At 43.2% G+C, this 57,671-nt stretch carries 51 protein-coding genes, 1 tRNA gene and 1 pseudogene; 27 read left to right on the plus strand and 26 right to left on the minus strand.

What is annotated here, in order from left to right:
- Positions 1-134: 134 nt before the first annotated feature.
- From secA to pgsA, 5 genes are all read left to right on the plus strand, one after another.
- Entirely contained in the window at positions 135-2,915 is a 2,781-nt protein-coding gene (gene secA, locus Bealeia2_RS04040; RefSeq protein WP_331255832.1) for a preprotein translocase subunit SecA, read from the plus strand.
- A 156-nt stretch (positions 2,916-3,071) separates the two neighbouring features.
- A complete protein-coding gene (locus Bealeia2_RS04045; RefSeq protein WP_331255833.1) occupies positions 3,072-4,604 on the plus strand; it encodes an acyl-CoA carboxylase subunit beta in 1,533 nt (510 codons plus the stop codon).
- A gap of 20 nt (positions 4,605-4,624) precedes the next feature.
- Positions 4,625-4,969: a 2TM domain-containing protein gene (locus Bealeia2_RS04050; protein ID WP_331255834.1), complete on the plus strand. Its 345-nt coding sequence runs from the start codon at positions 4,625-4,627 to the stop codon at positions 4,967-4,969.
- Positions 4,970-5,028: 59 nt separating this feature from the next.
- Positions 5,029-6,987, plus strand: a complete 1,959-nt coding sequence (locus Bealeia2_RS04055) for an acetyl/propionyl/methylcrotonyl-CoA carboxylase subunit alpha (RefSeq protein ID WP_331255835.1) — start codon at positions 5,029-5,031, stop codon at positions 6,985-6,987.
- Between the two features lie 19 nt (positions 6,988-7,006).
- Positions 7,007-7,564 (plus strand): CDP-diacylglycerol--glycerol-3-phosphate 3-phosphatidyltransferase, encoded by a 558-nt coding sequence (gene pgsA / locus Bealeia2_RS04060; protein WP_331255836.1) that lies wholly within the window; start codon positions 7,007-7,009, stop codon positions 7,562-7,564.
- Between the two features lie 554 nt (positions 7,565-8,118).
- On the opposite strand, the gene Bealeia2_RS04065 is transcribed toward pgsA, so the two are convergent.
- On the minus strand, positions 8,119-8,745 hold the full coding sequence (locus tag Bealeia2_RS04065; RefSeq protein ID WP_331255837.1) for a ribonuclease D: 627 nt from the start codon (positions 8,743-8,745) through the stop codon (positions 8,119-8,121).
- Positions 8,746-8,764: 19 nt separating this feature from the next.
- A tRNA-Leu gene (locus Bealeia2_RS04070) sits at positions 8,765-8,851 on the minus strand.
- Positions 8,852-8,950: 99 nt separating this feature from the next.
- Between Bealeia2_RS04070 and Bealeia2_RS04075 the strand changes: the two genes are divergently transcribed.
- Positions 8,951-9,871 carry a complex I NDUFA9 subunit family protein gene (locus Bealeia2_RS04075; protein WP_331255838.1) on the plus strand — a complete coding sequence of 307 codons (921 nt, stop codon included), beginning with the start codon at positions 8,951-8,953 and terminating at the stop codon, positions 9,869-9,871.
- 559 nt (positions 9,872-10,430) lie between these two features.
- Here the strand turns inward: Bealeia2_RS04075 and Bealeia2_RS04080 are convergent.
- Positions 10,431-10,763 carry a hypothetical protein gene (locus tag Bealeia2_RS04080; protein WP_331255839.1) on the minus strand — a complete coding sequence of 111 codons (333 nt, stop codon included), beginning with the start codon at positions 10,761-10,763 and terminating at the stop codon, positions 10,431-10,433.
- A gap of 94 nt (positions 10,764-10,857) precedes the next feature.
- Between Bealeia2_RS04080 and Bealeia2_RS04085 the strand changes: the two genes are divergently transcribed.
- Both Bealeia2_RS04085 and Bealeia2_RS04090 read left to right on the plus strand, forming a co-directional pair.
- Positions 10,858-12,366 (plus strand): aldehyde dehydrogenase family protein, encoded by a 1,509-nt coding sequence (locus tag Bealeia2_RS04085; protein ID WP_331255840.1) that lies wholly within the window; start codon positions 10,858-10,860, stop codon positions 12,364-12,366.
- A 1-nt stretch (position 12,367) separates the two neighbouring features.
- Complete coding sequence (locus tag Bealeia2_RS04090) at positions 12,368-13,597, plus strand: threonine ammonia-lyase (protein WP_331255841.1); 1,230 nt, start codon at positions 12,368-12,370, stop codon at positions 13,595-13,597.
- 17 nt (positions 13,598-13,614) lie between these two features.
- Here the strand turns inward: Bealeia2_RS04090 and Bealeia2_RS04095 are convergent, their stop codons facing one another.
- Positions 13,615-14,094 (minus strand): flavin reductase family protein, encoded by a 480-nt coding sequence (locus Bealeia2_RS04095; protein WP_331255842.1) that lies wholly within the window; start codon positions 14,092-14,094, stop codon positions 13,615-13,617.
- Between the two features lie 117 nt (positions 14,095-14,211).
- On the opposite strand from Bealeia2_RS04095, the gene motA reads away from it, so the two are divergent.
- Together motA and motB are read left to right on the plus strand one after the other, a co-directional pair.
- The gene (gene motA, locus Bealeia2_RS04100; protein WP_331255843.1) at positions 14,212-15,075 is read left to right on the plus strand and encodes a flagellar motor stator protein MotA; all 864 of its coding nucleotides are present in this window, start codon (positions 14,212-14,214) and stop codon (positions 15,073-15,075) included.
- Positions 15,076-15,088: 13 nt separating this feature from the next.
- Positions 15,089-16,093: a flagellar motor protein MotB gene (gene motB, locus Bealeia2_RS04105; protein WP_331255844.1), complete on the plus strand. Its 1,005-nt coding sequence runs from the start codon at positions 15,089-15,091 to the stop codon at positions 16,091-16,093.
- Positions 16,094-16,216: 123 nt separating this feature from the next.
- On the opposite strand, the gene Bealeia2_RS04110 is transcribed toward motB, so the two are convergent.
- Together Bealeia2_RS04110 and Bealeia2_RS04115 are read right to left on the minus strand one after the other, a co-directional pair.
- The gene (locus tag Bealeia2_RS04110) at positions 16,217-16,765 is read right to left on the minus strand and encodes a hypothetical protein (RefSeq protein WP_331255845.1); all 549 of its coding nucleotides are present in this window, start codon (positions 16,763-16,765) and stop codon (positions 16,217-16,219) included.
- Between the two features lie 50 nt (positions 16,766-16,815).
- Positions 16,816-18,339 (minus strand): hypothetical protein, encoded by a 1,524-nt coding sequence (locus Bealeia2_RS04115; RefSeq protein ID WP_331255846.1) that lies wholly within the window; start codon positions 18,337-18,339, stop codon positions 16,816-16,818.
- Positions 18,340-18,725: 386 nt separating this feature from the next.
- Here Bealeia2_RS04115 and Bealeia2_RS04120 point away from each other — a divergent pair, with 386 nt between their 5' ends.
- Both Bealeia2_RS04120 and Bealeia2_RS04125 read left to right on the plus strand, forming a co-directional pair.
- Complete coding sequence (locus tag Bealeia2_RS04120) at positions 18,726-19,349, plus strand: IS607 family transposase (protein ID WP_331255279.1); 624 nt, start codon at positions 18,726-18,728, stop codon at positions 19,347-19,349.
- A complete protein-coding gene (locus Bealeia2_RS04125) occupies positions 19,333-20,529 on the plus strand; it encodes an RNA-guided endonuclease InsQ/TnpB family protein (protein WP_331255280.1) in 1,197 nt (398 codons plus the stop codon). The genes Bealeia2_RS04120 and Bealeia2_RS04125 overlap by 17 nt, the downstream gene beginning before the upstream one ends.
- On the opposite strand, the gene Bealeia2_RS04130 is transcribed toward Bealeia2_RS04125, so the two are convergent.
- On the minus strand, positions 20,506-20,946 hold the full coding sequence (locus Bealeia2_RS04130) for a hypothetical protein (protein WP_331255847.1): 441 nt from the start codon (positions 20,944-20,946) through the stop codon (positions 20,506-20,508). The two genes, Bealeia2_RS04125 and Bealeia2_RS04130, sit on opposite strands and share 24 nt — an antisense overlap.
- 205 nt (positions 20,947-21,151) lie before the next feature.
- Here Bealeia2_RS04130 and ykgO point away from each other — a divergent pair, with 205 nt between their 5' ends.
- From ykgO to Bealeia2_RS04150, 4 genes are all read left to right on the plus strand, one after another.
- The gene (gene ykgO / locus Bealeia2_RS04135; protein WP_331255848.1) at positions 21,152-21,277 is read left to right on the plus strand and encodes a type B 50S ribosomal protein L36; all 126 of its coding nucleotides are present in this window, start codon (positions 21,152-21,154) and stop codon (positions 21,275-21,277) included.
- 32 nt (positions 21,278-21,309) lie between these two features.
- The gene (gene rpoZ / locus Bealeia2_RS04140; protein ID WP_331255849.1) at positions 21,310-21,726 is read left to right on the plus strand and encodes a DNA-directed RNA polymerase subunit omega; all 417 of its coding nucleotides are present in this window, start codon (positions 21,310-21,312) and stop codon (positions 21,724-21,726) included.
- Between the two features lie 66 nt (positions 21,727-21,792).
- Positions 21,793-23,916: a RelA/SpoT family protein gene (locus Bealeia2_RS04145; protein ID WP_331255850.1), complete on the plus strand. Its 2,124-nt coding sequence runs from the start codon at positions 21,793-21,795 to the stop codon at positions 23,914-23,916.
- A gap of 241 nt (positions 23,917-24,157) precedes the next feature.
- The gene (locus Bealeia2_RS04150) at positions 24,158-24,967 is read left to right on the plus strand and encodes an Hsp20/alpha crystallin family protein (protein WP_331255851.1); all 810 of its coding nucleotides are present in this window, start codon (positions 24,158-24,160) and stop codon (positions 24,965-24,967) included.
- Between the two features lie 735 nt (positions 24,968-25,702).
- Here Bealeia2_RS04150 and Bealeia2_RS04155 read toward each other — a convergent pair.
- From Bealeia2_RS04155 to Bealeia2_RS04190, 8 genes are all read right to left on the minus strand, one after another.
- Positions 25,703-26,671, minus strand: a complete 969-nt coding sequence (locus Bealeia2_RS04155) for a TerC family protein (RefSeq protein WP_331255852.1) — start codon at positions 26,669-26,671, stop codon at positions 25,703-25,705.
- Between the two features lie 56 nt (positions 26,672-26,727).
- Positions 26,728-27,309 (minus strand): class I SAM-dependent methyltransferase, encoded by a 582-nt coding sequence (locus Bealeia2_RS04160; protein WP_331255853.1) that lies wholly within the window; start codon positions 27,307-27,309, stop codon positions 26,728-26,730.
- 98 nt (positions 27,310-27,407) lie between these two features.
- Positions 27,408-29,210, minus strand: coding sequence for a translation elongation factor 4 (gene lepA, locus Bealeia2_RS04165; RefSeq protein ID WP_331255854.1), 1,803 nt, complete (start codon positions 29,208-29,210; stop codon positions 27,408-27,410).
- The gene (gene pheT, locus Bealeia2_RS04170; RefSeq protein ID WP_331255855.1) at positions 29,207-31,588 is read right to left on the minus strand and encodes a phenylalanine--tRNA ligase subunit beta; all 2,382 of its coding nucleotides are present in this window, start codon (positions 31,586-31,588) and stop codon (positions 29,207-29,209) included. Before pheT ends, lepA begins: the two co-directional genes overlap by 4 nt.
- A complete protein-coding gene (pheS, locus tag Bealeia2_RS04175; RefSeq protein WP_331255856.1) occupies positions 31,585-32,625 on the minus strand; it encodes a phenylalanine--tRNA ligase subunit alpha in 1,041 nt (346 codons plus the stop codon). The genes pheT and pheS overlap by 4 nt, the downstream gene beginning before the upstream one ends.
- 436 nt (positions 32,626-33,061) lie before the next feature.
- Entirely contained in the window at positions 33,062-35,068 is a 2,007-nt protein-coding gene (rpoD, locus tag Bealeia2_RS04180) for an RNA polymerase sigma factor RpoD (RefSeq protein WP_331255857.1), read from the minus strand.
- A gap of 59 nt (positions 35,069-35,127) precedes the next feature.
- On the minus strand, positions 35,128-36,918 hold the full coding sequence (gene dnaG / locus Bealeia2_RS04185; protein WP_331255858.1) for a DNA primase: 1,791 nt from the start codon (positions 36,916-36,918) through the stop codon (positions 35,128-35,130).
- A 13-nt stretch (positions 36,919-36,931) separates the two neighbouring features.
- Complete coding sequence (locus Bealeia2_RS04190) at positions 36,932-37,378, minus strand: copper chaperone PCu(A)C (RefSeq protein WP_331255859.1); 447 nt, start codon at positions 37,376-37,378, stop codon at positions 36,932-36,934.
- 110 nt (positions 37,379-37,488) lie between these two features.
- Between Bealeia2_RS04190 and Bealeia2_RS04195 the strand changes: the two genes are divergently transcribed.
- The 8 genes and pseudogenes from Bealeia2_RS04195 to Bealeia2_RS04235 all read left to right on the plus strand — a co-directional run bounded on the left by Bealeia2_RS04195 (position 37,489) and on the right by Bealeia2_RS04235 (position 45,932).
- The gene (locus tag Bealeia2_RS04195; protein WP_331255860.1) at positions 37,489-37,929 is read left to right on the plus strand and encodes an HPr kinase/phosphorylase; all 441 of its coding nucleotides are present in this window, start codon (positions 37,489-37,491) and stop codon (positions 37,927-37,929) included.
- Positions 37,919-38,800 (plus strand): RNase adapter RapZ, encoded by an 882-nt coding sequence (gene rapZ, locus Bealeia2_RS04200; RefSeq protein WP_331255861.1) that lies wholly within the window; start codon positions 37,919-37,921, stop codon positions 38,798-38,800. The genes Bealeia2_RS04195 and rapZ overlap by 11 nt, the downstream gene beginning before the upstream one ends.
- Positions 38,801-38,815: 15 nt before the next feature.
- Positions 38,816-39,235, plus strand: coding sequence for a PTS sugar transporter subunit IIA (locus Bealeia2_RS04205; RefSeq protein ID WP_331255862.1), 420 nt, complete (start codon positions 38,816-38,818; stop codon positions 39,233-39,235).
- Complete coding sequence (locus Bealeia2_RS04210; protein WP_331255863.1) at positions 39,216-39,500, plus strand: HPr family phosphocarrier protein; 285 nt, start codon at positions 39,216-39,218, stop codon at positions 39,498-39,500. Before Bealeia2_RS04205 ends, Bealeia2_RS04210 begins: the two co-directional genes overlap by 20 nt.
- A complete protein-coding gene (locus Bealeia2_RS04215) occupies positions 39,501-40,505 on the plus strand; it encodes an asparaginase (protein ID WP_331255864.1) in 1,005 nt (334 codons plus the stop codon). It begins immediately after the preceding gene.
- Positions 40,506-41,677: 1,172 nt separating this feature from the next.
- A pseudogene (locus Bealeia2_RS04225) lies at positions 41,678-42,685 on the plus strand (integrase core domain-containing protein).
- Between the two features lie 128 nt (positions 42,686-42,813).
- Positions 42,814-45,627 (plus strand): RAP domain-containing protein, encoded by a 2,814-nt coding sequence (locus Bealeia2_RS04230; RefSeq protein ID WP_331255867.1) that lies wholly within the window; start codon positions 42,814-42,816, stop codon positions 45,625-45,627.
- Positions 45,628-45,755: 128 nt separating this feature from the next.
- Complete coding sequence (locus tag Bealeia2_RS04235; protein ID WP_414437829.1) at positions 45,756-45,932, plus strand: transposase; 177 nt, start codon at positions 45,756-45,758, stop codon at positions 45,930-45,932.
- A 68-nt stretch (positions 45,933-46,000) separates the two neighbouring features.
- Here the strand turns inward: Bealeia2_RS04235 and Bealeia2_RS04240 are convergent, their stop codons facing one another.
- The 6 genes from Bealeia2_RS04240 to Bealeia2_RS04265 all read right to left on the minus strand — a co-directional run bounded on the left by Bealeia2_RS04240 (position 46,001) and on the right by Bealeia2_RS04265 (position 50,709).
- On the minus strand, positions 46,001-46,864 hold the full coding sequence (locus tag Bealeia2_RS04240; protein WP_331255868.1) for a Vir family protein: 864 nt from the start codon (positions 46,862-46,864) through the stop codon (positions 46,001-46,003).
- 30 nt (positions 46,865-46,894) lie between these two features.
- Complete coding sequence (locus tag Bealeia2_RS04245) at positions 46,895-47,587, minus strand: hypothetical protein (protein ID WP_331255869.1); 693 nt, start codon at positions 47,585-47,587, stop codon at positions 46,895-46,897.
- Between the two features lie 46 nt (positions 47,588-47,633).
- Positions 47,634-48,377: a flagellar basal body L-ring protein FlgH gene (flgH, locus tag Bealeia2_RS04250; RefSeq protein ID WP_331255870.1), complete on the minus strand. Its 744-nt coding sequence runs from the start codon at positions 48,375-48,377 to the stop codon at positions 47,634-47,636.
- A 4-nt stretch (positions 48,378-48,381) separates the two neighbouring features.
- On the minus strand, positions 48,382-49,077 hold the full coding sequence (flgA, locus tag Bealeia2_RS04255; RefSeq protein ID WP_331255871.1) for a flagellar basal body P-ring formation chaperone FlgA: 696 nt from the start codon (positions 49,075-49,077) through the stop codon (positions 48,382-48,384).
- 71 nt (positions 49,078-49,148) lie between these two features.
- A complete protein-coding gene (locus tag Bealeia2_RS04260) occupies positions 49,149-49,943 on the minus strand; it encodes a flagellar hook-basal body protein (RefSeq protein ID WP_331255872.1) in 795 nt (264 codons plus the stop codon).
- A gap of 13 nt (positions 49,944-49,956) precedes the next feature.
- On the minus strand, positions 49,957-50,709 hold the full coding sequence (locus tag Bealeia2_RS04265) for a flagellar basal body rod C-terminal domain-containing protein (RefSeq protein ID WP_331255873.1): 753 nt from the start codon (positions 50,707-50,709) through the stop codon (positions 49,957-49,959).
- A gap of 158 nt (positions 50,710-50,867) precedes the next feature.
- On the opposite strand from Bealeia2_RS04265, the gene Bealeia2_RS04270 reads away from it, so the two are divergent.
- The 3 genes from Bealeia2_RS04270 to Bealeia2_RS04280 are packed head-to-tail and all read left to right on the plus strand — an operon-like array spanning position 50,868 to position 52,711.
- A complete protein-coding gene (locus tag Bealeia2_RS04270; protein ID WP_331255874.1) occupies positions 50,868-51,389 on the plus strand; it encodes a flagellar basal body-associated FliL family protein in 522 nt (173 codons plus the stop codon).
- A gap of 12 nt (positions 51,390-51,401) precedes the next feature.
- Positions 51,402-51,836: a DUF6468 domain-containing protein gene (locus Bealeia2_RS04275; RefSeq protein ID WP_331255875.1), complete on the plus strand. Its 435-nt coding sequence runs from the start codon at positions 51,402-51,404 to the stop codon at positions 51,834-51,836.
- Positions 51,836-52,711, plus strand: a complete 876-nt coding sequence (locus tag Bealeia2_RS04280; protein ID WP_331255876.1) for a hypothetical protein — start codon at positions 51,836-51,838, stop codon at positions 52,709-52,711. Before Bealeia2_RS04275 ends, Bealeia2_RS04280 begins: the two co-directional genes overlap by 1 nt.
- Before the next feature lie 21 nt (positions 52,712-52,732).
- Here Bealeia2_RS04280 and Bealeia2_RS04285 read toward each other — a convergent pair whose 3' ends face one another.
- The 5 genes from Bealeia2_RS04285 to pdhA all read right to left on the minus strand — a co-directional run bounded on the left by Bealeia2_RS04285 (position 52,733) and on the right by pdhA (position 57,598).
- The gene (locus Bealeia2_RS04285) at positions 52,733-53,851 is read right to left on the minus strand and encodes a phospholipase D-like domain-containing protein (protein ID WP_331255877.1); all 1,119 of its coding nucleotides are present in this window, start codon (positions 53,849-53,851) and stop codon (positions 52,733-52,735) included.
- A gap of 143 nt (positions 53,852-53,994) precedes the next feature.
- Complete coding sequence (locus Bealeia2_RS04290) at positions 53,995-54,228, minus strand: GNAT family N-acetyltransferase (RefSeq protein WP_331255878.1); 234 nt, start codon at positions 54,226-54,228, stop codon at positions 53,995-53,997.
- Between the two features lie 96 nt (positions 54,229-54,324).
- Positions 54,325-55,566 carry a pyruvate dehydrogenase complex dihydrolipoamide acetyltransferase gene (locus tag Bealeia2_RS04295; RefSeq protein ID WP_331255879.1) on the minus strand — a complete coding sequence of 414 codons (1,242 nt, stop codon included), beginning with the start codon at positions 55,564-55,566 and terminating at the stop codon, positions 54,325-54,327.
- A 14-nt stretch (positions 55,567-55,580) separates the two neighbouring features.
- The gene (locus Bealeia2_RS04300) at positions 55,581-56,600 is read right to left on the minus strand and encodes a pyruvate dehydrogenase complex E1 component subunit beta (RefSeq protein WP_414437830.1); all 1,020 of its coding nucleotides are present in this window, start codon (positions 56,598-56,600) and stop codon (positions 55,581-55,583) included.
- 2 nt (positions 56,601-56,602) lie between these two features.
- Positions 56,603-57,598, minus strand: coding sequence for a pyruvate dehydrogenase (acetyl-transferring) E1 component subunit alpha (gene pdhA / locus Bealeia2_RS04305; RefSeq protein ID WP_331255881.1), 996 nt, complete (start codon positions 57,596-57,598; stop codon positions 56,603-56,605).
- Positions 57,599-57,671 lie beyond the last annotated feature (73 nt).

Below are 57,671 nucleotides of genomic sequence, written 5' to 3' on the forward strand. Positions count from 1 at the left end.
TTGCCTTAAAATCTAGATTGTGTCTCTTAATATGAGGTCATTGTATCTTTTCTCTTGATGCCCTCTGGTCATTTAAGGGAAGTTTGGTGTAAGGTAAGGCTAATTTTATTAATGACAAAGGAAAATGGACCTCCATGTTTTTATCTCTTTTTCAAAAGCTGTTTGGATCTGCGAATGATCGGCTTATCAAAAGCCTGGATAAATATGTTCATGCGATCAATGCGCTTGAACCCAGTTTAGAAAAACTCAGTGATGCCGAACTTCAGGGGCGGACCGATTGGCTTAAGGGACGTCTTGAAAAAGGGGAGAGCCTTGATGATATTTTGGTTGATGCTTTTGCAACTGTCCGTGAGGCCTCAAAGCGTGTGCTGGGTATGCGTCACTTCGATGTTCAGCTCAAAGGCGGTATTATTCTTCATCGCGGTATGATTTCGGAAATGAAAACGGGTGAAGGTAAAACTTTGGTGGGAACGCTTCCTGTTTACCTCAATGCGCTTTCCGGAAAAGGCGTTCACGTTGTGACCGTAAACGATTACTTGGCCAAACGCGACTCGGCGTGGATGGGCAAGATCTATGAATTTTTAGGACTTAGTGTTAATTGTATTGTTCATGAACTTGATGATTTGCAACGGCAAATTGCCTATCGCGCTGATGTCACTTATGGCACAAACAACGAACTCGGTTTTGATTATCTTCGCGATAACATGAAATTCCGTTTAGAAGAGATGGTCCAACGTCCCTTCAATTATGCCATTGTGGATGAAGTTGACAGTATTTTGATTGATGAAGCCCGGACGCCTTTAATTATCTCAGGTCCTGCTGAGGATTCTTCTGAGCTTTATGTTCAAATTAATAAAATCCTTCCCCTCCTTGTGCCTGAAGATTATGAGAAAGACGAAAAAGCACGTGCGGTTACATTGACAGAGCAAGGTAATGTGCACATTGAAAACCTTTTACGTGAACACGGGATTATTCAAGGCGATAATCTTTATGACATTCAAAATGTTTCGGCTGTGCATCATGTGAATCAGGGCTTAAAAGCGCATATTTTATTTACCCGCGATGTCGATTACATCGTCAAAGACGACAAGGTCATCATTATTGATGAATTCACGGGTCGTATGATGGAGGGACGCCGCTATTCTGAAGGTCTCCACCAAGCTTTGGAAGCCAAAGAAGGGGTGACCATTCAACAAGAAAATCAGACATTGGCCTCAATTACCTTCCAAAATTATTTCCGACTTTACCCAAAGTTGGCGGGTATGACCGGAACGGCCATGACGGAGGCCTCAGAGCTTTCTGACATTTATAAATTGGACGTTGTTGAAGTTCCCACGAACAAGCGCGTTCAACGTAAAGATATGGACGATGAAGTTTATCGTACGGCGCGCGAAAAATACGATGCCATTATTAAGCTCATCAAAGAATGTCAGGATCGTCAACAGCCGGTTTTGGTTGGGACGGTTAGCATTGAAAAGTCTGAATATATCTCAGGACTTTTGAAAGCTGCAGGCGTTCCTCATAGTGTTTTGAATGCGCGCTATCACGAGCAAGAAGCTATCATTATCGCAGAAGCAGGGGTTCCTGGAACTGTCACGATTGCGACCAACATGGCGGGTCGTGGTACCGATATTAAATTGGGTGGTAACTTAGAAATGCGGATTGCTCAAGAAGTTGAGCAGATACAAGACGAAACCGAAGCCACTGCAAAAATCAAACAAATTGAAGCGCAAATTGCAGAGCGGGCAGAAATTGCTAAAAAGGCCGGCGGCCTTTTTGTGATTGGAACTGAGCGTCATGAAAGTCGCCGAATTGATAACCAACTGCGGGGACGTACTGGTCGTCAAGGAGACCCAGGGGCTTCTAAATTCTTCCTATCTCTGGAAGATGATTTGATGCGCATTTTTGGATCCGAACGTCTCGAGTCTTGGCTTACAAAGCTCGGCATGGAAGAGGGTGAGGCGATTATTCACCCTTGGATCAACAAGGCTCTTGAAAAAGCTCAGCAAAAAGTCGAAGCGCGAAACTATGATATTCGAAAACAATTACTCAAATATGACGATGTCATGAACGATCAACGTAAGGCCATTTACGAACAACGTCGTGAAATTATGAGTCAAGACAATGTGAGTGATTTCATCTTGGATATGCGGGATGAAGTTGTCCATACGATTGTCTCGCGCTTCATTCCAGAGCATGCCTATGCCGACAAATGGGAAGTAGATGCACTGCATGAAGAATGCTTGCGTATCTTTGGACTTGATCTCCCGATTAAAGCCTGGGCTGAAGAAGAAGGTATTGCGGACGCTGAAATCCTTTCGCGCCTTCAAGAGGCCATTAATAAGCTTATGAGCGAAAAAGAAGAACGTTATGGCGAAATGCTAATGCGTATGGCCGAGAAAAATCTCCTTTTGCGGATTTTAGATCAGGTGTGGAAAGATCATCTCTTAATGTTGGATCATTTGCGTCAAGGCATTAATTTACGTGCTTATGCCCAACGTGATCCTTTAAACGAATACAAAAGCGAAGCTTTTGAAATGTTCAACGATATGCTTTACCGCCTTAGAGAAAATGTGACGGGAGTTCTGTCCCATCTTCAAATGGGAGGTCCTGCTGAAGAAGTGGAAGAGCAAGTTGAACATTTGTTGGATGATCACAGCAATGACCAGCATATCGAGCTTCATTACGCACAAGATCCTTTCGATCCCGGGCTTGAGCCTGAAATTGAACAGGCCCCTAAAAAAGGTCGCAAAAAGGCAGCAACTCCCAAAGAAACAGCGCCAAAAAAATCTTCTCGAAAGAAAACTACAGAAGTTACAAGAGATGTAGAAGATTGGTCAGAAACGCCCCGCAATGCGCCTTGCCCCTGTGGATCAGGCCTGCGTTATAAACAATGTCACGGAAAAGTGGAGTAGGGGGGGCGTTATTGCGAGGCTTCAAGTCCCTACGTGTGGCGTGACCTCTTATTTTTTGAACAGTGAATTTAATGAGGAGATCCGTCAGGATTTATTAAGCTCCCTTGGCAAGGGCAGAGACCTTGCCAAAATAAGAAAAACATTAAAGAGGGCTTCATGCAGGAAGTACTAAAAAGACTTGAGGAAAAGCGTGAGTCATCGCGACTGGGCGGTGGTCTCAAACGCATTGAAGCCCAGCATCAAAAAGGAAAACTCACCGCACGCGAACGCATTGAAGTGCTTCTCGATCCTGGTTCTTTTGAAGAATGGGATATGTTTGTCGAGCATCGGTGTTTTGACTTTGAGATGGAGGAAAATCGTATCTCCGGCGATGGCGTAATCACGGGATATGGTACTATCAATGGACGCACGGTCTTTGTGTTTTCTCAAGATTTTACCGTTTTTGGAGGGTCTCTCAGCGAATCTCACGCCGAGAAAATCTCAAAAATTATGGACAAGGCCGTTCAAGTGGGAGCACCTATCATTGGAATTAATGATTCAGGGGGGGCAAGAATTCAAGAAGGGGTTGCGTCCTTGGCCGGATATGCCACAGTCTTTCAACGCAATGTTTTGGCCTCAGGGGTTGTTCCCCAAATCTCCCTGATTATGGGGCCTTGTGCGGGGGGCGCCGTTTATTCACCTGCTATGACCGACTTCATCTGTATGGTTCGAGATTCTTCATACATGTTTGTGACAGGGCCTGAAGTTGTCAAAACCGTAACCCATGAAAATGTTTCTGCAGAAGATTTGGGAGGAGCTACTACTCATACGGCAAAATCTGGGGTTGCGGATTTAGCCTACGATAATGATATTGAGGCCCTCCTTCAAATGCGAAGGCTTTTTGACTTTTTCCCCCTCTCCAATCGAGAAAAGCCTCCCTTCAAATCGAATCACGATCCCATAGAGCGGATCGAAATGTCTCTTGATACGCTCATTCCTAAAAATCCAGCAACTCCTTATAATATGAAAGAGCTTATACTTAAAGTTGTGGATGGCCGGGATTTTTTTGAAATCCAGCCGGACTTTGCACCTAATATTATTGTAGGATTTGCCCGTATGGATGGTAGGACCGTGGGAATTGTCGCAAATCAACCACTTGTTTTAGCAGGTTGCCTTGATATTGATTCGTCTCGCAAAGCTGCTCGATTTGTGCGCTTTTGTGATTGTTTTCACATCCCAATCATTACTTTTGTGGATGTCCCTGGATTTTTGCCAGGAACGTCTCAGGAGTTAGGTGGAATCATCAAGCATGGCGCAAAACTTCTTTTTGCTTATGCAGAAGCGACCGTTCCCAAAGTCACTCTCATCACACGAAAAGCCTATGGAGGCGCTTATGATGTTATGAGCTCTAAGCATTTGCGAGGAGACGTGAACTTTGCGTGGCCCACCGCTGAAATTGCGGTAATGGGGCCTAAAGGTGCCGTTGAAATTTTATTTAAAAAAGACATTACCAATACGGGTAAAATTGAGTCTTATACGGAAGAATATCGCCAAAAATTTGCCAACCCTTTGGTGGCTGCAAGCCGGGGTTATATTGATGATGTGATCATGCCACACACCACGCGCGCTCGTATTTGCAGATCACTTAGAATGCTTGAAAATAAGCAGCTTGAAAATCCATGGAAAAAACATGATAATATACCACTTTAGTTTTTAAAGGAGCGAAAAACATGAATGAAAAAGAAGCCAGAGAATACGTCAAAAACCTCAAGAAATTTTACACGGAAGCTGTAGGGTTTGGGGGTGTTGTGCTTCTCTTTATCCTCATCTGGGCCGCCTCAGGTATGGGTTATTTTTGGCCATTGTGGGTCATCCTTTTTGGGGGGATGGGACTTCTTTATAGGGCCATTAATTTTGGATTTCTGCCTCAATTAACTGAAATGCTTCCCTTCACAAATCCACAATGGGAGGATGATCAAGTCAAAAAATTGACAACGCCAGCTTCTTCTTCAAAGGCCAAAAAAGGAAAAGCCGTTGCAAAGACTGAGGATTACGACGAAAGTGAAGGAGCCTAATAGTTTTTAGTGGGTGGTGTTTGATAATTCGTGAATAACTATCATTCGAGGCCTCTTTCGTGTTTTCAAAGATACTCATCGCCAATCGTGGCGAAATTGCATGTCGTGTCATAAGAACGGCCCAAAAAATGGGCATTTCTTGTGTGGCGGTTTATTCGGATGTGGATCAAGATGCGGTCCACGTGGAAATGGCTGAAGAAGCAATTGCTTTGGGTGGAAAAACGCCCCGTGAAAGTTATCTTGATATTTCCAAAATTATGAAGGCGATTAAGGATTCAGGTGCCGAGGCTGTTCACCCGGGGTATGGATTTCTTTCTGAAAATCCTGAATTTGCAAGTTCTCTTCAAAAAGCGGGGATTGCTCTCATTGGACCTAGTCTAAAGGCCATAGAAGCGATGGGCGACAAACTAAGGGCGCGGAAAATTGCTGAAGAAGCTCAAGTCAATATTATCCCCGGAACGCCTGACTCTATTACCCAATTAAATGACGCCAAAGGGTGGGCTGAAAAAATCGGATACCCCCTTATGGTTAAAGCTTCTGCAGGTGGTGGTGGCAAAGGCATGCGTATCGTTCGGGATCTTCACACTCTTGAGGAGTCGATTAAATCGGCTCAAAATGAGGCGCGTTCTTCTTTTGGAGATGAGCGTGTCTTTATAGAAAAATATATCGAAAACCCTCGCCATATTGAAATCCAGGTTTTGGGCGACAAACACGGCAATATTATTCATTTAGGCGAACGCGAATGCTCTCTTCAAAGGCGCCATCAAAAGGTTATTGAAGAGGCCCCCAGCTCCTTTATCACACCTGAAATTCGAGAGGCCATGGGAGCTCAAGCTGTCGCTTTGGCCGCACGCGTGGGCTATGATTCCGCGGGCACCGTCGAGTTTGTAATGGGGCGTGATCGGAAGTTTTATTTTCTTGAGATGAACACCCGTCTTCAAGTCGAACATCCTGTCACAGAAGCCATTACGGGCTATGATTTGGTCGAAGAAATGATCCGGATTGCCGCAGGAGAAAAACTTCGAATTTCTCAAAAAGATGTCACGTTTAAAGGGCATTCTTTTGAATCTCGTATTTATGCGGAAGACCCCACGCGGGAATTTTTGCCGTCTTCAGGGCGCCTTGTGTATTATCGTCTTCCTCCAACGGATGAAAATTTGCGCATCGACACAGGTGTGAAAGAAGGCGATGAGATCTCAAATTTTTATGATCCCATGATCGCCAAAGTCATCACCCACGGAAACTCACGAGAAGAAGCGCGCTTTAAAATGATGCAGGCTTTGGATGCCTCCTATATCAGAGGAATTTCGACCAACACGGCGTTTCTTTCTCGTCTTTTGAACCAACCGCAAGTCATTGCAGGCGATCTTTCCACTCACCTCATTGAAGAACTTTTTCCACAAGGGGATACGGGAGAAGTTACCCATGACAAGACCTTATTTTTGAGTGTTGCAGCTGTTGTCCATTGGATCGTTGAAGGAGAAGCAAAATCCACGCTCAGTCATCCTGAACAATACGTAATCCAATTTCAAGGCACATTCCATCCCGTAAAACTTATTCCCCAGTTGGATTATATTATGATCACAGGGGATGAGTGGACGGTTTCCTTGAAGACAAATTGGGAGCCTTCCCGATTTTTGATGACGGCTGAGTATAATGGTTGTTCCATTTGTGTTCAGGTTGAGCGTAACGACCCTTCGGAAATCAAGCTAATATGGTATGGACAACGAGCAATTTTAAAAGTGTTTTCGCCAGAAGTGGCCGAGCTCCTCAAACGCATGCCGCCCAAAATCAAGCCAGATTTTTCCCGCCTGGTTATGTCCCCCATGCCGGGGCTTGTTGTGGATCTGCATGTTCATGTGGGACAGGCCATTAAAATGGGTCAACCTGTTGCCGTCATTGAAGCTATGAAAATGGAAAATATCATTCGTGCCGAACGCGAGGGCGTTATTGAAGAGGTTTTTGTCCAAAAGGGTCAAAGTGTTAATGTCGATCAACAATTGGCAAGAATTGGCTAAGCAGTTATAAGTTGAAGTCATGAGAACTCACACGAACATTCCCAATCTTTTAACCTTTGCGCGCCTTGCCATGGTGCCTATTGTGGTGGGATTATTTTATCTTGATCGACCCTTAAGCAATTGGGCGGCAGCTTCCATTTTTATTTTGGCCTGCATTACCGATTATCTCGATGGTTATTTTGCGCGAACCTTAAGTCAAACGTCAGATCTCGGGCGTTTTTTAGACCCTGTGGCGGACAAAGTTCTCATCGCAGCCACCATTTTGATGCTTGTCGGATTTGATCGTATTGGGGGACTTTCCCTCATTCCTGCTGTCATTATTTTGTGTCGCGAAGTTTTGGTTTCAGGCCTGCGTGAATTTTTAGCAGATACAAAAGTTCCTCTCCCAGTAACCCATCTTGCGAAATGGAAAACAGGAATTCAAATGGTTGCCTTAAGTCTTCTTATTATTGATGATGTTCCAGGCTGGCCTTTGCCCATTGATTTTCTAGGGACCGTAGGTCTTTGGATTGCTGGATTTCTGACAGTTTTGACCGGTTATGATTATCTCAAAGCCGGTCTTCAACATATTGATTAGCATGTCGCGCTTACTTGTCCAGCATGCAATTAAAATGTTGTCCCATATGAAAACATGCATCAGTCAGAGCATCATATATTTTTCTACACTCCTCTGGGTGTTTTTTTTCTACGTATGTACACACGTCGTATAATTCCTTCGCGTCATACTTACAGTCCTTATACACATCACAAGGTTTTTTTGTGACGGGGACAGGTTGTGCTGAGATTGATGAGGTTAATCCTATGCTGCTCAAAGCTACTGCTAAACTTAATGTTTTGATAAAATTTCCACTCATTATGATTCTCCTTTTTTGTTTTTTATTGTTTTGGTCATAGTTCTATCAATTTAGAGTTTTTAAATCTCACTATTAACATTAAAAATTTTACATAAAAAAGTTAAAAAATTATTAAGCTTCAAAAAATTGTGAACCTCCACGGGGCAAGCCCCGTGGTATCTCGTTGGCCTAAAGGCCAAGTTCAAGCTGCGCTTGCCTCATATCACTAATTATATGAGGGGCGCTTCATCCATGGGACAAGCCCCATGGTTTTATGCGCGTATAAATTCCACAACTCCTAAATATGCGCAAAAATGTCTTGGTCGTTCCAGCCCATAAGATCTAATTTTGCGCGCGTCATAATGAAATCAAAGCATTTATCAGCTTCCGATTTGCGATTTTCACGGATTAAAAGCGCCTCCAGTTTTTGACGAAGCTTGTGTAAATAAAGCACGTCTGTTGCCGCATATTCCATTTGGGAGGGACTGAGCTCAGGGCTTCCCCAATCGGAGGTTTGTTCTTGCTTGGATATTTCAATACCTAAAATGCTTTTGCACAAATCCTTCAAACCATGACGATCCGCATAGGTTCGGGTCAAACGCGATGCAATTTTGGTGCAATAAATATTTTCCGTTTCAACGCCTAAATATTGATAAAAGGCCGCTACATCAAATCTGGCAAAATGAAATATTTTTTGAATTTTGGGATTGGTCAAAATTGCCTTCAAATTAGGGGCTGCATAATCTGATCCTTGAGAAAATTGAACCAAATAACAATGGCCATCCCCTTTTGAAATTTGGGCCACACATAAACGATCGCGATGTAAATTAAGGCCCAAAGTTTCTGTATCGATAGCGACGACCTCTCCCGGTTCAAAATCATCGGGAAGATCATTGAGATAAAGATGAATATTGGGGTTTTGCATGAGTTTTGCCTCGTTGTGATGGTGCCCAGGAGAAGACTCGAACTTCCACGAACTTTCGCTCACTAGAACCTGAATCTAGCGCGTCTACCAATTCCGCCACCTGGGCCCATTTGTGATTCTCTTTGGGTAAGCCCAAAAGGACCTCCTGTCAATAGACTTCCTTGAAAGATATGATTATACTCGTTGCAAAAGGGGGCACACAACTATGAAAACAATTACGGTTTTTGGCGGATCTGGATTTATTGGCCGCTATGTGATTCAGAATTTGGCGCAAGCCGGCTATAACATTCGCGTAGCCGTGCGCTTTCCTGTCCAAGCTAATTTTTTAAAGGTTTTGGGGCGCGTGGGGCAAATCACCCCCATTTGTGCACCCGTAAATATTCCTGAACTTGTCGATCATGCGATTCAAAAATCAGACGGAATCATTAATTTAACGGGTATTTTGTTTGAAAAGAAAAACCAAACTTTCGAGCATGTTCATGTTGATGGTGTCCGTAATATTGCCAAAGCTGCTCAAAAATACGAGATTCAAAACGTGGTGCATGTTTCTGCATTGGGGCAAGGCAAAAATTCAACGTCTCAATATGCGCGCACCAAAGCATTGGGGGAGGAGGTTTTAAGGTCTCATGTGAAAGAAGCCGTCATTTTAAGACCAAGTGTTGTATTTGGTCCCGAAGATCAATTTTTTAATCGCTTTGCAGAAATAGCCTGTTTATCGCCTTTTATTCCGCTCATTGGCGGAGGTCACACAAAGCTCCAGCCTATTTATGTGGGCGATGTAGCCGAAGCCATTACTAGGGTCTTGGGGCGATATGCCTCTTACGGCAACACTTATGAAATCGGGGGCCCCTTCACTTACACATTTCGAGAGCTCATGATTTTGATGCTTAAAGTTATTGAAAGGGAACGTATTCTTCTTTCCCTCCCTTACTCCCTTGCAACGCTTATGGGATGGTTTGGGCAATTTCTGCCCACGCCGCCTTTAACCGCGGATCAAGTAGAGCTTTTAAAGGCAGACAATATCGTGAGTGGAAAATACCCCACGATTTCTGATCTTGGGATTGATCCCAAAACCGTTGAAGCCATTATTCCTTCATATTTAGGGAGATTCCGGCGGGTGGGGTGAGTCCTGGGCTACACTCGATCAGTGGGGAGTAAGAAAAAATACATAGTATACCCATCGTGAATGAAAGTTGATGAGAAGGATTTGAATAAAGGATAAAAGTGTGCTATAAATTGATCAAAGTGAAAAAAATAACAGCCGGAGGAAACATGAAGTTCAATAGATTTACTAAAAAATTCATTATTTTTTTTGCATTCATTTTTTCATGTGCTTTGGGATCAATGTCACTCTCAGCCGAAACCAACGAAAACTCTAAACCTCAAATCACGAACGTGTCAGATGAAATAGACGATAATTTTGTTTATTCATTTTTGGGTCTTCTCTCGAAAGTTGGGCCCAAATTAACATCTTCAATGAAGCCAGGAGAAGGCTGCTGGGCAGCAAAAATAGAATGTGGAACCCTTGGCTGCTGCAGCAAATGGGTAGACCCCTATCTAAAGAAGCATAAAGCAGCTCAGGATAAATGCAGTTCTATTTGCAATAACCTAGAGAGCTACTGTAAGCCTGGCCAATGTCCTAAAGGATGGGGTGCAGCCTGCGACGCTGGATGCGGTTATAAAGATCAATGTCGCGACTTATGCCCTTGCATTAAGGAGCATTGTAGTTGAGTGCTCTTGAAGGGAGGGATGTCCCCTCCCTTACCACCGCTTAAAAACCAATTCAAAAGAATATCAGGGCGGTCAGTTGTGATGGCATGAGCCGCTATTTGCGCAAGGCGTTGTGCACTTTTTGTATCATTGACCGTCCAGGGTATAAAATGGCCTCGGTTTTGGGTCCAGTTTTCTGCATCCTTTGAGGCCAAAACATCGAAATGATTCGGCCCCCAAAAAACGCTCTCTTTCGCAGACAAAGCCTTAAGTAAATAAAAATACCTTCTTGAGACAAGCTTTTTCATGGGGTGACCCTGTTGGTTTTTGTGCAATGCCCTTGTCATTTGAGGTGAGGCTGGATATTCTGTTTTCAATAAATAAAATAAGGGAATTTTTTATATGTCACTTCCTGCCACGAAAATTTCGCCCATGTCTTCACCGCAAGATCTTGCAAAGTATCTTGAGAAAAAAAATCTCATCGATGGAAAATTGGTGAGTCCTCAAAGTGGAGCTTATTTTAAAGTTTTAAACCCTGCCACGATGGAGACGGTTTGTGAAATGCCGCAATCGGGGGCGTCTGATGTTGAGTCCGCAATTTTATCCGCCGAAAAAGCACAAAAGGCCTGGAAAGAAGTTTCTGCGGAAAAGCGAGGTCGTTTGATTTCCCAATGTGCAGATCTTTTAGAGGCCCATCAGGAAGAGCTCGCCCAATTGATGACCCTTGAAACGGGAAAAGCCATTCGCACAGAAAGTCGCCTTGAGGCTGGCGTTTTTGCCAATTCTTTCCGATATTATGCAGGCCTTGCCATGGAGATTAAGGGCGAAACCATTCCCCATTCTCCTACAACACTTACCATGACGGTGCGTGAACCCATCGGCGTTGTGGGCGCAATTATTCCTTGGAACGTACCTCTTCTTTTAATGGCACTCAAGGTGGCGCCTGCACTTGTTGCGGGAAATAGTATCGTCGTGAAATCTTCTGAAGAAGCGCCCTTGGCCGTTTTGCGTGCAGCGGAATTGATTAATTCAATTTTACCTGCAGGTCTACTTAATATGATCTCAGGTGATGGTCCGGGAACGGGCGCCATATTGGCTACTCACCCTAAAATTGCAAAGCTGACGTTCACCGGATCCGTTGAGACAGGGAAAATTGTCTATGGGCTTTCCGCCCAAAAACTCGCCCCGGTTACTTTGGAATTGGGGGGCAAAAGCCCCATGATTATTTGCGAAGACGTTGATGTTGACAAAGTTGTCCAAGGTGCTGTGACCAGTATGCGTTTCACGCGCCAAGGACAGAGTTGTACAGCTGCAAGCCGTATCTTTATCCACGCGACTATTTTCGACGCTTTCCTTGAAAAATTGAAGGCCAAAGTTAATGCGCTTAAAATGGGGAATCCTTTTGACGAGACTACCGATATTGGAACTATTATTTCCCCCGCTCAATACGAAAAGGTTTTGAAATATATTGAGATCGGGAAATTGGCCTCAGGGGCAAAAGCCCACACTTGCTCTCAATTGCCGGAAAAAGCACCTTTCTCCAAAGGTCTTTATATTCAACCCGTCCTTTTTACAGGCCTTTCTAATGATCATCAATTGGCGCAAGAGGAAATCTTCGGTCCCGTCACCTGCCTTATTCCTTGGAAGAGTTTTGAGGATGTGATCCAGATGGCCAATGATTCCGAGTACGGTTTGGCCGCAACTATTTGGACTAATGATCTCTGCAAAGCACTCAATGCCGTTCATCAGCTTGAGGCTGGATTTGTGCAGGTTAATCAAAATAACGTGGTGATGCCAGGTCTTTCTTATGGCGGATTTAAAAGCTCAGGTCTAGGGAAAGAGGCCTCTTTTGAGGCCATGATTGACCACTTTACACGCAAGAAAACTATCATCATGAATTTGAGGTCCTAATGTGACGGTCACATTTGAAGATATCAAACGCGCGCAAGAAGAACTTCAAGGCATTATTGTGCGTACGCCCCTTGTGCCATCTGCTGTCTTTTCAGAAAAAACTGGGGCAGATGTTTTCTTGAAGCTTGAAATCTTTCAAGCAACAGGGTCTTTTAAAGATCGCGGTGCTTATACGAAGATGAAGACTCTGACACACGAGGAACTGAAGCGCGGTGTGATTTCTATGTCTGCCGGGAACCATGCGCAATCGGTCGCGTATCACGCAAAAGCACTGGGAACCCAAGCAACAATTGTGATGCCCGTTAATACGCCTGTGACCAAAATTATGAACACGGAAAAATGGGGTGCACGTGTCATTTTAGAGGGGACACTTTTGAGTGAGTCTTATGATGCTGCTCAAAAGATTGCGCATGAGAATGGGTATACATTTATTCATCCCTATGATGATCCTGATATCATTCGCGGGCAAGGCACCATCGGCCTTGAGATTTTTGAAGATTGTCCAGAGATTGATGCCGTTATTATTCCTATAGGTGGAGGGGGGCTTTCTTCAGGTATTAGTTTGGCGCTTAAGACGCTGAATCCCAAAATCAAGGTTTATGGCGTTGAGGCGGAAGGATATGCCTCTTTATATTCAGCACTCCATGAAGACGAAGCTCACCTCAATTATGGAAAAAATTTAACGCTGGCCGAAGGCATTGCGGTTAAAACCATTGGAAAAAATTGTTTTGAAATTTTAAAAGACACGCTTGATGATATTTTTGTTATTGATGAATTTCACATCGAAGAGGCCGTTGATCTTATGGTTCGAAAGCAACATATTGTGGCCGAAGGGGCAGGGGCCATTGCGCTGGCAGCATTATTAACCCATCCAAAACGTTTTGAAGGCAAAAAAGTGGTACTTCTGATTTGTGGAGCCAATATTGACCCAAGGGTTTTGGGGACCATTATTTTACGCGGGCAAATTCGGGACGGAAAACTCGCGCGCCTTCGCATTAAAACGCCGGATATGCCAGGAGTTTTGGCAACAATTACAAATATTCTTGCGACCCATCGTTGCAATATTCTCGAAACCCATCACCAACGCCTTTTTTATACCGTTCCCATCAAGATGGCGGATGTTGATATCACAATCGAAACGCGTAATGAAAGACATGTTGAAGAGGTGATGACGGATATCAAGGCGGCAGGCTTTGAGGTTCATCGCTTGCATGACAATAGAGAAGGGTAGGCATTGTATCTTGACGCTTAGACTACCGTTCGATATTGCCCCGCATGGCGAATGAGGGGGAGGCTTTTTTTATTAATTTTCATATCCTTAACATGCCCCACGATGATTTCGTGATCTCCACCAGGATACGTTGCGAATTTTTCACACACAATATAGCCCAAAGAGTCACTCAAAAGTGGACAAGTTGAATTTTCAGGATACGAAAAATTCAACTCATTCCAATCAATTGGCATACGACTTGCAAACAAATGGGAGAGAGAGGTTTGATGATTCGCTAAAATATTAAATGCGAAATGATCAACGTCTCGAAAAATCTCAATGCTGTGACCTTTGGTTCCAAGGCAAAACAAAACAAGGGGAGGGGTTAAGGAGACCGATGTTAATGAAGAAATTGTGACGCCAAATTTCCCGATTTTGTTATGTGAGGTGGTCACAACGGTGACGCCCGTTGGAAATTGGGCCATAGTGTCGCGGAATGTTTTTTCATCAATTTTCATGTCTTCTTTTTACGCAAGAAAATTCGCTTTGGAAATGACGATTTTAATTTTTTAGAAATAAAATTTTAACAAGATCTGGTATATTTTAAAAAAAATAAATGAAAGCAGGGGAAATCAATGTTTTTTGGAATCGGTGCCGTCGTCGTTCTTGTCTGTGTCTTTGGCGCTTATGCTTCCCATGGGGGAAGTTTGGCAGTTTTGTGGCAACCCGCCGAGTTGATTATTATTTTTGGTGCAGCTATTGGAGCATTTGTCATTGCAAACCCTAAAAGTGTTCTTTTGGGAACCATCTCGGGTCTTAAAGCTATGGTTGCAGGGTCCCCATATAGTAAAGCCAGTTATTTGGAGCTTTTAAGCCTTCTTTATATCATCTTTAAATTGGCAAAAAGCAAGGGAATGCTTGCGCTTGAGGCTCATGTTGAAAATCCTCATGAAAGTACAATTTTCAATCAATTTCCAAAAATCCAACATAATCATCATGCCATGGAATTTCTGTGCGATTATCTGAGAATGATGACCTTGGGGACGGATAATGCCAGCGAAATTGAAGATTTGATGAATGAAGAATTAGACACACACCATCACGAGCTTGAACAAATTCCTACGGCTGTTCAAGGAATGGCCGATGGTATGCCTGCCCTTGGAATTGTGGCCGCCGTTTTAGGTGTGATTCACACCATGGGATCTTTGACAGAACCACCAGAAGTTTTGGGGCATTTGATTGGAGCGGCCCTTGTGGGAACATTCATGGGAGTGTTGCTTTCGTATGGATTTATAGCGCCGATGGCAAGCTCAATTAAGGCAGTATATGACTCTGAATCCAAATACTTTCAATGCATTAAAATTGGACTTTTGGCGCATTTGAATGGATATGCACCTCAAGTTTCCATTGAGTTTGCGAGAAAGTCAATTTTTTCAGATATTCGGCCAACCTTTTATGAGGTTGAAGAAACTGTTTCTGCGATTCCGAATCCGGCATAAGGAGATGTAATCGGTGGCCGCTCAACCCAAACCCTCAGATCAACTTCAGCCGATCATCGTCATTAAGAAGATCAAAAAGGTCGCAGGTCATGGTCATCATGGTGGTGCGTGGAAGGTGGCTTATGCGGATTTTGTGACCGCGATGATGGCGTTTTTTTTGCTGATGTGGCTTTTGAATGCGACTTCGGATGAACAAAAAATGGGTATTTCGAACTATTTTGATCCCATCGGAGTTTCTCAAGGTGCAACTGGTGCGGGTGGTGTGATGGGTGGAAAGTCTATTAAATCTGATGGCGTTCTCCATGATGTGACGGCTACTCCCACGGTGGGGCCGCCTTTAGGTGCGGATTCAGAAGGTGATGGGGAATCTGCAGGGACTTATAATAAACCTGCAGACCAACTGACAGTGGAAGAAAAGAAAAAGCTTCAAAAAACAGTTGATGATTATGAAGAAAAACTCTTCAAGGCGGCTGAAGCTGAGCTTAAAAAAAGTATAGGAAATGATCCTGAGCTCAAAGCTTTTATGGACAATTTGAAGATTGATCGCACGCCAGAAGGCCTTCGGATTCAAATTGTGGACGCCAATAACCAGTCTATGTTTCCCTCAGGTAGCAGCCGAATGTATAGTTATATGGAAAAGCTTCTTCAAAAAGTGGCATTGGTTGTTTTGCGGATGCCCAATAAAATTTCAGTAGCCGGCCACACGGATGCCCATCAATATGCTTTGAGGAATAGCTATACCAACTGGGAGCTTTCCTCAGATCGGGCAAACGCCAGCAGACGGGTTCTCATTTCAACAGGACTCTCTCCTGACAGAATGGCCTCCGTTGTGGGAAAAGCAGAAACTGACCCCCTTATAAAAGATAATCCTGAGGATCCCGCTAATCGTCGCATCAGTATTACACTTTTGAAAAAGTCGATTAGTGATCCAGGATTAACTGAAAAACCAGCGGCGCCTGTTGCTGCGCCCAAAGATACTCAAGTTCCAGCCCAGGCAACGCCTTCTAAAAAGCCTTGAGCAGTTTCCCAAAGAGATCCAGAGCCGCTTGGAAAATGCGCACAGTTTTCGATTTGGATATCTTCGGACATCCGAATGACGTTATTTTTTGATCCAAGGTATTCCGTAGGGATGTGTGTAGGATCAATCGTCGTCGTCATCATTGTTTGCAATAGCCGCGCGCCTAGAGGCAAGGCCTAACTTTAAAGCTTGCGTTGTTTTTTCCTGAGCAACCTCTTCCTCATGAATTTCTTTTGAAGTCTTTTTCTTTTGGGGCGTTTCGGGCTTGGTAAGTTCTGATGTCGTTATTTTCGAGGTTGTAGGTTTGAGTTCTGGCTGAACTTCTTTCTCGCCAGCTTGGGTGCTGACTTGAGATTGTGTTGACGGGGTGTAGGAAGGCTCATCATCCCAACCCTCGTTGTCCTCATCCTCAGTATCGTTAGTATTTAAAAGGCCCTTGCTTTGCAAGGCTGAGAAAAGAACACCTGCCAAGTCTTGTGGTTTTTCTTTGACAATAGCCCCTGTTTTTTGGAGTTCATTTTTTTTCAATAACAATTGTGCATCAATTTCTTCGGTTGTTTTTTGAGTTTTGAAAAATTTTCCTTGTCCAATTTGATCCAACACTCCACTCATGGTGGATTTTGGTGCCGCTTTTTTTTGAACCGTTTTTTGGACTTCAGGCTGGGTATTCATTTCCTTCGTAGGCGGGGGGGGAGGGGGTGGGACAAAACCTTCCTGTTCCTCTAGTTGTGTCCCAGGGGAGGAGGTGGTGGTGGAACTATATTTTCCTCTGTGATCTGATTATTCAATTGAATGGGTTCATCTATAGGTCCAGCAAGGGTGCATTGTGTCTCCAAAGTGGGGATAGTTATTTCAGGTTGCATTTCAATTTGTGGTTCAAGATCAGTAGCCATTTTCAAAGTTGAGGATTCAACCTGAATGGGTTCATCTATGAATCCAGCAAGGGTGGATTGTGTCTCCAAAGTGGGGATAGTTATTTCAGATTGTATTTCAATTTGTGGTTCAAGATCAGTAGCCATTTTCAAAGTTGAGGATTCAACCTGAATGGGTTCATTTGTAATTGTTGTAGCGCTGGAGTGGACGTTCAATTCATTAGGCATCACATCATTTATATCAGTTGTTGTCTCCAAATTGTCGCGGGGGGGAAGAGGAGGTGGGGATTCACTATCTTCAATTGAAGGAGTGATCTCGACGATATCGCGGGGAAGTGGGGGGGGCGGTGTTTTTTTCAGAATTTTACTTTTTGCATCAGGATTGTTCTTCATGCTGACGGCCGCCTGTTTATTGATTTCCTCTTGTTTTGCCTCAAAATCTGAGAGTTTAATGCTTGTTTTTTTCAGATTAGCTTTGAAATCGATTTGAGTATTTTTCTCGGTAGCGGCGCCTCCTTTGGTGAGCTCATTCTTTTTGAGCCCTGTTTTGAACGCGCTTTTTAAGGCTTCAACCAATGGATTGCCTGAAGAGGTTTCAGAATCTGAGATTATGTTTTCGGATGATGCAGCTTTTTTAAGGGAGGATCCTAATTTGATTTGATCGAGGAAACTACCTTGAGGTGCATTTTTTTTCGTTTCTGAGATCTTTTTTTGAATGTCCAAAGCTTTTTGGGAAAGAGGTTCTTTTGTCATTGTTTTTTGAATTGAAGTGCCTTTTCCTGAAAATTTTTGACTATCTTTTTGGCTTCTTTCTTCGGCTTTTGTTTTAAGAAGATTAAAATCGTCTTGAGAAATTTTCCCTGAATCTACATCCTTTTGGCTTACCTTTGTCCATTTGCCCTGGATTTTTGCGTCAAAACTTAAGGATTCTGTTGAGGCTCCGCTAATTGCTTTCATCTTTTCTTTGAGAAGGGCTTGATGCTCTGGAGAATTATATTCGGTCTTGGAAAGTCCTTGATCCGACGAAGCGGTACTTGATATTTGGATCTCAGCTTTTTTCGTGATCCCTTTTTTGAGAAATATTTTTCCCAGTTCTTCAAACATTTTTCCAGATTTGCTGACGGTTTCAGAATCGACATTTGATTTTTCGAGTGCTTTTTTGAGGTCACCCTTTCCTTTTGCCATTTTTGCACCTGAAAATCCAAAAGAAGGGGGAGGTGGAGGGGGAGGAGGTGCGCCCATTTCATCTGCGTCTGAATAAGATTCAGGAGAAGGGGGAGGTGGAAGCGGGGTATCTAAACCGCTTTCATCCTCATCTGAAGCACTCGTTTCAACGCCAGCGTCTATTTGTGGTGCGTTTAAAGAAGATGACAATTTATGTTGAGAACTACTGAGATTTAAGTCCTCAGGAGTTCTTTGAATTTCTGTGGGAGAGGGCGTTTTAATAAAGGCGCCCTGGTTTGAAAGGTAATCTTTTACAGAATTTTTGACCCAGTGGCTTACGGAGTTTTCAATCCATTGTGTTGTTTTTTCTGCCTCCCCAAAAGCATGGGGTGAAATTGATTTGTGAAAATCTGTCGGATAAAGAACGCTGGTGTCCAGAGAGGAAGAGCCCTGTTCGAAAGCGCCTTCACTACTTTGAGAAGCCTGATCCGAAGAGGATATCGAGTTTTGAGCGCTTAAATTTCCTTTTGAGTGTAAAATGGGGGTTAATAACTGCTCTTTAAAACCTATCTAAACTTGTATATAGTTATCCAATTATGGATAAGTTATTGAGTATCAGAGAAGCCAGTCGTATTCTTGGAGTGTCAAATGGCACATTAAGGCGATGGGAAAAAGAGAGTCGCCTTGTTCCCGAAAGAACAGCGGGAGGACAAAGACGTTATCCTTTATCTGCCTTGCGCCCTCATCTTGTTCGCACTGAAAAGATAGATAGAAAAACGCTTTGCTATGCTCGTGTTTCCAGTCACGATCAACGGCAGGATTTGGAAAGACAAAAACAAGTCCTTGAGATGTATTGTGCAGCTCAAGGTTGGAAGTTTGAGACCATTGCGGATCTTGGCAGTGGTATGAATTACAACAAAAAGGGTCTGAAGATCCTGATTAGTGCCATTTTAGACAGAGAAGCAGGTCGATTGGTTTTAACCCATAAAGACAGGCTGTTAAGATTTGGAGCAGAATTAATCTTTTCCATTTGTGAGATGAATCAGGTAGAAGTTGTGATTATCAATCAAGGGAAAGAACCCTCTTTTGAAGAGGAACTCGCCAAAGATGTGTTGGAAATTATCACTGTTTTTTCGGCCAGATTGTATGGTGCGAGAAGTAAAAAGAACAAGAAATTATTGGAAGGTCTGAAAGAAGCCTACGATGCTGTTAGTTCATAAAGTAGAATTGAAGCCAAATAATAAGCAGGCGACTTATTTTAGAAAAGCCTGCGGTGTTGCACGCTTTGCTTATAATTGGGCTTTAGATCAATGGAAGAAACAATACCAGAATGGTGAGAAGCCTACAGAAATAAGCCTGCGTAAACTTCTCAATGCTTGTAAGGCGGAAGAATATCCTTGGATGCAAGAGGTCACTAAAAATGCCCCTCAACAAGCCATCAAAAATTTAGGATCAGCTTTTAACCGCTTTTTCCGCAAACAGGGAGGATATCCCAAGTTTAAAAAGAAAGGAATCAGGGATAGCTTTAGAGCGGACAATGGTCCGCCCCAAAAAGGAGAGTCTGCCATTCGTGTGACAGGTAAAAAGATTCAAATTCCTTGTTTGGGATGGGTCAAAATAACAGAGAATTTGAGATTTCAAGGACAAATAAAATCCTTGACGATCTCAAGAGTTGCAGACCGATGGTTTGCATCCATCAGTGTTGAAATAGACAAACTGCCTCATGTACGCAAGAACCAAGGTATTGTGGGTGTGGATTTGGGTATTACAAAACTGGCAACTTTATCCAATGGCATGGTTGTTGAGGGAGCAAAGGCACATACCGCTTTGCTGAAGAAGTTAAAACGATCTTCTCGACAGCTATCTCGTAAAGATAAAAAGAGTATGAATTTTAAAAAGCATACTCAAAAACTGGCACGTCTTCACGCCCGAATCGCTAATATCAGACGTGATTATCTCCATAAGGCAACAACCGATATTGTCCTGAATCATCATGAAATTGGCATTGAAAACCTAAATGTCAAAGGTATGTCAGCGAACAGAAAATTAGCTCGACATATTTTAGATCAGTCTTTTTATGAATTCAGGCGTCAATTGGAATATAAGGCAGGTCTCTATAATGCTCAAATTTTTGTTGCTGATCGGTTCTTTCCGTCAAGCAAGCTCTGCCATAGCTGCGGATGTGTTTATGCGGATTTAAAGTTGTCGGAGAGACATTGGACGTGTCCACATTGCAACCAATCTCATGACAGAGATGTGAATGCAGCCCTTAATTTACAACGTTTATGTACGGGCAGCTCGCCCGAAACTTATGCCTGTGGAGTGGGAAGCTCTGGCTCATTTGCTCGTCAAATAAGTGAAACTACCTGCGTTGAATCAGGAATACAACACCATGCGTAACTTTAGTAAAATATGGTTAGGTTTGGATAAGTTTGTAAGAGCGGATGTGGAGGTTGCGCCAAGTGATTGATTGTCTTGAGTGGCTACTTTATCTTGAAAGAGGTTAATGTCGCCCCTCACTTCAGGACGGGGGCTTCCTTTGAGAGAATGTTCTGGCCCTATATTGTGTTGGGGCGCGGTTTTGGCGAGGGATGGTGCAAAACCTTTAAATGCTGAGCCTACCCCGGTTTTTGGATTTTGAAAAGAAGCCAGCGAAAATCCGCCCTCACCGCTGCTTATGGAATGTCCGCTGAGATCCGTCAGAGATGTTGTTTCTGAGGCTTTTCTCATCGCATCTTGAATTCCCTCACTGCTGGGGTGAAAAATTCCTGCCAGTAAAGTGGCACCTACTGCAAAAATAGAAGTCAATGTGGGCATAATATTTACCTCCAATGATTGAGGTTATGAATTCATCAACGTGAAATTAAATTTATTGCTTATGATTAAATTATAATTCAGAATTAATTAATTTTTTAATAAAATGGCTGTAAAATTTTCTATATCCAGATTTACAAAGAATTGCTTGACATTTGATGTCAAAGTCACCTACATCTAGGTAAAATTTATTCAAGAGAGCGAAATCATGAAAGTTGTAAACTCACTTAAGTCAATCAAGAATCGTGACAAGAACTGCCGCGTTATCCGCAGAAAAGGTCGCGTTTACGTGATTAATAAAACCAACCCACGCTATAAAGCGCGTCAAGGTTAATCATTCTATTTTTCTTTTAAAAGGGGTATGAGATGGCTCGGGTTACGGTTGAAGATTGCATTTTAAAAATTCCAAATCGTTTTGATCTGGTTTTGGCTGCAGGGCAACGCGCACGTCAAATTGCTGCAGGTTCTCCTTTGACGGTCTCCAGAGATAATGACAAAAATCCGATTGTGGCGCTTCGGGAAATTGCCGCCGGAAATGTCCATCCGGAAGAGCTTGAAGAAAGCCTCATTAAAGGTCTTCAACACTATGTTGAAGGTGACATGCCTTCCGATGATGAGCTCATGGAATTTCTGAATGAAGAAGAAACCTTAAAAGGTCAGTTTTCCTCTTCAAATATTAAAGAAACTGAGCTTGCCCTCGGCTCTGAAATCAGCGATGATGAGTTAGAGGAAGAAATTGATGCAGACATCACAACAGAGGTTATTTTGGAGAGTGACGAATAAATCGCTCCACTCTGTCTTGCTTGTTTTTAGAAAACCCTCGCCTTAATTGATTGCGGGGGTTTTTTAATGATACGTCAATTTGAACTTGTTGAAGCCGTTCGCGCTTATGATCCCGATGCGGACGAAGATCTTCTTAATCGTGCTTACGTCTATTCGATGAAGGCGCATGGAAATCAAGTGCGAGCCTCAGGTGATCCTTATTTTAGTCATCCTTTAGAAGTGGCTGGCATTCTTGTGGGGCTCAAATTGGATGTCGCCACCATTGTCACAGCACTTCTTCATGATACCGTTGAAGATACTTTAGCAACCATTGAAGATATCGAAAAGCATTTTGGAAAAGAAATCGCCTTTTTGGTTAATGGCGTCACGAAGCTGTCCCAGTTAGAACTTCAGTCTGATCAAAGTAAGCAAGCCGAAAACTTCCGTAAATTGGTAGTTGCGATGTCTTCAGATATTCGCGTTCTTTTGATCAAACTTGCCGATCGTTTGCATAATATGCGAACTCTTCATTACGTGCCTGCCGAAGAAAAACGTAAACGCATTGCACGTGAAACCATGGATATTTATATGCCTTTGGCTGAGCGTATTGGTATGCATGAGGTTAAAGATGAGCTTGAAGATCTTGCCTTTGTCCAACTTCATCCCGAGGCCCGGGAATCCATCGTCTCCCGACTAAATTTTTTAAGAGAACAAGGGGGAAACCTTGTCAAACCCATTATTGATGAATTGCGGGAAGTGCTTCAAGAACATGGTCTTCATGCACTTGTGATGGGGAGGGAGAAAACGCCTTGCTCCATTTGGCGCAAGATGCAGCAAAAAAATATCACATTTGAACAACTTTCAGACATCATTGCCTTTCGAATTATCGTTGAGACCGAGGCTCAATGTTATCAGGCTCTCGGGATTGTTCACGGGACTTATCCCGTTCTCCCTGGTCGATTTAAAGACTATATCAGCACATCCAAAGAAAATAATTACCAATCCATTCATACGGCTGTTATTGGGCCGAGCCAAAATCGCATTGAAATCCAAATCCGTACCAAGTTGATGGATGAAATTGCAGAATATGGGGTTGCCGCGCATTGGGAATATAAACAAGGGGCTGTTCATGATGGGCACCAATATCGCTGGTTACGAGGGCTTTTGGATATTCTCGAAAACGCTGAAGATCCTGAAGATTTTCTTGAACACACAAAATTGGAAATGTTCCAAGATCAGGTTTTTTGTTTTTCACCAAAAGGCGATCTTATTACACTGCCCAAGGGGGCTACCCCTATTGATTTTGCGTATGCGGTGCACTCGGGTGTAGGGGATCATTGCACGGGCGCCAAAATTAATGGTCGCATTATGCCCTTGCGAACTGCCTTGGAAAACAGAGATCAGGTTGAAATCATGACCTCCAAAAATCAAGAGCCTTCGCCCACATGGGAGCGCTTTGTTGTCACAGGAAAAGCACGGGCTTCGATCAGGCGTTATATTCGCCAGCAAAAACGTCACCAGTTTATAGATCTTGGAAAATCCCTCATTCAAAAAGCGTTTAAGCATGAGCATATTCCCTATTCAGATAAGGATCTGGAGCCGGGAATCAAACTCTTTGATTTTCATACACTGGACGATCTTTATGCCGCTATTGGGGAGGGGGTTAAAACAACGAACGAGCTAATCAGGACGTTGTATCCAGCCCACGTTTCAGACAAACCCAAAAAAGAAGATCAACCAAAAAGAAAGAAGAAACCTGCCGATGATGCCTTGGCGCTTTCGGGACTCATTCCAGGCATGGCCGTTCATTTTGCAAGGTGTTGTCATCCCGTTCCTGGGGATCAAATTGTGGGGATTGTCACTACTGGAAAAGGCGTCACCATTCATACAACAGACTGTAAAACTCTGGCACGCCTTAAGGTTTCACCTGATCGCTGGATTGATGTTACGTGGAACGCCAAGAAAAACAAAGAAGACGATCATATCGCGCGGATTGAATTGGTGGTTATGCATCAACCCGGATCAATTGCGGCCATTACGGGCGTGATTGCCCGGCACGAAGCCAATATTATAAATATTAAAATTAACAATCGAAGCTCTGATTTTTATGATTTCACCATTGATCTTGATGTCAAAGATACCGAGCATTTGTCTGATATTATCGCTTCGCTCCGCATGCTCTCTCGTGTGGTTGAAGTGGAGCGGAAGTAATTTTTTCGTTTATTTTTCCCTCATTCTCAATACAGCAAGATGATAAAAAAAGAAGAATTTAAATCATGAAACGTTGTTGAATGGAAATGGTAGTATTCTCGCGCCAAATTAACGTCTATAATTTTATATAAATTTAAATATATATTAACGAAATTGATTTATAAAATGCCCTTGTGTTGAGGAGAAATATTTTAAATTAATCGCCCTCAATTATAAAACTCATCTCAAGAAAGGGAATAGTATGCTGAATACAATCAATTTTCCGCAAGGAACAACTGGTACAACTTACAGCTCAACCACACCTTTGTGGAATCTGGCTCAAGATCTTTGCCGTTTTGCAAATCTCTCTGCCAACACTTTAGGGAACATAAACGGTTTGAATGGTTTCAATCCGTTAGGCTCAGGCATTTACGGTCAAAACACTGTGGGTTCGCCACTCAACACATTGGGAACTTCACCTTTTGGATATGGTGTAAGCCCGCTTCAATCCACTGTTCAAGATGTGGCTTCCCTCTGTGGCCTTAATTCAGGATTGAATCAAAGTGCTTTTGGAAATCCATTTTTGGGAAATTTCGGAAGCTCACCTTCCGTTTTAAATTCCACATTGCATGCCGGAGTCCAAGCGGGTATTGCCTATGCTTTTAATGCGCTCGCCTCACAATGGGGATGTGCTGGAGTTCAAAATCCTTTCGTGCAAGGCCTTAATAGTGCATTCTCTGGGGTTTCTCCCACAAATTATGGAACTTCAACGACATCTCTCAATTGCATTGATAATGATCACGAGTTCATTGTTGAATGCTGGGCGCCTGGTGCTGAGAGTAAAAACACAAGCGTGACAGTGGTGGGCTCTGAAATCAGAATCCGTGCGCATGCGGCAGGAGTCATGCATACACACACACACGGAACGAGTTCTGGATTTATTTCAGTACCTCTTCCTGGCGTTGTGGACGTTTCTGCAATTAAAGCCACTGTGAAAGATGGCATTGTCAAAATCGTATTGCCAAAGACAAAAGCTGTGACGGACACCATTCGTCAAATTAAAGTCGCTTAGCTTAGGCACCCATCACTGCGAGCCCTTTTTTCAGAAGTAGCAGCTAATAGCTGAAAACTTTGAAAAAAGAGGGTGTGGCAATCCAGAGCTACCTGAAAATCAGGCACACAAAGCTCTGGAGTGCTGCACGCCTCAGACACAAGGTCTTGAGGCGGTCTCGCAATGACGGTTTTTTTGTGTCATCCAATTCTCTCACCCCCTCTATAGCGCTTTCATTTTTCAAAAGAAGGCGAATTTTCTCATTCAAATACTGAATGTTTTTGCAGATCGTTTTTCAACTTAGCTCACTCATAATAAGGGACCTCCTCCACCGTATAATTATTTCCTTTTATGGCACTTCTCCGTTACATTAATAGAGATTGGCTGAGGAGTTTATCAAGGAGTTGATGAATGTTTTCTGGATTTTGCTGGACGATGGGGCGGAGGATGGATTTGATTTTGTGCCACCAATTTCAATCATTTGTAATCATTTTATATCGCTTTGGCTATATCTATTCATAGAGGAAAGACTATAGACCGCATTAATGATAAAATTTTCAAATCCTCAATAAGGTATCTTCAAGTTAAAGGAGTATATCTTTGGTTAAGTGTCTCGTTGGAGTTATGGTCTTAAAAACAAATATGGAATTTTTTTAACTTTTTGAGATGCTGACCGGAACGGCGGTGCAGTAAAATAATTCAGCATGATGATTCGGGAGCGTGATGTTTTCTGTTTTTCATGAGGTGGCCCTGATGTTAATTTTTTTTGTGAGACGGATTGGTTTTCCAAACTGAAAAACCAATTCCTCCCAAAAGAAGAATTAACGTGACACCCAAAGAGAGGCTTGCCGGGACTTTGCCATAGAGTTCGGCATAAAAGATTTTTCCTCCAATAAAAACGAGGATAAGGCCTAAGGCGTATTTCAAATAGGCAAATCGTGGCATGATGGCCGCCCAAGCAAAATAAAGGGCACGCAACCCCATAATCGCAAAAATGTTCGAGGTATAAACAACGTAAGGCTCCTGCGTAATGGCCAAAACGGCAGGGATGCTGTCGACTGCAAAGATAATGTCGGCAAACTCAATGATAAGAAGACTTAAAAAGAGGGGGGTGGCGTGCCAGATCTTTTGTCCTACGTGCGTCTCATTTGCGACTTTGACGAAAAAATAATTCCCATGCAATTTTTTGGTTAATCTCAGTTTTTGGCTGATCCAATTTACAAATTTGTTGCCATCAAGAGAACCCTTTGATTTTTTTGACTTAAGTGTTTGCATTCCTGTGATCATCAGGAAAAGTCCAAAGATATAAAGCACCCATTCAAACTGGGTCACAATGGCAATTCCAAAAGCGAGCATGATTCCACGAAGAAAAATAACACCCAGAATTCCATAAAATAAAACGCGGTGTTGATAACGTTTGGGAATGTGAAGAGATTGAAAAATAAGTGAGAATACAAAAATATTATCAACTGATAATGATTTTTCAACAAGGTAGGCCACATAATAATCTTGGGCAGGGTCAGGTCCTTGTTGGATATAAATCCAAACACCAAAAATCAGCGCAAAAGTAATATAAAATCCTGTAAGAAGAAGGCTTTCCTTAACGCTAACTTCGTGGTCGTGCCTATGCATTCCCTTAAGATCGAAGATAATTAAGGCGGCAATAATAACAAAAAAAATCGCCCACGGAAAAATGGTTGTTAGATCAGTTGTGATATTCTCCAAAAGAGGCCTCAGTTACTTTTTGTTTTTTTAATAATAACTGATTATGAAGGGTAATTCTACCTCCAGTATTTCCAGACGGTGGCCGGTGGTATATTTTGAAGAATAAGACCTAGCTTTTTGTATTCCAAATGAAGATCTTGGTGCTTCAAAGGAGATGTCAGCGCGTAGGTATATTGAAGGATACTGCCCTTGCCTCCCATGGCTTTAAAGCACGCCTCGACGATGTTTTTTTGGACGGAGTCAGGGATATTCCGCATGGGCAAAGCAGAAATAATTGTTGAAATATGCCCTAAGCAAGCGGGAGGAAGAATTTTATCTAAGTGTTCGGCATTTCCTTGAATGACCTTGACACCAAAGGGTAGGGATTTCCTCAAGAATTTCGCAAGTTCAGCATCCAATTCCACCACAATAAGGCGAGTTTCAGGAACGCCCGAATTTAAAATTGCGCGAGAAATAGCGCCGGTGCCTCCCCCAATTTCAATAATGTAGTCGCCCTCATTCATCACTGCGTTTCTGGCAAGAAACGACGACAAGGCTTTAGAGCTCGGTGCAATTGAGCCTAATTGCAGTGGGTTTTTGGCCCACCGTTTTAAAAATAAAAACACTTCACCAAAAGGTACTGTAAATTGTCCTGACATTTCTGTCCCTCATCATTTTGAGCGCTATTTATGTCTTTCTTGGCGGCGAAGATCAAGAGAGAATAATTGACAAACCTTAGAAGTAGGGAAAAGCTTCATTAATCATCCGTCATCTTCAATGCCGCTAAGAAAGCAGATTGTGGGATTTCCACGTTTCCAACTTGACGCATGCGTTTTTTACCAGCCTTTTGCTTATCAAGAAGTTTGCGTTTTCGACTAATGTCACCACCATAACATTTGGCGGTTACGTCTTTCCTCAGCGCAGAGACTGTCTCCCGCGCAATAACTTTTCCACCAATAGCCGCTTGAATGGCAATTTTGAAAAGTTGCCGTGGGATGAGTTCTTTAAGTTTTGCACAAAGAGCACGACCGCGTCCTTCGGCATGGGTTTTATGTACAATCATTGCCAGAGCATCGACGGGTTCGGCATTCACCATGATGGAGAGTTTGACCAATTGGCCTTCCTCGTATCCATCCATATGATAGTCAAAGCTTGCATAACCGCGGCTGATGGATTTCAAGCGATCATAAAAATCAAAAACAATTTCATTGAGAGGAAGGCGATAGACGGCCATGGCGCGATTGCCCACATAGGTGAGATCAAGTTGAACACCGCGGCGATCTGTGCAAAGCGTGAGAACTGGGCCTAAATATTCATCAGGGACCATGATGGTCGCTTTAATCCAAGGTTCTTCGATATAATCGATTTTCACGGGATCGGGCATGTCTGCAGGATTGTGGAGTTCGATAATATCGCCATTGGTCATGTGAATTTTATAGACAACGCTCGGAGCCGTTGTCACAAGGTCGAGATTGAATTCGCGCTCAAGACGCTCTTGAATAATCTCAAGGTGCAGAAGTCCTAAAAATCCACAGCGGAATCCAAATCCTAACGCGGCAGAGCTTTCTGGCTCGAATTGGAAACTGGCATCATTCAAGCGAAGCTTTGAAAGACTTTCGCGGAGTTGTTCGAATTCGGCAGCGTCTGCCGGAAAAAGTCCGCAGAAGACCACAGGAATGCTGGGTTTAAATCCGGGGAGAGGTTCGGCTGTGGAGCGTTTCTCTTCTGTGATCGTATCGCCCACATTGCAATCGCTCACAGCCTTAATACCGGCTGTGAAATAACCTACTTCTCCAGGAGACAATTTATCTAATTTGATGCGTTTGGGCGTAAAAATTCCCACCTGATCGACAGGATAGACGGCGCCTTTGGCCATCATTTTAATGCGCATCCCTGGTTTCATTTCCCCATCAATAATGCGCACCAAGATAATCACGCCCAAATAGGCGTCATACCAGCTATCGACAAGAAGGGCTTTTAAGGGCGCAGTTTTGTCGCCTTTTGGTGCCGGAAGTCGTGTGACAATGGCTTCAAGAACATCGGGTACACCAAGTCCCGTTTTGGCCGAGATCATGACCGCATCACTAGCATCCAACCCGATCACATCTTCAATTTGTGTTTTGACGCGTTCTGGTTCGGCCGCGGGCAAATCGACTTTATTTAAAATAGGGATGATCTCGTGATTATTATCGATCGCTTGATAGACATTGGCGAGCGTTTGGGCCTCAACACCTTGACTGGCATCCACAACCAAAAGAGAACCTTCGCAAGCCGCTAAGGAGCGGCTTACTTCATAGGCAAAGTCGACGTGACCAGGTGTATCCATCAAATTAAGTTGGTACGTTTCTCCATTTTTCGCCTTGTAAGTGAGACGTACTGTTTGAGCTTTGATGGTAATGCCCCGCTCGCGCTCAATATCCATGGAATCGAGAACTTGATCTTCCATTTCACGATCGGAAAGCCCGCCGCAGAGTTGGATTAATCGATCGGCAAGGGTCGATTTTCCATGGTCAATGTGGGCGATGATCGAAAAGTTGCGAATATGGGAAAGGTCGGTCATTGCCGTAAGGTACCCCCGGTTTTGGCGTGAATAGAGTCAATCAGTCGTTTTGAAATGACATTGATTTCCTCATCCGTCAAGGTCCGATCGGGGGCTTGTAATTTTACCCGAAGGCCCAAGGAGACTTTTCCCTCGCCCAATTTTGGGTCCGCAAAGTGATCGAAAATCACAACCTCTTGAACAAGCGCTGGATCAGCCTTTTGCGCCAGCAATCGTAAACTATCAGCGGGCGTATCTTGAGAAATAATAAATGCAAAATCTCGTTCGACCATTTGATAGGGGGAAAGGGTCAGTTTTTGCTTTTTGGTTTTTGATTTGGGCAAAGGTACAGCTTTCACAAAAATTTCAAAAGCAACGACAGGACCTTTGAGATCAAATTTCTTCAAGATTTTGGGATGGATTTCTCCAAAATACGCAAGCACATTGGGGCCTTGCTTGAAGACGCCACTGCGTCCGGGATGGTACCAAGCGGGTGTCTCCCGTGTGCATTGAATGTTTCCAACATTAACCCCCATGGACTTAAGAACAGCCATGGCGTCGGCCTTGGTATGAAAAAGATCTAGTGGATTTGCCCGTGTGCTCCAATTGGAGGAGGACACCGTACCATAACGAAGGCCTGAAGCCATGAGATCCTGTCCTTTATCCGTAGCGTTTTGGTATTGAGGCCCCACTTCAAAATAGGCCCCTTGGGCTTGACCGCGAGTGATGTTTTTAGACGCGGCTTCGAGTAAATTCGGAAGAATGCTTGGGCGCATCACTTTCATTTCTTCACTGATCGGATTGGTAAGCGTAAGATCAGATAATCCACCTCCAAAAAGTTTTGAAAGTGGTTCTGAAATAAACGACCAGGTGATGAGTTCAGTAAGTCCTCGTCCTGCGAGCAAACTGCGCACTTCAAAGCTCCGGGCTTGGGAGGCCGAAAGCGGAAAGTGTGTGCGATCGGAGGAAAAGGGAACGCTTGAAATGTGATCGTAACCTTTGACGCGAAGGATGTCTTCCACAAGATCAGCCTCAATTTCCACATCAAATCGCCAAGAGGGCGGGGTGGCGTGGAAGAGACCGTCGCAACTTTCAATGCCGTATCCCAAGGCTTTTAAAATGTTTTGAGATTCAGATTTATCAACCGCAAGCCCCCCTAATGTGGCCGTGCGTTTGGGTTCAAATGTAATGACTTTGGGGACTCTTGGATTGTGTCCTGCAACATATGCTTGGGAGGCTTTTCCTCCAGAAATCTCAAGAATCATTTGGGTGGCATAATCCAATCCGGGGAGGGCGGTTTGAGGATCGACACCGCGTTCAAGCCGATAACGGGCATCAGAATGAATCCCTAATTTTCGCCCCGCCATGGCAATGCGAACAGGATCAAAATAAGCCGACTCAAGAAGGACATTTGTTGTAGTCGAACCCACAGCTGTTGAGGCGCCTCCCATAATTCCGCCCAAAGAGATAATTCCAGAGTCGTCAGAAATAATAATCATTCCGTCTTCAAGTGTGTACGTATTTCCGTCCAGCGCTTCGAAGGATTCACCTCCTTGAGAAAGCCCGATTCTCAAATTTCCTTTGATTTTGTCCGCATCAAACACGTGCAAAGGGCGTCCTTGATCAAAGGCCATGAAATTGGTGACATCGACCAAAGGCGAGATGACTTTGGCGCCAATGGATTGAAGACGTCTTAACATCCACTCAGGGCTTTGCCCTGAGTTGTTTACATCGGAAATAAGGCGCGTTGTAAAATAAGGGCAACTTTCAGGATCTTCCAGAATTGTTTGAATCGATGTTTGATCATGAAGAGAAAGGGTAGGAGAGGGAGGGGGAGTGAGTTGGCCAATCCCCGTTGCAGCCAAATCTCTGGCAACACCATAAACGCCCAAACAATCTCCCCGATTGGGGGTGATTTCAATTTCAATAAAGGGATCATTGAGTCCTAAAACTTCTGCGTAAACGGCGCCCACAGCAGCGTCTTCCGGGGCCTCGATAATGCCTTCACTGGTCTCCGCCAAAAGGAGTTCTTCTAAGGAGCATAGCATTCCTTGACTTTGAACCCCACGAATTTCACCGAGTTTCAAGGCTTGACCTGAAGAGGGAATTTTGTCCCCCGGTCTGGCCAAAACCGCTTTGATTCCTGTTCGGGCATTGGCGCCCCCACAAACGACTTGAACCTCTCCCTCTCCCGTTTCAATGCGACAGACCTTCAAACGGTCCGCATTGGGATGTTGGGTCGCCTCAATGATTTTGACAACTTTAAACGGTTTTAAAGCAGCACTCTTGTCCTCAACTTTATCAACGACAAGGCCCAAATTCGTAAGAGTCGTGCAAATTTCTTCGAGAGATGCATCTGTTTTTAAATAAGTTTTGAGCCAACTCAGCGTGAATTTCATGATATTAGGCTCCTTTCGTAATTTCCAAAACCATAATTTTGAAGCCACCGCAAATCAGAATCAAAAAAGAGCCTCAAATCATCAATGCCATATTTCAGCATCGCAATGCGTTCAATACCCATGCCAAAAGCAAATCCTTGATACTCTTGTGGATCAATTTCGCAATTTTTTAAAACATTGGGATGAACCATACCGCATCCTAAAATTTCAAGCCATTTGGAGTCCCCATTGCCTGATTTCCATAAAACATCAACTTCTGCAGAAGGCTCTGTAAACGGAAAATATCCTGGGCGAAAGCGAACTTGAAGATCGGGATCTCCAAAAAAGCGCCTCAAAAATTCCTCAAGGCAACCTTTCAAATGTCCCATGTGTGTAGATTTATCAATGACGAGCCCCTCAATTTGATGAAACATTGGCGAGTGAGTCGCATCATAGTCAGATCTGTAAACACGACCGGGGCAAATAATGCGCAACGGTGGTTTTTCTTTGAGCATCGTTCGAATTTGAACGGGAGAGGTGTGTGTTCTTAATACAAGAGGATCTTGGCCTTGTCCGGGCAAATAAAATGTATCCTGCTCTGCGCGGGCAGGGTGTTCGGCCGGAATATTGAGTGCAGAGAAATTATGAAAATCAGATTCAATATCGGGTCCTTCCCGTAGCGTGAATCCCATCTCACCAAAAATAGCAATGCACTCATCAATGGCTTGAGAAATGGGATGGATTTTCCCTTCCATTTCAGGGCGTGGAGGGAGCGAAATATCGATCGTCTCAGACGCCAATTTCTCATTGAGCTCTTTGTCCTCAAAATGCCTTTCCTTCTCCTCAAGGAGGGAAAGAATATGATCTTTAAGAGTATTGAGCTCGCCTCCTCGAGATTTGCGTTCCTCAGGAGATAAAGATCCCAAAGATTTCATTTCCTCGGTGAGTGTGCCCTTTTTTCCCAAAATGGAAACGCGCAAGGATTCGATATCATTTAAATTTTGGGCCCTTTGAACTTGCTCTTCAAAACTTGTCTTTAACTGATGGAGTACACTCATTGAATTCTTTCAAGCTTAAACTTTAACTCAGATGTCTTATAGCACGCATCTCCCCCCCTTCGCCAAGAGGGGAGAGGTAATTATTTTTTTATGACGAGGGTGCGTGTTAAACGGATATTAATGTCATTAAATACGATTTTAATTTCAATTTCAATTAGTTGTTATGTATGGGAAATTGAAAAACTTGATTTGTGAAGAGGCATGTGGTAGTTGGTAAATATAAGCTGATTGGATTATGTGTTTTTGGATTGACGTTATCTCATGAAAAAAACACTTGGACGCCTAAGACGATATTTCTTCGCCGTCACTAACTCACAATGTATTGTCTCCTGAATTTATTTCAGGATCTCCTTAAAAACGGTGTGGGAAACAAAAAGATCCTGAGAAAGGATTTCCTTGTTGTCACAAGTCACTTTCTCAGGATGAAAACAGTAGCTTACGTATCCAAGAAGCTTCTGAGTTTTCTAGAGCGACTAGGGTGCTTGAGTTTCCTCAAGGCTTTGGCTTCAATTTGACGAATGCGTTCGCGAGTGACTGCAAACTGTTGTCCCACTTCTTCCAAAGTATGGTCTGTATTCATTCCAATCCCAAAGCGCATTCTCAAAACGCGCTCTTCACGAGGCGTTAAGGTCGCCAAAATTCGGGTGGTTGTCTCACGCAGGTTGGAGTGTACCGCTGCATCCACAGGAATCACAGCAGATTTATCTTCAATGAAATCTCCAAGATGACAATCTTCTTCATCTCCAATGGGCGAATCCAAGCTAATAGGTTCTTTTGCAATTTTCATGACCTTGCGCACTTTATCAAGCGGCATTTGTAGCTTTTCTGCCAATTCCTCAGGGGTGGGCTCGCGGCCAATCTCATGGAGCATTTGACGGGAGGTGCGCACCAATTTATTGATGGTTTCGATCATGTGCACAGGAATACGAATTGTGCGGGCTTGGTCAGCAATGGAACGCGTGATGGCTTGTCGAATCCACCACGTCGCATAAGTTGAGAATTTGTAGCCCCGGCGATATTCAAATTTATCCACCGCCTTCATCAAACCAATGTTACCTTCTTGGATTAAATCCAGGAACTGAAGACCTCGGTTCGTATATTTTTTAGCAATGGAAATCACAAGGCGCAGGTTGGCCTCAATCATCTCTTTTTTCGCACGCGTCATATCGCGCTCGCCTTTTTGAACCATACCCACAATACGGCGGAATTCGCCTAAATGAAGGCCGGATTCAGTGGAAACTTCTGTGATGGTTTCGCGAATTTGGGCGATTTCACCTTCTTTTTCAGAAAATTTCGCCCAGCCTTTACCTGCAAGTGCGGAAACGCTTTCAAACCAATTAGGCTCTAATTCGCGGCCAAAATATTGCTCCAGAAAAGCTTCACGCTTCACACCTGAAGATTCCGCAAGGCGCAAAAGGCGCCCTTCGAGCCCCACAAGTTTGCGATTCAGACCATAAAGTTGGTCCATTAATTGCTCGATACGTGAGGAATTGAGGTGAATCCCACGCATCAAAGAAACGAGTTCATCCTTGTATTCATCATACTTCTTCTCAGCAGCAGGGCTTGCCTTTTTGCCTTCTTGAAGGACGGCAATGCGTTGTTCTTGAGATTTACGAAGTTTTTTGTAGGTCGCAGAAATTTTATCAAATGTGTCGAGAACGACGGGACGTAAAGCTTCTTCCATAGCGGACAAAGAAATACCCGTACTTTCTTCCGTGTCAAAACCCTCCTCTTCCTCCGCAGCTACAGGCTCTTCCGTAGGAGGAGGCGCGGCCTCAACAACATCTTCTGGATTTTCTGCATCTTCACGAATAACGTCTTCGTCACTTGGATCTTGAGTATAGGTCGCCTCAATATCGATAATATCTCGAAGCAACATTTGATTTTGGTTCAACGCATTTCGCCACGCCACAATAGCACGGATAGTCAAAGGGCTCTCACAAATGGAGCCAATCATCATATCGCGGCCTTGCTCGATACGTTTTGCGATTTCAATTTCGCCTTCGCGGGACAAAAGCTCAACGGTGCCCATTTCCCTTAAATAAAGACGGACAGGGTCATCCGTGCGGCCTGCTTCTTCATTGGAGACGTTGCCTTTATCGTCGTCCGCCTCTGCTTTTTCTTCCTCTTCAGCGCCGAGCTCTTTTGCAGCCTCTTCATCATCTTCTTCGACTTCATCGACTTCATCAACTTCGGCTTCTTCAGAGATATTAATCCCCATTTCAGAAAGCGCTGACATCACATCTTCGATTTGTTCAGAGGACAATTGGTCTTGAGGAAGAGCTTTGTTAAGTTCTTCATAAGTGACGAAACCCGCTTCTTTTCCTTTCAGAAGAAGAGCACGAACAGCTGCGGAAGAGATCGCCTCTTTCAACGCCCCACCCGATCCTGCGGATTCCTCAGAGTTTCTCTCAATTTCAGCAGTCGCTTGACGATTTGACATGTCTTCATACCTCTAAAAAAATTTATCACATAAAACCAATATTACGCACGGAAAGCAAACTATTCTTTCAAAGAAAGTTGAATCAGGGCTTCTTTTAATGCCTTGACCTGGTCCCAAACCTCTTGAGAGGGAGCTTCGGCAAGGCTTTTGGTTGCGAGTTCAATTTCTTCTTCGAGTCGTTTTCTTTCTAAATGATGATAATAAACTTCCTGCCATCCACGACGGGCTTCCTCTAATTCAGAGGACTCGCGGGCAAAAGCTCCATGCGTTAAAAGAGTTTCGGATGCTAAAATAGTCAGTGCATCTTGATGTCCTTTTAAAATCAAAAAATCTTTTAGAGCCTGGGTACTTTCATTTGTTTCATCAGTCGCCCCACTCAAAAGATCGTCTCGAAGATTTTGCATTTGCTCATCTTGAATTTCAAGATTGGCAAGGTCTTCTACTACCTCCCTTAGTATATGGGGATGGTTTACCACTGTTGCAAGTAGTAATTTTTGCTGAATTATATAAAAATTTGACGAAGAATTCAATAATAAATTTGAATTGTGTAATTTTTTGGCCTCATTGTTTTTATCACGTTTATTTTTTGAGGAATACTCAGTAAAAAATCGACCTCTCAAATCATAACGAAAATGCTGCTTTAAGGAATCATCCTCAATTTTATTAACTTCCTCATCAATGCGTTTTTCTAAAAGGGCAATATTCTCGGGTGTCAGACGTCCTTGGGCTGGAATCAACGTTTTCCACAGTAAATCGACTAGGGGCATAGGTGCGGCAATCAAGTTTTCAAAAACTTTGCGCTGACCTTGCCTTAAAAGACTGTCGGGATCCTGGCCTTTGGGAAGAAAAGCAAAACGTAATGTGTGCCCTGCTTTTAACAAAGGAAGTGCGCGATCCGCTGCCCGTAGTGCGGCTTTTTGTCCAGCCAGGTCGCCATCAAAACAAATGATGGGCTGTGGATCCAGCCGCCAGGCGAGCTGAATTTGCTCCTCCGTTAAGGCCGTACCCATGGGGGCCACAACAGATCCAAAACCGGCTTGGTCCATGGCAATCACATCCATATAACCCTCCACAATCAGTAAGGGCTCTGTTTGAGACTTCCGTGCATTAGGAAAATTGAAGAGAAGTGATCCTTTATGAAAAAGTGGATTTTCAGGGGAGTTTAAATATTTGGGTTCACCCTCTCCTAAAATACGTCCGCCAAAAGCAACGGGTTTTTCTTGAAAATTAAATATGGGGAACATCAAGCGTCCACGGAAACGATCATAGGGAGCTTTTCCGCCCTCAGGTTGAATCCCAAGTCCTAATTCAATGATGGACTCCAAAGGAAATTTTTTAGATTTTAAATGCTCAAGAAGTCCGTAACGCGTATCGGGGGAAAATCCCAGCCGGAACTTTGAAATTGTTGAGGGTGTCATCCCTCTTTTTTCTAAGTAATCTCTGGCAAAAGCTCCTGGTGATTTTTGAAGGCTGCCTTCAAAATAGCGCACGGTTTCTTCTACAATTGAATAAAAATCATTATTAAAACGCTCGGCTTCTTTAGAGGGTACATATTGGGGGACTTCAAGTCCTGCCTTTTGTGCAAGTTCTTCCAAAGCTTCTCGATAGGAATATTTCTCAATTTCCATCAAGAATTTCAAGGCGTCCCCATGAGCACCACATCCAAAGCAATGATAAAATGATTTTTGGTCATTGACCGTGAAGGAAGGGCTTTTTTCCGTATGGAAAGGACAGAGGCCCGTATACTCGCGACCACGCCGGATCAGTTTGACCTGGCGTGATACGATCTCGGATAATCTGATGCGAGCACGAAGTTGGTCAAAAAAATGGCGACGGTCAAGTGTCGTCATTCTTGTGCCATCCTTAGTGTTTGTGAGCCACAGCTGTCTTAACTGGAACTTGAATGTCCAGAATTTGACCGCTGGCAAATTGCAAAGTTATAGGCACCACATCCGCTTCTTGCATGGGTTTTGAAATTTCCATGAACATTACATGCAAATCTCCGGGCTTTAAACTCGCCGATCCGTTGGCAGGAATATTAATTTTTTCAACAGGACGCATTTTCATGACACCATTTTCTTCGATGTGCGCATGAAGTTCAGTGCGATCACAGAATTTTTCTGTTCCTACTTTCACGGCAATCAATTGATCGTCTTGTGTGCCATCATTATGAAGTTCCATAAACATCGCAGAGTTTGGACCTGTGGATGCACGGGCCCACGGATCTTTGACAGTCACTTCAGCATTAAGACATGAAAAAATGGACGCAACCGAAATAGTCATACCTGACAACAAAACTTTGTAATTCATAATTAATACCTCCTGGTAAACACATAAACGATGGGTGGACGTGCGTCCAAAGATGTTATAGTCTTGATCATCAGTCAGGTAAAGAGAAAGCTCAAACTCAAGGGTCCGCGTTGGAAAACAATCTTCAAAATATTCATGGAACCACTGTTCAAATAGAAGACTATGGTGTCCTGCTTTTGGGAGTTGCTGGTGCCGGAAAATCCGACTTGGCCTTAAGGCTTATTGATCATGGGGCACAACTGGTCGCAGACGACCAAACAATTCTCACCCTTCATAAAGGTTTACTTTGGGCGTCTTCTCCTGAGAAATTACAAGGATTACTTGAAATTCGTCATGTGGGAATTCATCAGCTTCCTTTTGTTGAAACGAGCCCCCTCGCTCTTGCTATAAATTTATGCCAAGATCCTGCCGAAAGACTACCTGAAGATCAAACCATATCTTACTTGAGTATTGATCTCCCTCTTTATCATTTGAATCCTTTTGAAGCTTCAACACCCGCCAAAATACGTATTTTGGTTGAACATATCAGTCGAGCCAAAAATGCCGCTTAGTTCTGCACATCCTGAAAAAACTCCCGTTTTGCTTTTGACAGGTCTTTCTGGGGCGGGCAAATCGCATGTCCTTAAGGTTCTTGAAGATATCGGCTATGAGACAATTGATAATCTTCCCCTTTCCCTTCTGGAAACGGTCATTACCTCCGAACGTAATGTGACCATGCCGCTTGCCATTGATATTGATATTCGTTCTCGAGATTTTGCCTCTGAAACATTTTTGTCAGCTTTAAAGCGGATCAAAAAAAATGAAGATATAGAAGCACGACTTATTTTCATTGATGCCGACGATGACATTCTGGCACGCCGCTATAATGAAACCCGAAGACGGCATCCTTTGGCTCACGAACGTCCCGTGCTTGACGGCATCCGTCATGAACGACAACTTATGCTGCCTTTGCGAGAATCGGCAGATCTTGTCATAGATACCTCTCGTTTGAATGTCTCAGAATTAAAAGGCCTTGTTCGATCTCGATTTCCTTTGAATCAATCCACACTTTCGATTTTTGTGACTTCGTTTTCCTATCGCTATGGCCCACCGCGAGAAGCTGATATAGTCTTTGATGCGCGCCTTTTGAAAAATCCGCATTATGATCCTGAGCTCCAACCTTTAACAGGACGGGATCCAGCCATCGGGGAGTTCATCGAAAAGGATGAGGTTTTTGACCCTTATTGGGAGCATATGAAAGGGCTTCTTGATATCTCAATTCCCCGCTTTGAAACAGAGGGGCGTACGTATCTCACCATTGGAATTGGATGTACGGGCGGTAAACACAGATCCGTCTTTCTCACGGAAAAAGTGTCAAAATGGTTGAAGAACCAAGGCAAAAGGGTCAAAATGAAACATCGTGACATCACCAAAGGTCACTAAATAAAGGAAAAGTCAATGCTGGGCGTTGTTATAGTTGGACATGGATATTTTGCACGGGAACTCTTGAGTGTTTTGACGCATGTCGTGGGTCCACAAGATTTTATTGAAACCGTTAATATTCAACCTGATGATAATATGGAAGTGAGGCGGAAAGATATTCTGGAATCCATCAAGAAAGTTGATCAAGGTCATGGCGTTGTCGTTCTAACCGACATGTTTGGAGGGACGCCCTCCAACTTAGCTATTTCTTTGCTTGAGAAAGCCAACATTGAGATTATCGCAGGGGTTAATCTGCCTCTTCTGATTAAATTGATGAAGGGGCGCAAAACACAAACTCTCCATCAGGCAGTTCTTGAGGCACAAGAAGCGGGACGTAAGTACATCCACGCCGCAGGACAACTTTTGAATATGCAAAATGAAGCCACAGCCTCTTAATCTTTCGGTCGAAGTGACCATTCAAAATCGCAAGGGTCTTCATGCAAGGCCCACAGCCAAAATCGTCAAATTAGCGGAATCTTTTTCATCTCATATTGAGCTTAGCCATAATAATTTAAATGTCTCTGCCAAGTCCATCATGGGAATTTTAATGTTGGGCGTACGCTATGGATCGACCGTGATTATCAAGGCCGAAGGATCTGACGCTGAAATTGCTCTCATCGAAATCGAAAGACTCATTAATTCAAAATTCGGAGAAGATTAAATGGAAAACCCGATTCTTGTGATTTCATCACGGGTGCACTATCCAGAATCTCAACATCGTGGTGCGATAGCTGTTGTGAACGCCGCGGGAAAAGTGGTTTATAGTGTAGGCGATATTGAAACCCCCATTTTTCCAAGGTCGGCCTCAAAGTTATTTCAAGTCTTGCCCCTTATTGAAAGCGGCGCGGTTGATGCTTATCATTTAGGACAAGAAGAAATTGCGCTGGCGTGTGGGTCTCATAATGGAGAAGACACGCATGTCCAAATTGGAGAAAAGTGGCTTCAAAAAATCAATAAAAATGAAAACATCCTTGCGTGCGGAACTCATCGCCCCATGGGGAAAAAAGCGGTACAAGAGCTCATCAAAAAACATCAATCACCAACTCCTCTTCACAATGCGTGCTCTGGAAAACATTTAGGATTTATAACAACGGCACTGCATCGTGGTGAGGATCCTCAAGAGTATATCAGTCGACAGCACCCTACCCAAAAACGCGTTGAGCATACCCTTTCTGAAATTACAAACTTCGAGACCTCAACGGCACCTCATGCCATCGATGGCTGTGAAATTCCAGTCATTGCTATTCCGCTTTATAATTTAGCTTGGGGCATGGCGAATCTTGCTGATCCTAAGTCACTCCCGTACGTCCGTCAAAAAGCCATTCATCTTGTGATCGATTCTCTTAAAAATCACCCGAACTTAATTGCAGGAGATGGTGCTTTTGATACAGAACTCATTCGCGCAACCGAAGGACGCATCATTGCAAAAATGGGAGCCAGCGGAACCTATGTAGCATTCTCTTCTGAGCACGCTCTCGGTATTGCGCTGAAGATTGATGACGGAAATATCAAAGCTGCAGAAATCGCCATGATTCATATCCTTGAAGAACTGGGGCTCATTGATACGGAAAGAAGTGAAACACTAGGGCACGAAAAAATCATATTTACTTATAATAGTAAACCTGTTGGAAAAATTCACGCCGCTCCTAAAAAACGGCAATTTTAGAAAAATTAGCCGCATGTTTTCAAACGAATAAAAGTGAAATAATTTAGAAACCAGTGTGGTCTGCCCCTTGGGGGCACTTCCTTTATCCTCCCAAACCAAGCCAAGCCATTATTTAGAGCGTTAACGCTTATTTAACATTTTTGACGTATGTCTATGCAATTAGATTATTCTTATTGAACGAAAAAAACATATTCTAAGGAAAATACACATTCACATGTTTCACACTTTCAATAGGCTCAAAGTGTTTTATGGGCCTCAGACTTTTAAGAAAGGACTACCACCATGCAAAATAAATTTCTCCGGACATCTCTTTTGACTCTAGGATTAGGATTATCTCTTGTCATCCTTGATGATCCTTCCACAGCTAGCAAGGTTGCGGTAACGTGCTCCCAGTGTGATAGGTATTTTGCTGAATGTCAGAAACCCCCTGATGAATGTCGGGAACGTAAAGAACGTTGCATGCCCCGGTGTCTCAAATCGTACGCGCCATGATGTTTCCAACAGCTCTGCCTCTCTCTGTCAAGCCCCCAAAAGTAGGTCCAGTTTGAGCCTCGTAGTGGGGAGAGATATGAGCTCACGAACGCGCCATCAAATAGCGCGGTAGGGAAGTCCATCTCTCTTGCTGAATGAGAAAAAGGCCTCAAGAATAGGAGTAAAGTCAGAGACTCCAAAGAGAATAAGAACTCGCAGAAGCTAATTTTCGGCCCAACTCCCTCTGTGTTTTATGGGCCTCACACTTTTAAGAAAGGGCTACCACCATGCAAAATAAATTTCTCCGTACATCGCTTTTGACCCTAGGATTATCGGTTATGATCTTGAATGAAGTCGCTGCGGTAGATTGTATCGGAAATTGCAGAAAAGATTGGAACACATGTACTGAAACTTGCATAGGGAATAATAATTCAAATTCTATGCAGTGCTTTCGTGACTGTAATGAGAACTACAAAAACTGCTATGAACAATGTAAATAAAACCGGACGTAAAACTTGAATAACTAGAGGCAAAACCGAAGGCTCTGTCCGAGTTCAGATAGAAGTGAGACAAAATTGGGAGGGATGGAGATGAGCTGAGCGCGCCCCCAAATTGCGCTGTAGCGAGGCTCATCTCCATTGCCACACCCAAACCAGGCCTCAAGAATAGGAAATGTAAAAAACCTATTGATAGAGGACATGATGAGGATCCACGGATTACATAAAAATATGCATAGGCTTTATGCATATGCGCGTACACAAGACTGTTTGGACGTCTATCGCAAACGGTATGAAGACGGCGTGAGGCGCTGGGAAAAGTTGAAAGCTGAAAACGTTTGCGATTCCACGTGCCAAGACATTTGCGGGATGTCTCGCGCAACTTATTATCGCCACAAGAAGATCCTGAAGGACCTTAACAAAGGGATGGTTCCCCCTTCAAAAAAGCCACGAAATCTCAACAAACCGCACTGGGGAGAGGCATAACTTCAGCTTGTGAGAGTGCGCCGCGAAAATCCCACCTATGGCAAAGAGAAAATCTCCATCATTCTCAAGCGAGACCATGGGCAAATCCTGAACGAAAGCACCGTGGGAAGGCTCTTCAATCATTTGAAATTAAAAGGATTGATTGTAAATTCTCCCTCGGATTTACGCACAAAACGAAAGAGAAATTTCAAAGGGCACGCAAAACCGTGGACATTTAAGGATTATAAAACGATGAGGCTTGGTGAACGGGTGCAGATTGACCACATGACAGTCACCAAAAATGGTATCTGTTTCAAGCACTTTCAGGCGTGGGAGAGGCGCTCTAAATTCATCGACACGAGTGTGTATGCCCATGCCAAGAGCTCAAGCGCCAAACGCTTCTTGCTTGAGTTTGTAAAGCAGGCCCCCTTTAAAATTCACTCCATTCAAGTTGAGGGAAGATCTGAATTTATGGCAAAATTTGAGGAAGCCTGTGAAGATCTGGGCATTCCGTTGATTGTTCTGCCCCCCAAAAAGTCCACTTACAACGGCGGCGTTGAGCGGGGAAATCGCATATTCCGGGAGGAATTTTACAACAAAAACAACCTCCTGGCTGATTCCATAGGTTCTATGCGCTTTGAGCTCTCTCAAGCTGTCTTAAAGTATAATTCTTATCGGCCTCATCGCGCCTTGAAAGGCCTCACTCCTTTGCAGTATATTCACTCTCATATTCTCGAGGCCTCTTGAGTCTCATTCTATATGAACTCGTACAAATTGAAAAAAGTATTGAAAAAATAAAAATCATTGTTATATTAATTTTGATTTATTTTTATTTTTGGGGAAAAATTTTGTTTTATCGTGTTTCATTGGTGTTATTGACGGGTACAATTCTGGGATCTGTTTCATCGCCGGCGCTTTTAGAGGCCTCGGGTAATCCCTCGGGTAGGAGTGGGTATTTCAATAATTATGATAAAGGAAAAAGTCAGCGCTCTAATGATCGGCGCGATTTTTCACACAAAAATAATTCCTACGACCAAAGTAATTCCCGAGGAAAATATGAGGAAAGATCTCATGGAAGAGGAGATGATTATCGTTCGTCTGAGGAAAAGGGAAATTCCCGAGATACTAAAAAGAAAGGAAATTATTCAAATCCTCAAGAGAAAAGGGAAAGAGGTTTTGGTGCGTCCAACAATTCCCAACCCTCTCAGGACAAGATAGGTCTCAAGAAAATTGATTTCACAAAATCCTTGAGAAAGCGTCCAGAATTTAGAGATCTATTTAATATTCCTGATTCGTATCAAGGCGTTGTAGAATGGTGCAATACCATTCGGGACATCATGAAAGACAAAAATCACAGAGATTATAACAGAAATGTCAACACTATTTTTATCGCAAGAGTCCTGACAAGTCTGGGTCAAGCCGTTAAAAAGAATCCTAAACTCAAATCAGTTTTAGATGAGTACTTTAGAGCGCAAACCGAATTTTTGGACTTGTGGGAAGACCTTGTGGGTATTTTTCTAGAGCAGAATAAATTTAACGAGCAAGGGCTCTCGAATATTTTTTATGGAAATGTGCAGTTGGGCGGAATATTAGGAAGTAATTTCCTCGCAAAGTGGGAAACACAAGCCCTTTCTCGCATCAAGGCATTTAACGAGCAAGGGCTCTCGAATATTTTTTATGGCAATGCGCAGTTGGGCGGAAAATTAAGTTCAGATTTCCTCGCAAAGTGGGAAACACAAGCCCTTTCTCGCATCAAGGCATTTAACGAGCAAGAGCTCTCGAACATTTTTTATGGCAATGCCCTTTTGGGGGGGGAGTTGAACAAAGAGTTTCTCACAAAGTGGGAAACACAGGCCCTTTCTCGTTTCAAGGCATTTAACGAGCAAGAGCTCTCGAACATTTTTTATGGAAATGTCCTTTTGGGCGGAATATTAGGAAGTAATTTCCTCAAAAAATGGGAGGAGGAAGCCACTAATCATCTCAAATCATTTAACGAGCAACATCTCTCGAACATTTTTTATGGAAATGCCCAGTTGGGCAGAAAGTTGAGTCGAGATTTCCTCGCAAAGTGGGAAACTCAAGCCCTTTCTCGTCTCAATGAATTTAAGGAGCAAGAGCTCTCGAACATTTTTTATGGAAATGCGCAGTTGGGGGGGAAGTTGAACAAAGAGTTCCTCACAAAGTGGGAAACACAAGCCCTTTCTCGTCTCAAGGCATTTAACGAGCAAGAGCTCTCGAATATTTTTTATGGAAATGCCCTTTTGGGCGGAAAGTGGAGTGATAACTTCCTCAAAACTTGGGAAACACAAGCCCTTTCTCGTCTCAATGAATTTAAGGAGCAACATCTCTCGAATATTTTTTATGGAAATGCGCAGTTGGGGGGGAAGGTGAACAAAGAGTTCCTCACAAAGTGGGAAACACAAGCCCTTTCTCGTCTCACGGAATTTAACGAGCAACATCTCTCGAACATTTTTTATGGAAATGCCCAGTTGGGCGGAAAGTTGAGTCGAGATTTCCTCGCAAAGTGGGAAACACAAGCCCTTTCTCGTCTCACGGAATTTAACGAGCAACATCTCTCGAACATTTTTTATGGAAATGCCCAGTTGGGCGGAATATTAGGAAGTAATTTCCTCGCAAAGTGGGAAACAGAAGCCCTTTCTCGTCTCACTCAATTTAACGAGCAAGGGCTCTCGAACATTTTTTATGGAAATGCCCAGTTGGGCGGAATATTAGGAAGTAATTTCCTCGCAAAGTGGGAAACACAAGCCCTTTCTCGTCTCAATGAATTTAAGGAGCACGGCCTTTCTAACATTTTTTATGGGCAGGCTCTTTTAGGAAACCCCTTCTCTCAAAAGTTTTTGGGGGCCTGGAAAGAAACCTTTTTGAGTAAAAGGACGAACGGGGAATTTCAGGATCCCTCAGCAGAAATACACAGCATTTATCTGGCCATCCAGCGATTCAATCTTCAAAAAGAGTTTGCTGAAGACCTTTTTCAAGAGATCAAATTGCTTTCGAAAAAACATGGAAAAAAAAATAAAATAACAACGTCCCAACTTCAAAATTCTGTTTTTGAAAGCCTGCAATTTTATTCCAAAGATAAAGACCTTGGAGATCTTGAGAAAGAGGCTTTCTTTGAGTCCGTCATGTCTCCTGTGGATATCTATCTGAAAAAATATGGAATTGTTGTTGAAGTTCAGGGGCCTTCTCATTTTCTCAGCGATCAGAAAACGGCAAAACCAGAAGATAGGCTTAAGGAACACATTCTTCTCAATGACTCAGAGGGAAAAGTTTGCTCTGTTCTGGCCATCCCTTATTTTGAATGGAATTCGTTGAAAAACGAGCAAGAAAAGGTCGACTATTTCAATAAAAAGCTCTTCCCTATTGTCCAGGAGTTGAATTTAAGGTCTCCACATCAGGAGACCTTAAAGGACAGTGACAATTTGAAATCCTCAGCCATGAATATTGTTTTGAATTTAGGGGAAGGCAAAGATCTAAATGAGAGAAATCTTAGGATTCCCTATAAAAAGAGGAAGTTCCCATTCTCAAACGATGGATTCGACAAAGATACCGTGCCTGGCGCATATGAAAGTTCCGAAAACAAAGAGAGCGAAATCAGACTTCCCTTCAAGAAAAGATTACTGCCACAATTATCCGGAGAAATAGATTTCTCAAATGGGGCCGAGTCATAGCTGACCCTGCTTTTTCTTGAGGAGAGGGCTATTCATTCGCGCCGCAAGCGCTTATGCTGGAACAACGCCCTCTTCTTTTTTTATGAAGATAAGTGGGATAGGGGCAACCGACCGGAGGATCACATAATTTGATTGAGAAATTTGGCTGCCATCTCCTCTTTCTTCCAACTGACTCTCCTGACTTCAATCTTATTGAACACTGGTGGCATAAAATCAAATTCATCCTCCGCCGCATCGTCCAGCAAAATCCAGAAAACCTTCATCAACTCCTTGATAAACGCCTCAGTCAATCTCTATCAATCTAACGGAGAAGTGCTATAGCACTTCCATTAAATACATATTGCCTGCGTGTTGTGTTAAATATTTTCTGGTATTACTTCTTCTGACAGATTGGCTTTGCACCGTCTTTGAAGGGCTTTCCATCGCAGTTGTCTTTTGAAAGGGCACTGACGAATTTCAGAGCATTTCCTGAAATTTCATAAGTTGTTTGAATTCCATTTGATCCCATACAGCCCATTTTGCAGAAATTCACTATCTTTTTGGTTGTTGTATTATAATCTGGATATCCGCAAATTCCAGGATCCTCACCCTTCGTAGCCCCTAATTTTATAGTATCTTTATCACACTCTTCCCATGTCATTTGGATAATTGTTTTTTTTGCTGTATCCACTCTGTAAGGTATCCAATTTCCTTGGTTCGCCCCAAACATTGTATAATGTTCGAAGAAAAATTGTCCTTCTCCAAGACTCACAAATGAATCAATCAACAAGAGATTTGCAGGCGTTGGAAAGGGATTTTCAAAATCGTTTGAGGCCAGAAAAGAAAATAGCTTATTAATGTCCTCCCTGTATTTTCGAGGTTGTGCTAGTTGTTTGAATAATCTTTCTGTCAAAGGACCTTGGTATTTTTTGGAAAGACCTTGAATGCGCTTGGCATAATCTGATGCAATTTTATTTTGTTGTTTTCCTTTTTCGTTCTCAGGTATTTTAACTCTGATTTCTGCTTGAATTTGATTACTCCAATTGGCAACTTCTTTTTCAAATACCACTTTTTCTTCACTGGAAATCTCACTTTTAATGAGCGTTTCCAATGTTCTGAGAGCTGAAATATAGCGATCCAAATAACCACAAAGATCTTGAAATTCAAGTGCCGGCTTCACGCACGGATTTGCAGCGGATAAAGATGGACTTGTCAATGTAAGCGCTGTTAAAGCGGATAAAATATGTGTAATTTTCATGTAAGTTCTCCCTCTTTGTTTTTCTTGAGTTTACTCCACACAACAGAGTTTTGCATATCGCGAAAATGACCATCCATCACATTTTGTTTTCCGAAGAGATTCTTTAAGCACCAAGATTCCGGCTTCAAGTGTATAAGTATTTTGCGTTCCACAATCCTTGCGCCCCCCGCATTGACAAAGACTCACGAGCGTTTTTGTAGATGCGTTCCAATTCCATTTTCCGCAGATTCCATAGGCGGTATTCCCTGTCGTCCTAAGAGCATAGCATTTTCCCTGGCATTGCTCCCAATTAAGGATTGAAATTGTGAGAGATTTTGTATCGATAAGAAGTGGAACCCAAAAGACTCTCCCTCCTTCCAATTTAGTATTGAGCCCAAGTAAAAACATATTTTTCTCAATTTCAATCGGCTCTGGAATTTGATTATTGGGCAGATTAAAGTCAAAAAACTGAGGTCCCAATTTTCCCAAAACCCATAATCTAAAATAAGGTTTCATGAAGTCTTTTTCTGCATAATCGGATCTCATTGTATTCATAATAAAGGTTTCAATGGATTCCAAATTCGCCTTTGCGGCTTGATAAAGAGAATCCGATGAGAGGCAACTTTTGGGCGGATCAATTTTGATATCAGAAGAAAGATTCTCCAAAGATTGGGCAAGTATTTGATAGGTATCTTCTGGCAATTCTAGTGCTTCCATGGAAGAAAGTCCCAGGGCTATCCACATCAAAATTACAAGAAGAATCTGTTTCATGAAAATGAGGATATCACATTTAGTAAGGGGCAATAATATCAAAAATTTGCTGTCCCCATCCAGGTTGCTGCAGATCTGCAAGTTGCCCGCGGCCACCCACAGAAAGTCTGGCTTCTGCAATTTTTTCAAGAGGAATTGTATTACTGGAGGTGATGTCTTCAGGACGCACGACACCTGTAATTTGAACTTCTTTGACTTCGTTATTAAGACGTATTTCTTGACGTCCCCAAACCACAAGATTGCCATTGGGAAGCACTTGCGTTACGGTGGCGGCCAAAGTTGTATTAATATTGGATGTTTTTTGAATATTGCCTTCTGATTTTGTTTCGGGTACTGAGGAAATATTCATTAAAGTAGGCGGTTCTAATCCTGCCTTTTTAAGATCCTTGGTGACCCCAAAAAAATTCGTTAAGGACGCATTTTCTTTTGAATCACGCTTGCGGCTATTTTTCTCATCAAATGTAGATGTCTGATTAAAGTTAACCACCACAGTCAGAATATCCCCTATGTTTTTGGCACGCTGATCCTTGAAGAAGGCTTTTGCACCTGATTGCCATAAAGAATTAGACTTAGATTGGGGAACACCAGGCTTACCAGGATGCGGCATTGGCATCGTGACCGGCTGATAACTGGGAAGTTGTGTTGGGTTTTGAACTTGCGTCATGGGAGGAGCAGATCCCGTGTCCAAAAGTCGGTTTGTCATGGAACATCCCGAAAGAATCCCTAAAGAAAGAAGCCCCAATCCTTTAAAAGAATTCTTCATAACCTCAGCCCCCCAATGATACTTCATTTGTTCCTGTGACAATGCCCTGAACCTCTCTTTTACTTTGTGGATTCATAACGCGTACCATATCACCCAGGCTTCCATCTTCCAACGCTTTTCCTTTTCCAGAAATGCTGAGACTTCCGGATTTATACTGAAGGGTCACAAGTTCACCCTTATGCACATCTTTATTTTTTCCGATTTGGGACGTTTTAATGAATTGCTCTGGTACCAAGGGGCGTCCTTTGGGGGTAAACCCAATAAGATCTTTAGCATCTGTGACCATATAATTTTTAAGAGCGGACTCTGGAATTTCTTTAAGATCCAAATCTTCCTCAGCAATAATTTCCCCGGGTTTGATAACGCGATTGGCCACAGGCATCATAAGAACATCTTCTATTTTTCCCTTAATTTCGTAGGACTCGTTTTTTACTTTGAGAAGCGCTAAAAATCTATTGCCATTCAAAGTAAATTCATCTACCTGAATTTCTTGAGGCGAGGTAATCGTGAGGAGTGACTCGGGAAGCTCTTTTTCAAGGGTCATAATGACGTCTTTTTGAGCTTCCGACTCGTTGTATTGTTCCCGAATGGTTTTTAAAACGATCTCTTCCGGCGCGGGAGGCTCATCGGCAAAAAGAGTTGGGATATTCAGAAGAAGGCTGATAAAAATAACTCTTAAAAAACTTCTCCAGATCGTCATCTCAAAAGTTTTCTCAAAAGCCAAGAAATCATCCAGAATGATGAAGTTTTTAATACCCCTAAAAATCATGATCAACCTGCCACAAGTCCTGCGTCCATACGACGCTTTTCACGGCCCATTTTAATGATGTTGGAGCACGCTTCATAGGTATGTTGCGCCTTAATCATATCGCTAAGTTCAATTACCATTTGTACACCTGATTCTTCAACACCTCCCTGTAAAATGCTTCCAAAACCAGTTGATCCAGCATTTCCTTCAATCGCATCTCCTGAAGCTCCACTCACGAGAAAAACGTTGTTACCAACGGCTCTCAAGCCTCCCGGATTATTAAAGGTTGAAAGTTTAATGTTACCAATATTTTGGGGTTGAACTTGTCCATCGATTGTGGCCAAAACTTCACCTTTTTCGTTGATGTCAACTTTTAAGGTCCCTTTAGGAATGGTGATACCATCACCCAAGATATAGCCTTCTGGTGTCACAAGAACACCATCAGGACCGGGCATGAAAGTTCCATCTCGCATATAACCTTCTGTTCCGTCCAAAAGGGTTACTTTGAAATAGCCAGGACCATCGATATAAAGGTCATACGGATTACCTGTTTCACGATATGCCCCTTGCGTTTGAACACGGTAAGTTCCCGCAACGCGTCCACCCAATCCCACTTGAATACCTGTGGGAAGAACCTGCCCTCCGTCACTCACTGGAGATCCGGGCATTTTTAGGGTCATATAAGGATTATCGACCACAACCACTTGGCTCGGGGCAAAAGCATTTGCATCTTTGAGCGCAATATTGTTCGCCTTGACATTCATAATCATGTCACTGGTGATACACCCTGTCGCTGCGATCCGTTCAAGTTCAGCCATTTATTTTCTCCCTTTATGCCATTGAAGGCGTAATAAGTGATTGTGCAGTTTGTTGTTGTTGCTTGAAAAACATGCTCATTAAATTAATAGTATGCCGATATTCTTCTGAGGCCTTACCAAATAAGGCTAGCTCAATTGGAGTATTCACATTGCTATCCTCAAGATATCCTTGCATCACTTTATAGTCATCAGCTTCTTGAGCTCCTCCCGTATAAAGCCCATCAGCCACATGGGTGGGATTGTCAATTTTGACGATATTAAGAGCCCCCAGGATATTTCCATGAACGTCGGCCACAACGCCATCTTCACCGATAGTCATACCGGGCTGTACTTGGAAAGGAGAGCCCCCATTGTCCACAAACATAGCATTGGAGCCAATGGCAATGTAATGTCCCAATTCATCCGTTCCGCCTTTAGCGCTTCTCACATAATAGGTTTGTCCATTTTTTTGAACTTGTGCATAAAGCCCATGCCCGCCTATGGCAAAATCAAGGTAATCACCCGTAGCAATAAGAGGACCCTGGGCCTGATCGATATAAGACGACGTCTCTACAGCAAAGTTTGTAATTTCACCTGTTCTTTGATGAAATTCTTGGCTTTTTTCACCAATCCGAATCGCTTGATATCCATACATCTGATTCATCGCCACATTATTGGTACGCACTAACATTTCTCTTTCAAGTGCTGTGGCTTTGCCTGCTGCTAAATGTGCCAGATTTAAAGATCCTGGTGATAAATTCGTTGCCATAATTTGGACAATCTCCATAGTTTTTGTTTCCCTCTCTCATAAGCATGGACTGTGCCAAATATTATCACATTGAAATTAATGTAAAAAATTTAATCAAGAAACTTATTCCGATGTATGCCATGTTTTGGTATGATACGTTCATAATTCATAAAATAAGAAATTACAGGGAGCGAAGCATGGCTGAAGCAAAGGCCGCTGAAGACGCGCAAGTTGTTGAAGGAGCAGAAGGCCAACCCGAAGAGCCTAAGAAAAAAGGCTCTCCCTTAAAACTTATTCTGATGATTGCTGTTCCTTTACTTTTAATTGGCGGAGGCGCAGGTCTTTATTTTATGGGAGTCTTTGGAGGCGCAAAACAACTCTCCGCAGAAGAGAAAAAAGCCGAAGAGCTAAAACACCTTCAGTTTGTGGATTTCCCAGATATTTTGGTGAATTTAAATACGGGCACAAAAAAAGATAAATTTCTCAAATTGGCGATTACTTTTGAAGTGACCAATGAAGAAACAGCAAAAATGATTGAATCGTTAAAACCCCGTCTTGTGGATCAATTCCAAACCTATCTGCGGGAATTACGCATTGAGGATCTTCAAGGATCTGAGGGCGTTCATCGTCTTCGTGAAGAAATGACAATGCGCGTGAACCAAGAACTTGCGCCCAATAAAATTCACGACATTTTGTTTAAAGACATTTTGGTACAATAGGCGAGGAAAACCATGACACTCTCAATTGCCATCGATATTGTTTTCAGTGTGCTTTTGTTGGCAACGATTGCTTATGCAATTTCTCTAAATAAAAAACTCACGATTATATATAATAGCCGTGAGGAATTGCGGGGACTTTTAGAGAATTTCGCATTGGCGCTCGAGCGCGCGGATGTGGGGATTAATGAATTGAAAAGAACAGCCAATACTATTGGTAGTGATTTGGACAAGCAAATTAAATTAGCTTCAACTTTAAAAGATGATTTGTTGTTCTTAAATGATCGTGGCGAAAAGCTTGCCAATCGATTGGAAAAAGACGTGCGGACACCTACTGCACCCCCCCCTTCTGTTGGAAGCAGTAAAATGGATATTAATATTTCTGAGGGTGATAAACCCATTGAAAGCAAAGAAGGGAAATTACTTAAGTCCTTAAGGGGGTTGAGGTAATGTTGGGAAAAATTCGCTTTCACAAAATTCCTCTGGGGAAAATTCGGATAGTTTTAGGGCGGCTTCCTCAAGTCTTTACCCATTCTTTACAATTTCGCGTAAGACTTTTGCCTTTGGTCATTTTTTGTGCAGTTCTCATGCTAAGCCTCAGGATTTACAATATTAAACGTCATTTTGAAGGAGATAGTACGGCCTCAGTTGTCACAACATCTTTGGTGGCTCAAGCAAGTCCCGCACAGCCTCAGGCATCTGCTCAGACGAGCGCACCAACATCAGCCCCTCTTCCTTCTGTGGCGGAAACGCCAAATCCTGAAGCAACCCCACAAAAAACAAAAGACTCAAAAAAACCATTTGATCCCCTGAGTCTCACACCAGAAGAAATACAAGTTCTCCAATCTTTGTCCCAAAGACGTGATGAAATTGAAGATAAAGAGTCCTCAATTAAAACGCGGGAACAACTTTTAAAAACCATGGAAGATAAAATTGCGCAAAAACTTGAAGACCTTAAAAAATTAAAAGGGGATATTCAAGGATTGGTGAAAACCCATGATGATAAGGAACAAGAAAAATTAAAAAATTTGGTTAAAATTTACGAAACAATGAAACCTAAAGATGCCGCACGGATTATGTCTCAACTCGATGCTGAGGTTTTGGTCAATGTCGCCAAGCAAATGAAGCCCGCAAAAATATCAGCAATCATGTCAAATATGGACCCCGCCATTGCAAGTGGATTAACAAAAGAACTTGCCCGGAGGCAGGACCTGACTGACAAAGCTTTAAAATCTTCCGAAACTCAGGGTTCAGGATCATCTGGCGCTAGCGGCAATACACCGGCGCCTCAGGCATCCACATCTCCCCAAGTATCAGGAAAGTAGGGACTCTTTCTCAATCTACTTTCACTCATTTTTGAGGGAAGTGGTTTCCTTTTCCTCCGCCGTCCAATCTTTTAAAAATCTCTCCTGCACAGGTTTAATATGAGTGGGGTCGCGTGTGATGACACCCACTTGGCGGCTTTTTTCAAGAGATTCTGTATGAAAATTTGCAGACCCCAAATACATAAGTCCCCCATCCACAATCATAACCTTTGCATGAATATGGAGTTTTACCTTTTCTTTGTTTGTGTCCCCCGTGAGGCGAACTTTTCCACCCGCTTTTTTAAGAGCCTCCTGGCCAATTTCACTTTTATTGCCATGTTTTTCACCGAAGGGATATTTCGACATCAAAAGACGAATCTCAACGCCACGTTGTGATGCCTTTGCAAGCGCGTGCGTAATCTCCTCATCTTGGAGGGCTTGTTGATAAATATCGATGCGTTTTTCTGCACTTTTAATCATTTCCAATAATTGTGAGTAGTGTTGATCTGGCCCCCAGGAAAGACGGTATTCATTTTCAGGAATCTCTTGAATGAGGTAGGGCTTTAAGACAATGCCTTTTTGAGTGATGTCTGATTGAAACACACTGTCAAGTTCGTGTAAAATTTTAGGGTCCCATAAGAAGAGGGCAAAATCACGGGTTACTTTTGTGACATTTTTGTCATCTGAGTCAGTCACTTGAAAGTTTTTGTCAAAGTTTGTGTTTCCCACAATGGCGTAACTGCCATCTCCCTCTCCCATCAGGATTTTTTCATGAACGGCATTGAATTTTGGATTTCCATGAACAACTTTGATTCCCAAATCCTGATAGATTTTAAAAGAATCTCCCTCTTTAATTTCTGATTTTTGGGGTACTTTTTGTTCTTCAGGTGTCAAGCGATCTTCAACAATAATTGTCACTTCAACGTTGCGTGCTTTGGCCTCTTTTAAAGCCTCAATGAGTTCGTCATTTGGTTTGATTTCTGCGTGAAGTTTGTAAGATCCTAATGCCAGTGTTTTTTTAGCCATCTTTATAGCGGTAATAAACGGTATGCGCTCAGAATCAATGACCGGACTTTTGATCCAATCTGGTTTATGGGCTTCAACATTTGGTAAAAACAGACCTAAAAGAATAGTATAACGAAGAAAATGAAACATACGCATTGGACAATAACCCCTTATAATTATCAATAGGTTATTACATATCGCATAATAGGCGCATTAAGTCCAGGCATTGTGATCATAGGATGTTCCCCAACTTGAACGGCGCCCATATGCTCATAAAAACCTAAAGAATGAGGATCTGACTAAAAGAGAAATTCTTTCCAACCTTTTGTGCATGCTGTTGAGACACAATGATTCCAAAGTCGGCGTCCATATCCCTGACCAATGTGTTGGGTTTCTAGAAAAAAATGATCCAAAAGAGGGGGAGTTTCATCGGTTTTGAAGAGATACTGACCGATCACTTCATTGTGGGATTTGGCCACAAAGCCAAAGCTATCCTCAAAATAGGAAGCGTCCTTAATTCCAAAGGTATCCATAACTCGGTCCAAGCCTTCTTTCTGGTATCCCCAGTATCATTTCCCTTCCCTCATCAATCGATTGAGGCTGGGGAAATATCATGGAATATGGCAGGCCTAAAGCAACATGGTCACAGGATCAGTGATGAATTGTTTGAAGGCTTTGAGGAAATTTGCACCTACGGCGCCATCAACCACACGGTGATCAACGGAGAGTGTGCACGTCATAACGGTGGCAATGGTGAGTTGACCGTCTTTTACAACGGGACGCTCTTCACCAGCCCCAATGGCCAAGATACATCCTTGAGGTGGATTGATAATCGCGCTGAATTCGCGAATGCCATACATGCCCAAATTAGAGATACTGAAAGTACCTCCTTGGAATTCTTCGGGCTTGAGTTTTCCTTCCCGCGCGCGAGATGCCAAATCACGCATCTCAAGAGAAATTTCACGAAGACCTTTGGTTTCAGCTTTTCGAATCACGGGCGTAATGAGGCCCCCTTCAATGGCCACCGCCACAGACACATCTGCGGATTCGAATTGGTACATATGATCGCCCATCCAAGAGGCATTCGCCTCAGGCACCTTTTTAAGGGCGAGTCCCACCGCACGAATGATGAAATCATTGACGGTCAATTTATACTCATCACCCATTTGATTGAGCTGGATGCGGGCGCGTAAAAGTGCATCAATTTCACAATCTACCGTCAGATAAAAGTGAGGTACAGTTTGCTTAGATTCGGTTAAACGCTTGGCAATAACTTTCCTCATATTATTGACAGGAATCGCCTCAAAAGCCGGTTCATAACCGGAAAGTCCTGGTACATCGGTGGGCAAAGTCAAAACGCGGGCAGTCGTAACCTCGCCTTGAGCAATGGCCACTTCCACATCCGATTTGACAATACGACCACGCGGACCAGATCCACTGAGGCTTTCTAAATTGAGATTATTTTGAGCGGCAATTCTTTTGGCCAAAGGACTTGCAAAGACGCGAGATTCTGAAGAAAGAGTTACCGACGCTGATTTCACAACACTCAGTTCTGGTTTTTTAGCTTCCTCTTTTTGAGGTTGAGGTGCTGTCATAGGGGCGGGCATTTTAAGGGATGAGGCATCTTCCCCATCTTCCAAAAGAATGGCAATAGGCGCGTTCACCTTCACATTTTCGGTACCTTCAGGAATAAGAATTTTTCCCATTTTGCCTTCGTCCACGGCTTCAACTTCCATGGTCGCTTTGTCCGTTTCAATTTCAGCTAAGATGTCTCCAGCTTTGACAATATCACCCTCTTTCTTATGCCATTTGACAAGGTTGCCCTCGGTCATGGTGGGGGAAAGTGCAGGCATCAAAATTTCAATGGACATTGTTGGAATCCTTCTTAATTTTTATAAAGTACGCCTTTAACAGCGGTGATAATATTTTCAACTTGGGGTAATGCCAGTTTTTCAAGATTGGCGGCATAAGGCATGGGGACATCCTCACCCGTCACACGTACGACAGGAGCATCAAGATAATCGAAAGCGTTTTCCATAATCTGCATGCCGATTTCAGCACCAATTCCTGCAAAAGGCCATCCCTCTTCAACGCTCACAATACGGTTAGTTTTTATGACTGACGTTAAAATTGTTTCCATATCCAAAGGACGCAGCGTCCTAAGATCAATGACCTCTGCTTCAATTCCTTCTTGAGAAAGTCGTTCTGCGGCTTCCAGAGCTTTTCCAACCATGATTGAAAAGGCCGTGATGGTAACGTCTTTACCTGAGCGCACAATGGCGGCTTTTCCGATGGGGACAATAAGGTCAGGATCTGTGGGGACTTCAAAAGATTGTCCATAAAGAAGTTCATTCTCTAAAAAGACGACGGGATTGGGATCGCGAATAGCGGCTTTCAAAAGCCCTTTAGCATCAGCGCCCGAATAAGGAGCCACCACTTTCAATCCTGGGCAATGGGCATACCAGCTGGCAAAGCATTGGGAGTGTTGTGCACCCACGCGAGAGGCTGCGCCATTGGGACCACGGAAAACAATGGGGCAGCCCAATTGGCCTCCGGCCATATATAAAGTTTTGGCGGCAGAGTTAATGATGTGATCAATGGCTTGCATCGAAAAGTTAAACGTCATGAATTCGACAATAGGCTTGAGGCCAGCAAAAGCAGATCCTACGGCAACGCCTGCAAAACCAGATTCGGTAATGGGAGTGTCCATCACGCGGGTAGATCCAAATTCTTCCAAAAGGCCTTGGCTGACTTTATAAGCCCCTTGGTATTCGGCGACTTCCTCGCCCATCAAAAAAACAGAAGAATCCCGACGCATTTCCTCAGCCATGGCATCGCGCAAGGCTTCACGGAGGGTAAGAGTTTGAAATTCAGAATTTTGTGCCATTACTTTTTCCATCGCCATGATTATGCTGAAACCTCGACCAAAATATCGGTATAGAGCTCTTGAGGATCGGGTTCAGGAGAGTTCTTTGAAAACTCAACAGCCTCAAGAACAATTTTCTTCACGCGATCATCTACGGCCGCAATATCATTTTCTGTGATTTTGAGATCTTTCATAATGAAATCTTTAAAATGATCAATCGGATCGCGATTGTTTTTGACGCCATCCACTTCCTCTTTCGAACGATATTTCGCAGGATCTGACATCGAATGTCCACGATATCGATAAGTATCGAGCTCTAAAATATAAGGCCCCTTCCCAGAGCGTGCATGCTCAATGGCGCGGGCACCTGCCTCACGGACTTTTTGTAGATCCATACCATCGGCTTTTTCACCAGGAATTCCCCAGCCTTGACCTCGCCCATAATAGTTGGGGCCTGCTGCAGATCGTGCTGTTGAGGTTCCCATGGCGTAGTGATTATTCTCAATGATGTAAACGATGGGAAGTTTCCAAAGGGATGCCATATTATAAGCTTCATAAACTTGACCTTGGTTACAGGCACCGTCCCCCATATATGTCAGGGACACGCCCCCATCATTTTTATATTTATGCGCGAGCGCCAAACCTGTGCCCAAAGGAATTTGCGCACCCACAATGCCATGCCCACCATAGAAATTTTTCTCGCGGCTGAACATATGCATTGAGCCACCTTTACCTTTGGAATAGCCATCAATGCGCCCTGTAAGCTCGGCCATCACACGACCTGGTTCCATTCCACACGCAAGCATATGTCCATGATCGCGATAGGCAGTAATGACAGTGTCTTGTGGACTCAATAGAGATTGCAAACCGACGACCACGGCCTCTTGGCCAATGTAGAGGTGGCAAAATCCTGCTATCAACCCCATGCCATAGAGTTGTGCGGAACGTTCCTCAAACCGACGAATGAGAAGCATATCCTCATAAAACTTGAGTGCTAAATCACGGTTGAGTGTTAAAGAGTCTTGCTTTGGGGGCACTCTCTAGGTCTCCTTAAAAAATAAAAAACAGTTGTCCTTACTAACCTGATTTTATCACCTTTGCAAGTCCGGG

Origin of the sequence: Candidatus Bealeia paramacronuclearis, from assembly GCF_035607555.1 — a bacterium.
Lineage (GTDB): Bacteria > Pseudomonadota > Alphaproteobacteria > UBA9655 > UBA9655 > Bealeia > Bealeia paramacronuclearis.

Bases quoted from the DNA above. Each gene is read 5' to 3' on its own strand.
- secA (WP_331255832.1), top strand. From the start codon at position 135: ATGTTTTTATCTCTTTTTCAAAAGCTGTTTGGATCTGCGAATGATCGG.
- Bealeia2_RS04045 (WP_331255833.1), top strand. From the start codon at position 3,072: ATGCAGGAAGTACTAAAAAGACTTGAGGAAAAGCGTGAGTCATCGCGA.
- Bealeia2_RS04050 (WP_331255834.1), top strand. From the start codon at position 4,625: ATGAATGAAAAAGAAGCCAGAGAATACGTCAAAAACCTCAAGAAATTT.
- pgsA (WP_331255836.1), top strand. From the start codon at position 7,007: ATGAGAACTCACACGAACATTCCCAATCTTTTAACCTTTGCGCGCCTT.
- Bealeia2_RS04065 (WP_331255837.1), bottom strand. From the start codon at position 8,745: ATGCAAAACCCCAATATTCATCTTTATCTCAATGATCTTCCCGATGAT.
- Bealeia2_RS04075 (WP_331255838.1), top strand. From the start codon at position 8,951: ATGAAAACAATTACGGTTTTTGGCGGATCTGGATTTATTGGCCGCTAT.
- Bealeia2_RS04080 (WP_331255839.1), bottom strand. From the start codon at position 10,763: ATGAAAAAGCTTGTCTCAAGAAGGTATTTTTATTTACTTAAGGCTTTG.
- Bealeia2_RS04085 (WP_331255840.1), top strand. From the start codon at position 10,858: ATGTCACTTCCTGCCACGAAAATTTCGCCCATGTCTTCACCGCAAGAT.
- Bealeia2_RS04095 (WP_331255842.1), bottom strand. From the start codon at position 14,094: ATGAAAATTGATGAAAAAACATTCCGCGACACTATGGCCCAATTTCCA.
- motA (WP_331255843.1), top strand. From the start codon at position 14,212: ATGTTTTTTGGAATCGGTGCCGTCGTCGTTCTTGTCTGTGTCTTTGGC.
- Bealeia2_RS04110 (WP_331255845.1), bottom strand. From the start codon at position 16,765: ATGAATACCCAGCCTGAAGTCCAAAAAACGGTTCAAAAAAAAGCGGCA.
- Bealeia2_RS04120 (WP_331255279.1), top strand. From the start codon at position 18,726: ATGGATAAGTTATTGAGTATCAGAGAAGCCAGTCGTATTCTTGGAGTG.
- Bealeia2_RS04125 (WP_331255280.1), top strand. From the start codon at position 19,333: ATGCTGTTAGTTCATAAAGTAGAATTGAAGCCAAATAATAAGCAGGCG.
- Bealeia2_RS04130 (WP_331255847.1), bottom strand. From the start codon at position 20,946: ATGCCCACATTGACTTCTATTTTTGCAGTAGGTGCCACTTTACTGGCA.
- ykgO (WP_331255848.1), top strand. From the start codon at position 21,152: ATGAAAGTTGTAAACTCACTTAAGTCAATCAAGAATCGTGACAAGAAC.
- rpoZ (WP_331255849.1), top strand. From the start codon at position 21,310: ATGGCTCGGGTTACGGTTGAAGATTGCATTTTAAAAATTCCAAATCGT.
- Bealeia2_RS04145 (WP_331255850.1), top strand. From the start codon at position 21,793: ATGATACGTCAATTTGAACTTGTTGAAGCCGTTCGCGCTTATGATCCC.
- Bealeia2_RS04150 (WP_331255851.1), top strand. From the start codon at position 24,158: ATGCTGAATACAATCAATTTTCCGCAAGGAACAACTGGTACAACTTAC.
- Bealeia2_RS04160 (WP_331255853.1), bottom strand. From the start codon at position 27,309: ATGTCAGGACAATTTACAGTACCTTTTGGTGAAGTGTTTTTATTTTTA.
- lepA (WP_331255854.1), bottom strand. From the start codon at position 29,210: ATGACCGACCTTTCCCATATTCGCAACTTTTCGATCATCGCCCACATT.
- pheT (WP_331255855.1), bottom strand. From the start codon at position 31,588: ATGAAATTCACGCTGAGTTGGCTCAAAACTTATTTAAAAACAGATGCA.
- pheS (WP_331255856.1), bottom strand. From the start codon at position 32,625: ATGAGTGTACTCCATCAGTTAAAGACAAGTTTTGAAGAGCAAGTTCAA.
- rpoD (WP_331255857.1), bottom strand. From the start codon at position 35,068: ATGTCAAATCGTCAAGCGACTGCTGAAATTGAGAGAAACTCTGAGGAA.
- dnaG (WP_331255858.1), bottom strand. From the start codon at position 36,918: ATGACGACACTTGACCGTCGCCATTTTTTTGACCAACTTCGTGCTCGC.
- Bealeia2_RS04190 (WP_331255859.1), bottom strand. From the start codon at position 37,378: ATGAATTACAAAGTTTTGTTGTCAGGTATGACTATTTCGGTTGCGTCC.
- rapZ (WP_331255861.1), top strand. From the start codon at position 37,919: ATGCCGCTTAGTTCTGCACATCCTGAAAAAACTCCCGTTTTGCTTTTG.
- Bealeia2_RS04205 (WP_331255862.1), top strand. From the start codon at position 38,816: ATGCTGGGCGTTGTTATAGTTGGACATGGATATTTTGCACGGGAACTC.
- Bealeia2_RS04210 (WP_331255863.1), top strand. From the start codon at position 39,216: ATGAAGCCACAGCCTCTTAATCTTTCGGTCGAAGTGACCATTCAAAAT.
- Bealeia2_RS04215 (WP_331255864.1), top strand. From the start codon at position 39,501: ATGGAAAACCCGATTCTTGTGATTTCATCACGGGTGCACTATCCAGAA.
- Bealeia2_RS04240 (WP_331255868.1), bottom strand. From the start codon at position 46,864: ATGAAAATTACACATATTTTATCCGCTTTAACAGCGCTTACATTGACA.
- Bealeia2_RS04245 (WP_331255869.1), bottom strand. From the start codon at position 47,587: ATGTGGATAGCCCTGGGACTTTCTTCCATGGAAGCACTAGAATTGCCA.
- flgH (WP_331255870.1), bottom strand. From the start codon at position 48,377: ATGAAGAATTCTTTTAAAGGATTGGGGCTTCTTTCTTTAGGGATTCTT.
- flgA (WP_331255871.1), bottom strand. From the start codon at position 49,077: ATGACGATCTGGAGAAGTTTTTTAAGAGTTATTTTTATCAGCCTTCTT.
- Bealeia2_RS04260 (WP_331255872.1), bottom strand. From the start codon at position 49,943: ATGGCTGAACTTGAACGGATCGCAGCGACAGGGTGTATCACCAGTGAC.
- Bealeia2_RS04265 (WP_331255873.1), bottom strand. From the start codon at position 50,709: ATGGAGATTGTCCAAATTATGGCAACGAATTTATCACCAGGATCTTTA.
- Bealeia2_RS04270 (WP_331255874.1), top strand. From the start codon at position 50,868: ATGGCTGAAGCAAAGGCCGCTGAAGACGCGCAAGTTGTTGAAGGAGCA.
- Bealeia2_RS04275 (WP_331255875.1), top strand. From the start codon at position 51,402: ATGACACTCTCAATTGCCATCGATATTGTTTTCAGTGTGCTTTTGTTG.
- Bealeia2_RS04280 (WP_331255876.1), top strand. From the start codon at position 51,836: ATGTTGGGAAAAATTCGCTTTCACAAAATTCCTCTGGGGAAAATTCGG.
- Bealeia2_RS04285 (WP_331255877.1), bottom strand. From the start codon at position 53,851: ATGCGTATGTTTCATTTTCTTCGTTATACTATTCTTTTAGGTCTGTTT.
- Bealeia2_RS04290 (WP_331255878.1), bottom strand. From the start codon at position 54,228: ATGGATACCTTTGGAATTAAGGACGCTTCCTATTTTGAGGATAGCTTT.
- Bealeia2_RS04295 (WP_331255879.1), bottom strand. From the start codon at position 55,566: ATGTCCATTGAAATTTTGATGCCTGCACTTTCCCCCACCATGACCGAG.
- Bealeia2_RS04300 (WP_414437830.1), bottom strand. From the start codon at position 56,600: ATGGCGATGGAAAAAGTAATGGCACAAAATTCTGAATTTCAAACTCTT.